Annotated in this window: 52 protein-coding genes (2 of these 52 cut by a window edge); 26 read left to right on the forward strand and 26 right to left on the reverse strand. The window is 47.2% G+C overall.

The features are described 5' to 3' along the window. Nucleotides 1-66, forward strand: the end of a protein-coding gene (locus QUB24_RS12455; protein ID WP_333153465.1) for a response regulator. It extends 393 nt beyond the left edge of the window; the window shows 66 of its 459 coding nt (coding positions 394-459); its start codon lies beyond the left edge, outside the window; the stop codon is at nucleotides 64-66. Here QUB24_RS12455 and QUB24_RS12460 read toward each other — a convergent pair. The 3 genes from QUB24_RS12460 to QUB24_RS12470 all read right to left on the reverse strand — a co-directional run bounded on the left by QUB24_RS12460 (nucleotide 35) and on the right by QUB24_RS12470 (nucleotide 1627). Next, the gene (locus QUB24_RS12460) at nucleotides 35-451 is read right to left on the reverse strand and encodes a DUF2294 domain-containing protein (protein WP_333153466.1); all 417 of its coding nucleotides are present in this window, start codon (nucleotides 449-451) and stop codon (nucleotides 35-37) included. The two genes, QUB24_RS12455 and QUB24_RS12460, sit on opposite strands and share 32 nt — an antisense overlap. Before the next feature lie 88 nt (nucleotides 452-539). Continuing rightward, nucleotides 540-917 carry a BON domain-containing protein gene (locus QUB24_RS12465; RefSeq protein ID WP_333153467.1) on the reverse strand — a complete coding sequence of 126 codons (378 nt, stop codon included), beginning with the start codon at nucleotides 915-917 and terminating at the stop codon, nucleotides 540-542. Between the two features lie 317 nt (nucleotides 918-1234). Beyond that, nucleotides 1235-1627, reverse strand: coding sequence for a hypothetical protein (locus QUB24_RS12470; RefSeq protein WP_333153468.1), 393 nt, complete (start codon nucleotides 1625-1627; stop codon nucleotides 1235-1237). A gap of 949 nt (nucleotides 1628-2576) precedes the next feature. Here QUB24_RS12470 and QUB24_RS12475 point away from each other — a divergent pair. Continuing rightward, the gene (locus QUB24_RS12475; protein ID WP_333153469.1) at nucleotides 2577-2825 is read left to right on the forward strand and encodes a hypothetical protein; all 249 of its coding nucleotides are present in this window, start codon (nucleotides 2577-2579) and stop codon (nucleotides 2823-2825) included. Between the two features lie 161 nt (nucleotides 2826-2986). Here QUB24_RS12475 and QUB24_RS12480 read toward each other — a convergent pair whose 3' ends face one another. Further along, nucleotides 2987-3832, reverse strand: coding sequence for a cyanophycinase (locus QUB24_RS12480; RefSeq protein ID WP_333153470.1), 846 nt, complete (start codon nucleotides 3830-3832; stop codon nucleotides 2987-2989). Nucleotides 3833-4177: 345 nt separating this feature from the next. Further along, complete coding sequence (locus QUB24_RS12485; RefSeq protein ID WP_006632734.1) at nucleotides 4178-4375, reverse strand: hypothetical protein; 198 nt, start codon at nucleotides 4373-4375, stop codon at nucleotides 4178-4180. A 395-nt stretch (nucleotides 4376-4770) separates the two neighbouring features. On the opposite strand from QUB24_RS12485, the gene QUB24_RS12490 reads away from it, so the two are divergent. From QUB24_RS12490 to coaBC, 5 genes are all read left to right on the forward strand, one after another. Then, entirely contained in the window at nucleotides 4771-6681 is a 1911-nt protein-coding gene (locus QUB24_RS12490) for an ATP-binding protein (RefSeq protein ID WP_333153471.1), read from the forward strand. Between the two features lie 527 nt (nucleotides 6682-7208). Beyond that, nucleotides 7209-9296 carry a CHASE domain-containing protein gene (locus QUB24_RS12495; RefSeq protein WP_333153472.1) on the forward strand — a complete coding sequence of 696 codons (2088 nt, stop codon included), beginning with the start codon at nucleotides 7209-7211 and terminating at the stop codon, nucleotides 9294-9296. A gap of 621 nt (nucleotides 9297-9917) precedes the next feature. Further along, the gene (locus QUB24_RS12500; protein WP_333153473.1) at nucleotides 9918-10541 is read left to right on the forward strand and encodes an alpha/beta hydrolase; all 624 of its coding nucleotides are present in this window, start codon (nucleotides 9918-9920) and stop codon (nucleotides 10539-10541) included. 45 nt (nucleotides 10542-10586) lie between these two features. Beyond that, on the forward strand, nucleotides 10587-10799 hold the full coding sequence (gene isiD / locus QUB24_RS12505) for a protein IsiD (protein ID WP_006632739.1): 213 nt from the start codon (nucleotides 10587-10589) through the stop codon (nucleotides 10797-10799). Nucleotides 10800-11054: 255 nt separating this feature from the next. Then, nucleotides 11055-12254: a bifunctional phosphopantothenoylcysteine decarboxylase/phosphopantothenate--cysteine ligase CoaBC gene (gene coaBC, locus QUB24_RS12510; RefSeq protein ID WP_333153474.1), complete on the forward strand. Its 1200-nt coding sequence runs from the start codon at nucleotides 11055-11057 to the stop codon at nucleotides 12252-12254. A gap of 250 nt (nucleotides 12255-12504) precedes the next feature. On the opposite strand, the gene QUB24_RS12515 is transcribed toward coaBC, so the two are convergent. Together QUB24_RS12515 and QUB24_RS12520 are read right to left on the reverse strand one after the other, a co-directional pair. Further along, complete coding sequence (locus QUB24_RS12515) at nucleotides 12505-12876, reverse strand: transcriptional regulator (protein WP_333153475.1); 372 nt, start codon at nucleotides 12874-12876, stop codon at nucleotides 12505-12507. Further along, on the reverse strand, nucleotides 12860-13207 hold the full coding sequence (locus QUB24_RS12520) for a type II toxin-antitoxin system RelE/ParE family toxin (protein ID WP_333153476.1): 348 nt from the start codon (nucleotides 13205-13207) through the stop codon (nucleotides 12860-12862). The genes QUB24_RS12515 and QUB24_RS12520 overlap by 17 nt, the downstream gene beginning before the upstream one ends. 154 nt (nucleotides 13208-13361) lie before the next feature. Here QUB24_RS12520 and QUB24_RS12525 point away from each other — a divergent pair, with 154 nt between their 5' ends. Further along, a complete protein-coding gene (locus QUB24_RS12525) occupies nucleotides 13362-13835 on the forward strand; it encodes a hypothetical protein (protein WP_333153477.1) in 474 nt (157 codons plus the stop codon). Between the two features lie 102 nt (nucleotides 13836-13937). Here the strand turns inward: QUB24_RS12525 and QUB24_RS12530 are convergent, their stop codons facing one another. The 4 genes from QUB24_RS12530 to QUB24_RS12545 form a co-directional block, all read right to left on the reverse strand. Next, on the reverse strand, nucleotides 13938-15620 hold the full coding sequence (locus tag QUB24_RS12530; protein WP_333153478.1) for a DUF262 domain-containing HNH endonuclease family protein: 1683 nt from the start codon (nucleotides 15618-15620) through the stop codon (nucleotides 13938-13940). Between the two features lie 159 nt (nucleotides 15621-15779). After that, nucleotides 15780-16850 carry an aromatic ring-hydroxylating dioxygenase subunit alpha gene (locus QUB24_RS12535; RefSeq protein ID WP_333153479.1) on the reverse strand — a complete coding sequence of 357 codons (1071 nt, stop codon included), beginning with the start codon at nucleotides 16848-16850 and terminating at the stop codon, nucleotides 15780-15782. Next, nucleotides 16850-17536, reverse strand: coding sequence for a methyltransferase domain-containing protein (locus tag QUB24_RS12540; protein WP_333153480.1), 687 nt, complete (start codon nucleotides 17534-17536; stop codon nucleotides 16850-16852). Before QUB24_RS12540 ends, QUB24_RS12535 begins: the two co-directional genes overlap by 1 nt. Before the next feature lie 306 nt (nucleotides 17537-17842). After that, nucleotides 17843-19795, reverse strand: a complete 1953-nt coding sequence (locus QUB24_RS12545) for an FAD-dependent oxidoreductase (RefSeq protein WP_333153481.1) — start codon at nucleotides 19793-19795, stop codon at nucleotides 17843-17845. A gap of 1143 nt (nucleotides 19796-20938) precedes the next feature. On the opposite strand from QUB24_RS12545, the gene QUB24_RS12550 reads away from it, so the two are divergent. The 4 genes from QUB24_RS12550 (at nucleotide 20939) to QUB24_RS12565 (ending at nucleotide 23004) form a co-directional block, all read left to right on the forward strand. Next, nucleotides 20939-22360, forward strand: a complete 1422-nt coding sequence (locus QUB24_RS12550) for a CHAT domain-containing protein (protein ID WP_333153482.1) — start codon at nucleotides 20939-20941, stop codon at nucleotides 22358-22360. A gap of 70 nt (nucleotides 22361-22430) precedes the next feature. After that, a complete protein-coding gene (locus QUB24_RS12555) occupies nucleotides 22431-22712 on the forward strand; it encodes a hypothetical protein (protein ID WP_333153484.1) in 282 nt (93 codons plus the stop codon). A gap of 6 nt (nucleotides 22713-22718) precedes the next feature. Beyond that, nucleotides 22719-22880 carry a hypothetical protein gene (locus QUB24_RS12560; RefSeq protein ID WP_333153485.1) on the forward strand — a complete coding sequence of 54 codons (162 nt, stop codon included), beginning with the start codon at nucleotides 22719-22721 and terminating at the stop codon, nucleotides 22878-22880. Continuing rightward, nucleotides 22861-23004, forward strand: a complete 144-nt coding sequence (locus QUB24_RS12565; protein WP_333153486.1) for a type II toxin-antitoxin system RelE/ParE family toxin — start codon at nucleotides 22861-22863, stop codon at nucleotides 23002-23004. The genes QUB24_RS12560 and QUB24_RS12565 overlap by 20 nt, the downstream gene beginning before the upstream one ends. Here QUB24_RS12565 and QUB24_RS12570 read toward each other — a convergent pair. Next, complete coding sequence (locus tag QUB24_RS12570; protein WP_333153487.1) at nucleotides 23001-23129, reverse strand: hypothetical protein; 129 nt, start codon at nucleotides 23127-23129, stop codon at nucleotides 23001-23003. The genes QUB24_RS12565 and QUB24_RS12570 overlap by 4 nt on opposite strands. A 52-nt stretch (nucleotides 23130-23181) precedes the next feature. Here QUB24_RS12570 and QUB24_RS12575 point away from each other — a divergent pair, with 52 nt between their 5' ends. Beyond that, nucleotides 23182-25272, forward strand: a complete 2091-nt coding sequence (locus QUB24_RS12575; protein WP_333153488.1) for a hypothetical protein — start codon at nucleotides 23182-23184, stop codon at nucleotides 25270-25272. A gap of 58 nt (nucleotides 25273-25330) precedes the next feature. Here the strand turns inward: QUB24_RS12575 and QUB24_RS12580 are convergent, their stop codons facing one another. Further along, complete coding sequence (locus tag QUB24_RS12580; protein WP_333153489.1) at nucleotides 25331-26275, reverse strand: hypothetical protein; 945 nt, start codon at nucleotides 26273-26275, stop codon at nucleotides 25331-25333. A 94-nt stretch (nucleotides 26276-26369) separates the two neighbouring features. Continuing rightward, nucleotides 26370-26543 carry a hypothetical protein gene (locus QUB24_RS12585; RefSeq protein ID WP_333153491.1) on the reverse strand — a complete coding sequence of 58 codons (174 nt, stop codon included), beginning with the start codon at nucleotides 26541-26543 and terminating at the stop codon, nucleotides 26370-26372. A 755-nt stretch (nucleotides 26544-27298) separates the two neighbouring features. Between QUB24_RS12585 and QUB24_RS12590 the strand changes: the two genes are divergently transcribed. Continuing rightward, entirely contained in the window at nucleotides 27299-29371 is a 2073-nt protein-coding gene (locus QUB24_RS12590) for an iron uptake porin (protein WP_333153492.1), read from the forward strand. Nucleotides 29372-29740: 369 nt separating this feature from the next. Here the strand turns inward: QUB24_RS12590 and QUB24_RS12595 are convergent, their stop codons facing one another. After that, nucleotides 29741-30994 carry an FIST N-terminal domain-containing protein gene (locus QUB24_RS12595; protein WP_333063501.1) on the reverse strand — a complete coding sequence of 418 codons (1254 nt, stop codon included), beginning with the start codon at nucleotides 30992-30994 and terminating at the stop codon, nucleotides 29741-29743. Nucleotides 30995-32100: 1106 nt separating this feature from the next. Between QUB24_RS12595 and QUB24_RS12600 the strand changes: the two genes are divergently transcribed. The 6 genes from QUB24_RS12600 to QUB24_RS12625 all read left to right on the forward strand — a co-directional run bounded on the left by QUB24_RS12600 (nucleotide 32101) and on the right by QUB24_RS12625 (nucleotide 38588). Beyond that, on the forward strand, nucleotides 32101-32433 hold the full coding sequence (locus QUB24_RS12600) for a DUF6825 family protein (protein WP_190660406.1): 333 nt from the start codon (nucleotides 32101-32103) through the stop codon (nucleotides 32431-32433). A 111-nt stretch (nucleotides 32434-32544) separates the two neighbouring features. Beyond that, entirely contained in the window at nucleotides 32545-34311 is a 1767-nt protein-coding gene (locus QUB24_RS12605; protein WP_333153493.1) for an AarF/ABC1/UbiB kinase family protein, read from the forward strand. A 314-nt stretch (nucleotides 34312-34625) separates the two neighbouring features. After that, nucleotides 34626-35831: a transposase gene (locus QUB24_RS12610; protein ID WP_333153494.1), complete on the forward strand. Its 1206-nt coding sequence runs from the start codon at nucleotides 34626-34628 to the stop codon at nucleotides 35829-35831. A gap of 201 nt (nucleotides 35832-36032) precedes the next feature. After that, entirely contained in the window at nucleotides 36033-36764 is a 732-nt protein-coding gene (locus QUB24_RS12615) for a PP2C family serine/threonine-protein phosphatase (RefSeq protein ID WP_333056054.1), read from the forward strand. A gap of 91 nt (nucleotides 36765-36855) precedes the next feature. Further along, a complete protein-coding gene (locus QUB24_RS12620; RefSeq protein WP_333153495.1) occupies nucleotides 36856-38058 on the forward strand; it encodes an anhydro-N-acetylmuramic acid kinase in 1203 nt (400 codons plus the stop codon). Between the two features lie 80 nt (nucleotides 38059-38138). Continuing rightward, nucleotides 38139-38588 (forward strand): hypothetical protein, encoded by a 450-nt coding sequence (locus QUB24_RS12625; RefSeq protein ID WP_333042233.1) that lies wholly within the window; start codon nucleotides 38139-38141, stop codon nucleotides 38586-38588. Nucleotides 38589-38780: 192 nt separating this feature from the next. Here the strand turns inward: QUB24_RS12625 and QUB24_RS12630 are convergent, their stop codons facing one another. The 9 genes from QUB24_RS12630 to grpE form a co-directional block, all read right to left on the reverse strand. Next, complete coding sequence (locus tag QUB24_RS12630; protein WP_333153496.1) at nucleotides 38781-38954, reverse strand: hypothetical protein; 174 nt, start codon at nucleotides 38952-38954, stop codon at nucleotides 38781-38783. A gap of 67 nt (nucleotides 38955-39021) precedes the next feature. Beyond that, nucleotides 39022-39219 (reverse strand): NblA/ycf18 family protein, encoded by a 198-nt coding sequence (locus tag QUB24_RS12635; protein ID WP_006635253.1) that lies wholly within the window; start codon nucleotides 39217-39219, stop codon nucleotides 39022-39024. Nucleotides 39220-39803: 584 nt separating this feature from the next. After that, nucleotides 39804-40532: a biopolymer transporter ExbD gene (locus QUB24_RS12640; protein WP_333153497.1), complete on the reverse strand. Its 729-nt coding sequence runs from the start codon at nucleotides 40530-40532 to the stop codon at nucleotides 39804-39806. Nucleotides 40533-40547: 15 nt separating this feature from the next. Further along, complete coding sequence (locus QUB24_RS12645) at nucleotides 40548-41333, reverse strand: MotA/TolQ/ExbB proton channel family protein (RefSeq protein ID WP_333153498.1); 786 nt, start codon at nucleotides 41331-41333, stop codon at nucleotides 40548-40550. Between the two features lie 241 nt (nucleotides 41334-41574). After that, entirely contained in the window at nucleotides 41575-42825 is a 1251-nt protein-coding gene (gene rsgA, locus QUB24_RS12650; RefSeq protein WP_333153499.1) for a ribosome small subunit-dependent GTPase A, read from the reverse strand. After that, nucleotides 42822-43112: a sulfurtransferase TusA family protein gene (locus tag QUB24_RS12655; protein ID WP_333153500.1), complete on the reverse strand. Its 291-nt coding sequence runs from the start codon at nucleotides 43110-43112 to the stop codon at nucleotides 42822-42824. Before QUB24_RS12655 ends, rsgA begins: the two co-directional genes overlap by 4 nt. Before the next feature lie 291 nt (nucleotides 43113-43403). Further along, entirely contained in the window at nucleotides 43404-44534 is a 1131-nt protein-coding gene (gene dnaJ, locus QUB24_RS12660) for a molecular chaperone DnaJ (protein WP_333056045.1), read from the reverse strand. Nucleotides 44535-44666: 132 nt separating this feature from the next. Then, nucleotides 44667-46844: a molecular chaperone DnaK gene (dnaK, locus tag QUB24_RS12665; RefSeq protein WP_333153501.1), complete on the reverse strand. Its 2178-nt coding sequence runs from the start codon at nucleotides 46842-46844 to the stop codon at nucleotides 44667-44669. Between the two features lie 293 nt (nucleotides 46845-47137). Beyond that, on the reverse strand, nucleotides 47138-47932 hold the full coding sequence (gene grpE, locus QUB24_RS12670) for a nucleotide exchange factor GrpE (RefSeq protein WP_333153502.1): 795 nt from the start codon (nucleotides 47930-47932) through the stop codon (nucleotides 47138-47140). A gap of 1298 nt (nucleotides 47933-49230) precedes the next feature. On the opposite strand from grpE, the gene QUB24_RS12675 reads away from it, so the two are divergent. The 3 genes from QUB24_RS12675 to QUB24_RS12685 all read left to right on the forward strand — a co-directional run bounded on the left by QUB24_RS12675 (nucleotide 49231) and on the right by QUB24_RS12685 (nucleotide 53649). Next, nucleotides 49231-51237, forward strand: coding sequence for a GspE/PulE family protein (locus QUB24_RS12675; RefSeq protein WP_333153503.1), 2007 nt, complete (start codon nucleotides 49231-49233; stop codon nucleotides 51235-51237). A 92-nt stretch (nucleotides 51238-51329) separates the two neighbouring features. Then, a complete protein-coding gene (locus QUB24_RS12680; protein WP_333153504.1) occupies nucleotides 51330-52427 on the forward strand; it encodes a type IV pilus twitching motility protein PilT in 1098 nt (365 codons plus the stop codon). Between the two features lie 94 nt (nucleotides 52428-52521). After that, the gene (locus tag QUB24_RS12685) at nucleotides 52522-53649 is read left to right on the forward strand and encodes a type II secretion system F family protein (protein ID WP_333153505.1); all 1128 of its coding nucleotides are present in this window, start codon (nucleotides 52522-52524) and stop codon (nucleotides 53647-53649) included. Between the two features lie 948 nt (nucleotides 53650-54597). On the opposite strand, the gene QUB24_RS12695 is transcribed toward QUB24_RS12685, so the two are convergent. Further along, complete coding sequence (locus tag QUB24_RS12695; protein ID WP_333153518.1) at nucleotides 54598-54741, reverse strand: hypothetical protein; 144 nt, start codon at nucleotides 54739-54741, stop codon at nucleotides 54598-54600. Nucleotides 54742-54800: 59 nt separating this feature from the next. Here QUB24_RS12695 and QUB24_RS12700 point away from each other — a divergent pair, with 59 nt between their 5' ends. Then, nucleotides 54801-55922 carry a glycosyltransferase family 4 protein gene (locus QUB24_RS12700; RefSeq protein WP_333153506.1) on the forward strand — a complete coding sequence of 374 codons (1122 nt, stop codon included), beginning with the start codon at nucleotides 54801-54803 and terminating at the stop codon, nucleotides 55920-55922. An 11-nt stretch (nucleotides 55923-55933) separates the two neighbouring features. Next, a complete protein-coding gene (locus tag QUB24_RS12705; protein WP_333085107.1) occupies nucleotides 55934-56167 on the forward strand; it encodes a hypothetical protein in 234 nt (77 codons plus the stop codon). Between the two features lie 123 nt (nucleotides 56168-56290). Here QUB24_RS12705 and QUB24_RS12710 read toward each other — a convergent pair whose 3' ends face one another. Then, nucleotides 56291-57226: an exopolyphosphatase gene (locus QUB24_RS12710; protein WP_333153507.1), complete on the reverse strand. Its 936-nt coding sequence runs from the start codon at nucleotides 57224-57226 to the stop codon at nucleotides 56291-56293. Nucleotides 57227-57292: 66 nt separating this feature from the next. On the opposite strand from QUB24_RS12710, the gene bioF reads away from it, so the two are divergent. Continuing rightward, nucleotides 57293-57671 carry the 5' portion of an 8-amino-7-oxononanoate synthase gene (gene bioF / locus QUB24_RS12715; RefSeq protein ID WP_333153508.1) on the forward strand. It continues 791 nt past the right edge of the window, so only the first 379 of its 1170 coding nucleotides appear in the window; it begins with the start codon at nucleotides 57293-57295; the stop codon falls past the right edge of the window.

The raw sequence follows: 57671 nt of genomic DNA on the forward strand, positions 1-57671 counted from the left end.
ATCAAAGATTTAGAAACAGTTATCCGCCAGCACCTCAACTCTCAAATGGTTTTGGTTGAGTTTTAGATTTATAATTAGAATCACGAACTTGAGGTGCAGAGTCCAAAATTGCGATCGTTCCAGTGCGGCCTGTCTCCAAGGTCGCATCGCGGAGCAAATCAGTAACTCCCACGCCCAAAACCTTTTGGATTAATTCTTTCAGTGGCAATTCCAGAACTGATTCTAATTGTGTCCGCACCTGCAACGCCAAATCTTCCTGACCGTTCTGAGCCAGCAGTTTTTCGGGTTGAGTAAGCCCATTTTCGACAACTATTATCAATTTGTTATCCAAAAGATTGCAGAGCGCCTGACTCGTTGGGTGTCCGAGTTGAGAGCGGTACAAAGCTTGAATTCCCTGCGAAAGAGTCCGTTCTAATTTCCCCCGAGTAGGTTCTAAGGTTTCCCCTGTCATATTTTTTATTGAAAGCATGATAGATAAAAAAGACAGTTAGCAGTTAACAGTTAACAGTTAACTGCTAACTGTTATAAATAACGGCGCGTTAGCCGACAGTAACTTGATTAGTTTCCACCCCAGTTGCACCCTTAACACCTTTAGCAATTGTCACCAACTTGTTGACAATTTCCTGACTGGGAACTGTACCTTTGAGAACCACCGTAGTGCCAAGTTGAGCCACATAAACAGTCTCAATATCCGCAACATCTGGATTTGCATCGAAAGCTTGAGCCACCCGTTTAGCTAAACCGCTTTGATCGTATTCTCCATTCAAGCCCATGCGTTCCGGCGGGATTGTCTGAGCGCTCGCAGCAGGTTGAGCTTGAGCTTGAGATTGAGCTACAGGTGCTTGGTAAGCAGGAGCGTCAACAGTTTCTTGATTTTCAAGTTTTTCTAAACCAAACAATCTTTTTAGCCAGCCCATAGAGTTTGTCCTCCGACAAAGTTTGTGTTAATTGACGTGTTAATTGACCTGTTAATTCACGGTTGGCAAGTCGCCCTGTAATTGTTATTCTCAATACCAGGAATTACGATCGCACTCTTGGATGGAGAAACCGAGTTTTTTTACAAAAAAGTATCGTTACAGCCATCCACCCCGGTATAAAAACCCGGTTTGTTGAGTTGGGTGCGCCCATCCTAAATACAATTTACTGTTGTACAACTGTGCCGATCATCTGCCTGGAGACATAATTCTCCCGCTCTCAAACAAATACTTGCGCTGACCATTCCGGCAAATCAAACTTAAACCCTTCTTCCCCAACTTCTACGATTTTGTTGTACATCCACTCGTGCCAAGTTCCCAGCCGGAAACTTAGGAATGCTGTTACCAGATAGATAATTATCCGAAAAATTAGCGACAACTACTGCTCGCATTCCCTCATCGCTCCAGCGGTAATAAGCCAGCACTTTGGCTTCGGGATTTTCGTGGATGAATTCAATATTTTCGGTATAAAGTGCCGGCAAATGTTGCCGCAGCCGAATCACGTGTTTGTAGTATTCCAACAACTCATGATTGGGCTGATTTTTCAACAAAGACCATTGCAGTTTATTCGGCTGGTTCGGAGTTTGCTGAGTAGATTGTCCAAACTCTTCGCCCATCCACAGCATCGGTATTCCTACTGCTGTGACTAACAAAACCGGGCGTTGCTGATTTATGGTATGAAAGGCTAAATATCCAAGTCATAGAAACCAGTATCTACAAAGCTTCGGGATTTTCAACTTATTTTTTTTCCTACCCTGATTAAGCAACGCCCTGAATTTTAGTGCGGAAATAACCTTTGTGATCTTTTTATCTTTTTATAACGGAATTTCTGCCCATTGAGAAAAGGAGCCGAGCAGTGTAGCTGCTTTGTTGTTGGAAGCGAAGAGTTTGAATTCAATTGCACCGGCTATGAATACCTTGTTTGCAGAACTTATAAGTGTGATTAGTATTGATTTTTACAATTTGGCAGATTGGTCGCCATCGTTGTTAAGAGTTAACCCTGTAACTCTTATGTTGTAACCTGTACAGTGGGCAGCCGGAGGATTTAGTAGTAGACACTACGCACCAGCACGCGGAGGCCAGATTTAAATCAAAAATGTAGTTAAAGTAACTAAAAATTATTAAGCGCTGTTTATGAAAAGTAATTTAACTTTTGATAAGTAGATAAATCGTGGTGAACATTTAACATTGGTAACTAAAGAAACATTTTTTAGCCGATAGGAATAATACCGTAGAAAGATGTAATTTTATGCGGAAAGAGCGAGGATGGGCTTGTAATTATAGGGCAAGGGAAACCAGAACCATGAATCCTTTATTCAACTGGGTTTTCCCGCGACTTTAAGGCAAGTTTGAGCCGAGAATAGCAATGATTATTTTTGCTTATGTCTTGGCAGCACTTGTTTTATAGTTTGTGACTGGCAAACTTTGTAGAACCTTTCATCAGCTTTAACGACTGCTGCTACCTCAGTAATTGGTAATTGGTGAAAATCTCATTCGTCCCTGTTACCCGTTAGATATTCCGAGCAGTGGCTCTAAAGCTCTAAAAGTTTAATGTGGGATGTTGGCGAATTACCGTTACTGTAAAACTCTGGAGTGTTAAAAATGCTAAAACAAATGTGTTGGTTGCCCCGACTCGGAGGCAATGGAGAAAAGATATTGCACTTGCGTACCGATGCCCGTCAGGCGTGGCGGCCTTATACAGCTTTTCCGCAGTTCGCTGTATCCGACTACCGGGAACCGGGCGGTTCTAAGGGATGGGCAACATATCAGAAACTGAGAACTCAAGGGTGGAATTTAATATCGACCGCAGAAGGGCAGCAGTCGATTTTTGGCGAACAGAAAAGTGCTTAAAAAACCCGAAACCGCAGCAATAAAAGAAGAGGCAAAATCCTCTTCTTTTTATTACTTTTGGAGACAGAAACTGGGTTGTTAACCATCTTACTTGGTAGAATGGCTAAGGTGTGCAGTGCTCACCTTACATAATTTTGAGATGTTTGCCAGTAGCAAGTAAATTAGGCGATCGCCCTTTCTCTCTCTGCTGTAGTTGCTACGTTATGGAGCACCGGCTGGCGAGTTTTTAAGTTAAACCGGTATCCGTGGGGGAGGATGTGCAACTTGGCGCCGCAAATCGCTAAAGCCTCATCCTTCAACAGTCCATCTACATTGTCGTGGAGTTTTTCCGACTCGTCGATGACAGTTACAGCGCTTTCGCCAATGACTTCCAACTCGTCACCGTGGACTAAAATAGCTGTATTTTCGTCAATACCAAATCCCAACACGGCAGGTTGCAGCAAGAGTGCCGAAACTAAGCGTCCCAGACGACCTCGCTGGGCGAAATGCTGGTCGATGACAACTCCCGGAAGGAAACCCATTCCTGGGCCCATTGCTACCACATCAACGCGGGGATTTGTCTCGGAGTCTCCTTCAATAATCATCATGTCTGGCATCATTGCCGCGCCGGCACTGGTGCCCCCAATGATCATCCCTTCAGAGTAGCGTTTGTGCATAGCTGCGTCGAGTTTTGTGTCTTTCAAGCAGCTAATAATCCGCGCTTGATCTCCGCCGGTAAAGAATATGCCAGTGGCTTGTTCGATCGCTTCTAAATAATCTGGATTGCTGGCATCTTCGGGTCTCTGGGTGTCAACAACTCGCACATCTTCAGCGCCAAGTCGCTCAAACACTCGGATATAATTATCTCCTACTTCTCCCGGCAGGCTTGTTGCAGCCGTCATCACTACAATGCGGGCTTTAGTGCCTCCGGCGCAGCGCAAGAATTCCCGCAGAATTTTGCAGTCCCCCTCTTTGTCTTCCGCGCCACCAATAATTAGCAACTTCCCCTGAATTTCGTTGCTCGCCATATTATCTCCACTTTTAATTTATTAAATTTCACTAAAACACAAAATTCCTTTTTCCGAAAACTGCCAAAAGGTATATATAGATACCAAAAAAAATTCAGGCTTCTACCACTCTAGGACGCACACAGCAAGGGTGATATGGGAGTTTACTCATCCTCGATGATCGACAAAACAAACTTACCCCCCCTAACAGGAGATAGGGGGGGTCAACCAATGAGCTTAAATTACAGGACTGACGCGCGCGCGGTGATCAATCCGGTTTCTGATCCGCTTCTTCGCTAATCCTCCTCTGATTGCTCGTAGAAATCGGATTGATGAGCGTAAGTCCTCAATTAGTCCGATCGCCCGTTAGTGCGATCGCTCGATCAAATTGCTCAATATGGTACTCGCCCGTTCTAAAGGGAGGTGCCTGGGTTTGCCGTTCCAGACAATTTGATATTCGTTGCTGTTTTGACCATCGCCGTAGCCAGAAATTAGCTTCCGGTGAAATGCTTCCTCAGCTAAGTGGTGAACTTTGTCCCTGAGAGCAGTTTGTGCGATTTTCATAATTTGCTGCCTCTTAAATTTTCTTTCACTGTCATAAACAATTATAAGTACAGAGTGTACCTCTCAAAAGTTATAGCTTTTTTTTGGGAGGGGGGAAAGAAGTAGTCATTAGTCATAAGTGCTTAGTCATCAATGCTTAGTTACCAATGCTTAGTCATCAATGCTTAGTCATCAATACTTAGTCAGATGTTGAAGGAAGAAGGAATATTTTCCCACTCTCACCCTCACCCCCTCTCCCCATCTCCCCTACTCTCCCACTCCCCCTTTCGGGCAATACTCAAGGCAGAAGTGGTCGGAGTATTTGTCTCACTGTTGGAATATCTATGCCCGCAGGTAGTATCCCATGCACCGACTATAAAGTTACCGTAAAAAATTAGCTCAAAGGAGGTTAGAAAATGCTGCAAGAAAAAAGCACCGAAACAGCCCGCGTCAATGCTCGAAAAACCGATATTTTTGATGTTTTCAACTTCAAACACTATATCGGGCCCAACCCTTATTTAGACACCGCCGCTTTAGTTTTTGATTTAGCGGTGACGGGGGCGAGCGAACCTTTGCCGATCGCACATTACCAGGAAATTATTGGCGAGCGCTACCCGCAACTGCTGCACGAAACTTTCTCGAACCATGCCCAACTGTTCGGCCGTACCGCCTCAGAAGTAGGAAAACTCGACATGGGTTTGCACTTCCAACACTGGAACATCAAGCCGTTTTCTCAGTTTAACAGAATCAGCATAGAAGCACTTCACGCCCGCACGGCCAGAGCAGTAGTGTACGCAGTTTGGGATTGGTTTGAAGCCATCAATCAAAATCAAGACTTTCCCTTGGAATCACAAATGGGGGCGCTGCAAAATATGTTCCGGCAGTCAGTTTACGGAGGCCCGACAGTTTATTCGTTAATGCGATCGGCATCCCAAAAAGGCATTCCCGCATTTTATTTGTGGGATGAAGGACTAATGCAATATGGGTACGGCAAAAAACTGGTTCGCGGCTCTGCAACTACCTTTGATTCTGACAGCCACTTAGACTCAGATTTTACCACGCGCAAAGACGATTGTAAAGCTTTTCTCGCTACATTAGGATTTCCTGTTCCCAAAGGCGATATAGTCTCCACAGAAAGCGGAGCTCTGGCAGTTGCTAAAGACATTGGCTACCCAGTTGCTATCAAACCAGTAGTCGGTCATAAAGGAATTGGCGTAACAGCAGATGTCCGAGATGGTGAGGAATTGCAAGCCGCTTTTAAAAGAGCTGTTAAGGCAATTCCCGAAACAGAACCGGTGCGAATAATTGTGGAAAACAGCATCAAAGGATCGGATTTTAGGATGTTGTGCGTTGACGGCAAATTTGTTTCGGCCACTGAACGCCGACCCGCTTGGGTAACAGGTGATGGCGACTCAACAATTCGGGAATTAATCCGCCGTGAAAACCGCAAATCCCAACGTTTGGATACGCCAACTTCGGCCCTGAGCAAAATTCAGTCCGACGAAGCGATGGAAATGTATCTGGCAGAACAAGGGCTGTCATTGGATAGTGTCCTGGAGCGCGATCGCATTGTGTATCTCCGCAAAGTCGCTAATCTTTCCGCAGGCGGCGTCAGCATCGACGCTACCCGCAATATTCACCCGGATAACATTGTTTTGGCTCAAGATATCGCCCTACATTTTCGGTTAGCTTGTTTGGGGGTTGATGTGGTAACAGAAACTCTCGCCAAATCTTGGAAAACAGGCAATTTTGGGATTCTCGAAATCAATGCCGCGCCGGGAATTTTTATGCACCTCAACCCGGCTGTCGGCGAAGGTGTTGATGTGCCTTCCCATATTATCGAAACTTTCTTTGACTCGGGCAAATCCGCCAGAATTCCGATTATTACTTTCAACAGAATTTCGGTGCACGATCTGCAAGAAACAATCGACCACATTCTCTTGCAGCATCCCGATTGGACGATCGGTGCTGTTTGTCGCGGGGGACTTTTTGTTAACCGTTCTGAGAAAGTTTTGAATAATAGTTACAATCTTAACGTGCAAAGTTTGCTGCGGAATCCCAAGCTCGATTTGTTAATTGCTGAATATCCCGGAAATATTTTGGAAGCTGAGGGAATGTTTTATGGGGGGAGCAATATGGTGGTGCTGGACAATCCGGGGGAAACTGAGATGATGTTGGTCAGAGAAAGCACTGATGACGATACTGTTGTGATGAGGCAAGGAAATAGTATTTCTCTTCGCCGCCAAGGGTTGATCGAACAGTATACTCTGGGGGATGATGAACCGTTTACACGGGTTTATTTGAAGGAAATAGGGACTGTTTTGTAAGCTGTTCCACCTTTAAGTTGGCTTTGTAGGGCGGGTATTGAGTACCCGCCCTAAGCTGTGTTGCATCTAGATTGCCTATGGTATTAGAGAGGGAGAGGGGGAGAAGAGGAGAGGGGGAGAGGATTTGACGATTTTTGATCGGGACTCGAAATATACAATTTAAATGCACAACAGCTTACCAGATCAAGGCTTTTTCTTGTTCCCCGGTTCTTCCGGGGCAGGAAGTTGGGAAGGCCCAGATGGGAACTGGCTTCGTTACACTTAGTTACAATTGGTTTCTTCGTTACACTTAGTTACAATTGGTTTCAATTCCTCAGTCGTGGATGCACTCTTCGTAAAAACCCGGTTTTTTCCCAAATTCTCCTTAGCACACCAATATTTTCGTAGAAATTGGGTTTCTCAAGGTAAGTTCTATTTCTGCGATCGTAAGTTTTTAGACAATCTGGTTTCTGCGCTGTCGATCGTGCTATCAAAGACTTTTACAAGTCTTTAAAAAATTGCACTCCGGTGGCAGAATGTGTGGAAATATGAATTTTGCGAGCAATTGGTTTAATTCGCTGACGGAAAGTTTACTGTCGCAGCGTCGCTACATTCCAGCAGCCTTGACTCTTTGCACAGGTACGAGTTTGTCATTGGCAGCCGCAGCCGTTGTGTGGCATTCGGAAAACCAACGAATGCAAGCTGAATTTCATCAGCAAGCCGATCGCCTGAATGTGACTTTGCAGCAAAGCATCAACAAAAATTTAGAAGTTCTGTACTCACTGGAAGCATTCTACAGGGCATCTAGTGAAGTTAGCCGACAAGATTTTAAGCAATTCGCTCAACCTGCACTTACCCGAAATACTGCTATACATTCTGTTAACTGGATTCGGCGCGTGCCTGCTGCCCAAAAAGCAGCTTACGAACGGACAATTCGAGCCGAAGGTTTTCCGGCTTTTCAAATTTACGAACGAACTCCTGACAAAAAGCAGGTCAAAGCAAAAGTGCGATCGGAATACTTTCCCATTATTTACAGAGAAGCATTAGAAGAAGATAACAAAGTGATCGGTTTTGATGTTGCCTCCAGCCCCGATCGCAAAGCAGCTTTAGAGAAATCGGTGAATACCGGGAAAATAGCGGCTTCCGCGCGGATTAAATTAGTCAGCAACAATCAACCAGGATTGCAAGTATTTCTGCCAGTACCCCGCCGCACAACTTCTGCTGATAACTCGGTCAAGGGCCGCCAAAACCTAATGGGAGTTATTGCGGGTCTGTTTCAGATCACCAGTATGGTCGATTCCTCTTTAGAATCGCTCAATTTAGACAGCATTAATTTTTACCTGTACGACAACTCCGCTACAGGGAAAGAACGCTTTCTGGTGCGCTACGACTCACAAGCTAAGCAGTTGATAGATAACCCAAAACACGAAAAGCCAGAGTTAACTAATATCCGGGGAAAAATCTGTCAATATCCGAGTGCTTGCACTCGCCTATTTAACGTAGCAGACCGCCAGTGGAAACTGTTAGTTTTGCCGGGAAAGGGGTACAAAAGTATGAGGACGCATCAGGGTTCGCTGGCAATTGGCGCGATCGGGCTATTGATGACTGGCAGCTTGACGATTTACCTGTTGATGTCTCTAGAACGTACTGCAAAAGTAGAACAGCAAGTGTACGATCGTACAATTCAACTAAAACAGCGCACCGCTGAACTAGAAACGGCACTAAAAAATTTGCAGGAAGCTCAATTTAAACTAATCCAAACTGAAAAAATGTCCAGCCTGGGGCAGTTGGTGGCTGGAGTTGCTCACGAAATTAACAATCCTGTCAACTTCATCTCTGGCAACCTGATCCATACAGGCGCATATACTAGAGAATTGCTCGAACTTGTGGAAATATACCAGCAGCAATATCCGAACCCAACGCCCGAAGTGCAAGCGAAACTAAAAGAGATCGATTTGGAGTTTATCAGTGAAGACTTGCCTAAAATCCTACAATCTATGAATATGGGTGCTCAACGGATCAGCCAGATCGTGCTTTCTCTGCGGAATTTTTCGCGCTTGGATGAAGCTGAAATGAAGTTGGTTGACATTCACCAAGGCATTGACAGCACCTTGATGATTTTGGATAGTCGGCTGAAACCAAAAGGTGATTTTTCTGGCATTAAACTCATCAAAGACTACGGGAATTTGCCCTTAGTGGAGTGCTGGGCGGGACAATTGAATCAGGTATTTATGAATGTTTTAAGCAATGCTATTGATGTTTTATCTGATGAAGAAAATCAAAAAAGGCTCGAAAAAAAGGCATCTAATTCTGCCTTTTTACCTACTATTCGGATTCGCACTGAACTTTTAAGTTCTAATTGTGTATGCGTGCGAATCGCTGACAATGGAACGGGCATGGCGGAGAATGTCAAAAAACGTTTGTTCGATCCGTTTTTTACTACCAAGCCTGTAGGCAAAGGTACTGGCTTGGGATTGTCTATCTGCTATCAAATAGTGGACAAACATCAAGGTTCGCTCAGGTGCATATCGGCTCCGGGAGAGGGAACTGAATTCTGGATTGAGGTGCCGGTGCGGCAACAGTCTAAGCAATATGTTTCTAAGGTTTCACCTGCGGTAGGTGTCAATCGATTTTAGATTTTAGATTTTAGATTTTAGATTGACTTGCGCGAGATAAATTCGGGGGCGCCTTTATCGGATACAGGTTTTTTTTTCTGGACGGATGAATCCGGGGGCTTGTCTCCTGGATGCTTTCGGTCAATTGGAATTAGCGGAACAAATCTCGCTTCTAGCGGAGTCTTGCTGGGAGCATCTCAATGAAAGCAGCCCAGCTATAAATTGGAGACAGGAGGCAGGAGGCAGGAGGCAGGAGGGGGCAGGGGGCAGAAGGCAGGAGGCAGGAGGAAAGAGGAAGAAAGAAGGAGACAGGAGGCAGGAGGCAGGAGGAAAGAGGCAGAAGGAAGGAGCCAGAAGAAGTGTTTTTACAAATATGAGATGCTCCCTAATTCCTGTTTAGAAAAGGTGAACTATCCGCACTCTACTTGGGAAAGGTGCGATGTCGCACTCTACTTTCAACGGTTAACAGTCAACAGTCAACAGTCAACAGTCAACAGTCAACAGTCAACAGTCAACTATTATAGTTATTAGCAAACCTGTGCTAATTCCCAGTGGAATATTGCCGAAAACAAATATCTGGGGTTTTACCCGTCGTAACAATTTATAATTGTAGCCAGGCCAGATTACCAATTATTAACTACGATGTCTTTACAATCTATTAGCATTCGGCCCACAACGGATCGCAAACCTGTCGCTTTGATGGTCGCTTTACATGGATGGGGTGCTAATGCTCGGGATTTGACTTCCTTAGCACCCTTTTTCAATTTGCCGGATTATCAGTTTGTGTTTCCCGATGCCCCCTTTCCCCATCCCCAGGTAACGAGTGGCAAAGCGTGGTATAACCTTCAAACCAAAGACGCTCAGGGATTGGTAGAAAGCCGCCAATTGCTGAGGGAATTTTTGCTGTCTTTGGAAAGCACCACGGGCGTGCCTTTGTCTCGCACGATTTTAGGTGGCTTTTCTCAAGGCGGAGCGATGACTCTAGATGTGGGATTGACTTTGCCCCTAGCTGGTTTAATTTGTCTGAGCGGTTATTTACACCAGATTTCACCAGTTGCGGGGAGTGTTTTGCCACCTGTTTTAATCGTACACGGTACTCAAGATACTATTGTGCCTGTTAGTGCTGCTGTGCGATCGCGCGAGAGTTTGACGGCTTGGGGAGCTGCGGTGCAGTATCGAGAATTTAACATGGGACACGAGATTCTGCCGGAAGTTATAGAGGTAATGCGAAGTTTTGTTGTAGAAACTGTGTCGAAATCTGATTAAAGGTTTAGTATATAGTATGGCGGAAGTCTCGGGCAGGGGAAAAAAATGAAAACTTTAACCAAAGCATCGCGCGATATAGCTGTACTTACTTCTCAGGACGTGGCAGAATTGGCTGTCCGTTTGGAAGTTGACGATTATACAGATCCTTTTGAGGGATTGAATGATTGGCATTTGTTGCGATCGCTTGCTTTTCAGCGGCCGGAGCTAGTTGAACCTTATCTCCACCTTCTGGATATGGAAGCCTACGACGAAGCATAGACTTAAAAATCTAGGTCAAAAAATTCGACGGAATTGAGGAAGAAGTTAGCAGCATATTTTGTTGCGGATTAAACAGATGAATTAGGGATTTGAGTCTGTTTTTATCTTAATTTCTTTCTTGATTCTTTTTTATGAAAAAATGACACCAGTTTCAAAAAAGAATGTGAATGTAGGCCAGCTCTCAACCCTGGTATTCATCAGTCATTCCCAATTTAAAATCTAAAATCTAAAATCTAAAATCTAAAATGGTATGACATGAAAGGCAGACGAATTTTAATCGGCGTTAGTGGCGGGATTGCGACTTATAAAGTTTGCGAAGTAGTTTCAACTTTAGCAAAAGCTGGAGCTGAAGTTAAAGCTATTCTTACTGATGCGGCAGGGGAGTTTGTAACGCCTTTGACTTTTGCTACTCTGTGCCGCCATCCTGCTTTTACTGACAAAGATTTTTGGCAAGCAAATCACGGCCGCCCTTTGCACATTCAACTGGGAGAATGGGCGGAAGTTTTTGTAATTGCTCCCCTGACAGCTAATACTTTGGCTAAGTTGGCGGGGGGTTTTGCTGATAATTTGCTGACTAATACTGTCTTAGCTTCTAATTGCCCAATTTTGCTGGCACCGGCGATGAATACGGATATGTGGGAACAGCCGGCGGTGCAGCGGAATTGGCGGGAAGTGTTGACTTATCGGCGCTATCATGCTGCGAATCCGGGGGCGGGAATGCTGGCGTGCGATCGCGCGGGTGTCGGCCGGATGGCAGAACCTTATGAGATTTTGCCTCATATTGAATCGCTGTTGTATGCGAAGGGCGATCGAGATTTAGCGGGGCTTCGGGTGTTGATCAGTGCGGGAGGAACGCGGGAACACCTCGATCCGGTGCGGTTTATCGGCAATCCTTCCAGCGGCAAAATGGGCATAGCTTTGGCGCAAGCTGCACAGCACCGCGGCGCTACAGTGACGCTGGTACACAGTATAACTGGCGAATTGCCGCTGTCAGGTGTGCGGGCGATCGCAGTTACGAGTGCAGAAGAAATGCGGCAGGCGATGCTGCAATGCTTCCACGATGCGGATTTGACGGTGATGGCTGCGGCGGTAGCGGATGTGAGACCGGCTGAGTACAGTAGTGAGAAATTGCCGAAGCGATCGCTCCCGAATTGTTTACCGTTGGCACCGGTAGCGGATATTGTGGCAGAGTTGGGAAAATTGAAACAGCCGCATCAAAAATTAATCGGGTTTGCAGCACAAACTGGGGATATTGTCAAGCCGGCTTTGGAGAAATTGCGGGCGAAGAAACTGGATGTAATTGCCGCAAACCCGATCGATCGAATAGGTGCCGGTTTCGGCAGCAATACCAATCAAGCAATATTAATTAATGCCGCCGGCAAGCAAGTAGAAATCGCACGTTGCAGCAAGCTAGAAATGGCTCACCGCTTGTTTGATTTTGTGAGGGAAGGGTGAGGGCGATCGAACTGCGATGATATTACTAATTGCGGATTTGTCGTTGGGCGGGGCGGGTTTTTGAGGGGCGGGTTTTTGAGAGAGTAGGTTTCTAACATAAATGGTTGGTGAAACCCGCCCCTACGATGGCTTGTAGGGGCGGGTTTTACAAATAATATTTGATGCCCGCAAACAATTTATATAAACCCGCCCCCACACAACCGATAATCTAGATTAACCTTTACTGCGATCGAAATAAGGCTACAATCAGCTAGAAATTAGCTGGTTCGGGCGATAATTCTGATTCCTCAATCTGCGTTGATTCCGAGTCAGCGGGCAACTCAATATCTGCGACAGTAATTTCTAGTTTAAATCCTAACGCTTCGAGCAATTCTACCAAACTGTAAATTTCCGAACCGCCACTTTCAGTCAGCATCTTATCGAGTTTTTCGTGATGTTCTTTTGCTGACTCCGAAAGAGCATTCATCCTGACTCGAGCCTCAATCACCTTTCTGATGGCATTTCTCAAAAGTGCGGGTTCAGGGTCTTTTTCTTCCAAGATAGCCCCGATAAAACCAGCAGCGTGTTCGGCATCTTTGAGAGATTCAATTAGGGACTCGCGGTAGCTATCGCTGGTAGGCATTTTCATTTCTTTCATAGTCTGCCGAATACTCCTTCGCTTTGAGAATATCTTGTTCTTGGGTACTTTTATCCCCACTACAGAGCAGAAGCACAAGTGTCGCTCCTATTTGTCTAAAATAAATCCGGTAGCCAGGGCCGTAGTTAATCCTGAGTTCGCAGACACCATCTCCGACTGACTTATAATCCCCCAGATTGCCGAGACTAACTCGCTCAAGCCTTGCATCAACCTTAACTTGGGCTTTGCCATCTCGTAGGGCGTAGTACCACTCTAAGAAAGGAATTCTGCCATCAGGTCGGATGTAACGTCTAATTTCCCTGGGTTGTAGTTCCATGATTTTATCGTACTTGATTAACAATTTCTATCGTAAGGGCATCGACAGTGCATTAAGTGGGCAAATAAATCATACTTAAGACAGAGGTATTCGATAGACAAAATAGTAAACCTTGTTTGAGGAAACAAAGTTTAAATCAAACAGGGGATTGTGAATGAATTTAAGATCGATCGCAAAAACCAATCTACTATTCGGCAGCCTGATAATTAGCCTCGGATTGCAAGCACTTCCAGCAGCAGCGCAATCAGTCACCGACGCGCAAGTTTCCGCCCTCGTAGAAGCGCTGCGACAAGCCGCCCCCCCACAAGCCGCAAATGACGGAATGTACAGTCAGTGGCAAGTTTTACCGAACAATATTTCCCGCTGGGCCAAATTCTGTACCAAACAAGATTTAACACCGCAACAATTTGAGGCTGACGCGACAAAAGCCAAATCAATTGTTACCTGTATCGTGGGCGATTTGCTGCGCGACGAATACAAAGCTAGCAGCAACAATGAAACAGCCGCTGTACGCCGCGCCGCTTGCTGGTGGATGACTGGCGAATCCGCAGCTTGCAAAAGTGGCGCAACTGCTACTTATGCCGATAAAGTTGTCAGCGTTTACCAGCAGCAGCGGGCTAAAAAGTAAAGTTTGTGCTGGCGGAATTTAGATTTTTTTGACCGCAGATGGACGCAGATGGTTTTGTGCGGATGGACAGATAATAGGAATTTGATATCAAATTCAATTATCCTATAAGCGCCAAAGATTCTTGAGAACATTAATCAGCTCTTTCTGTCGTCGAGCGATTACTTCTGGCGTCCATTCCTGTTCCCGCAGCACTTGGGTAGTAAGCACAAAGGGTGAAACGCCCGTTTTAGTAGTGAAATACTTCTGCTTTTTCACATCAAAATCATAATTTTTTGCCTGAGTGTTTTTCGCACCAGATAGTAAAACTAAGTTGCCAAGACGATGTACATATTGATCGCGCTCTTCCTGACTAGGAAACCACTTCATCCACTCACTATTAGCCCCTGGATTTTGGGGAAGTACGTGCTCGACAGTAATTTTGGAGAAGTTGTAAGATGCTTCACCTTCTGACAGAGCAGCATCTAAGCGCAACAAAACATAAAGACGAATTTTTTGGATTAGGTAAAGGTCACTATCGAGGACTCTAAGGATATTGTTTGACTCTTCAGGAGTAAACTGGAGCGGTGAATTGGAATTGAATAAATCTTCCTCTTGTTCAATAGCAGTAAGCAATCTGCTGTAACGTTCAATCCGTTTATTAATATTGGCGCGGACAATCATTAAACCTGCCGCAAGGCGGTCTAAATCTGTAAAAAAACGCACCAAATTATCGGGGTTATTACGGTTACGCGATAGGTAGAAAATGGCAGGCGGTATCCAGTCAACATTCTCAATTTTGTTTAACCATTTAAATAGTTGATTAATTTCCTCGGCACGCCGCTCGCTTTCATAGGTTGAGTTGTGAATTTCCGAAAAAGCCTTAGCATAAGGAGCTAAAATTTCATCAATGAATTGCTGAGACCCTGCCGCAGGATTGATGTTTTCCTGAAACTCTTTAAGGATACTCTTGCTAAGTTTTTTCTTTTCCTTAATCATCCGAATATGAGAAAACAAGTCTTTGAATAACTCGCGTCCCAGCTCCTCCTCGGTATCTTCCCACTTTTTAGTATATTTTTCTTGTTGGCTTTCGGGTATTTTTCCAATAATGTCCGCTTTCAAGATATCAGTTATGGAGAGATCCAATCCCCTGTTGTTCAACACAGAAAATATCCGATAAGCAGAGTCAAAGTCAGGCGTAGAAACCACTACCAAGAAGCACTGGGTAATGATGAACTGGGCAAGACGTATACGGTGGGATTCAGCGATAGTCTGCAAACGTTGCAAGAATAAATGTGCATTTTCTTTAATAAGCTTCTGAGTATCCATCAGCTCAGCATTGTTCAATTTTTGGAGCTTGTTAATACCACCTTCATTTTGAATATATTCCTTGAAAAATTCTGCATCTCGCTCGCGCAAAGTCAGACGGTAACGATTATCTATACCCGCGATTAAGCTGCCTCTTTGGTATAGATAAGTGGTCAAGTCATTGGCGTGTTGTGTTGGCAATGATGCTCGGAGAGCAGCTAGTAGTATGGTCAGAGTTGTTAGACGTTGCTGACCATCTACAATTTCAGCCTCTGGCGGCCCAGATTTGATCAAAACAATGCTGCCTAGAAAGTACGGGTTGAGTTGATCAATCGTGTCGTTACCATCTCCCAATGATGTTAGCAGGTCTTCCAGCAGTTCCCCAGCTTGCTCATTTGTCCAAGCATAGGGACGCTGGTAGAGGGGAATGGTAAACATAAAGTCATCGCTAAAGATTTTCCTAATGGGGTGTTCCTCACCCTTGATGCTGACACGGTTCATGCTTGGTTCCTGTGTTAGGTGTGGTTGGTAATTGCTTCTGGAAAGTCAATTTTTTCTGTTACAAGAATACCATGATCAAGCTTGGAAGAGCTAACTCTCAACTTAGCCTGTGCAGGCTGGTTTCATTCGTCCCGCCGTAGGTTTCAATCTGATCCTGAATTATCCATTTTCGACCTTACTTCTTATCAACTTTTGCACGCTGGCTAAAGCTCGATTTAATTCATAACTTTTTCTTTCCGAATTCTGCAAAAAAGCCTGCTGTTCTTCCTCAATCATTAACACATCCTGCCGCACCAAACCATCTAATAACTTTTGAGCAGCGCCGAAACAACTATCTTTGATAAACCTGCGAAACCACACAGGCAATTTGTGCAGCCGCCAAAACGCATTTAATGAGGTAAAGTGAATTAAATAAGCGCGAGTTGCTGTCTCGCTCACCGGACAAACCAAGCAGTAAATCTTAAAGTCGCTTCCCAAAGTTGAAACCCAGTGCGGGTAAACATAACTCACAGCCAGCGGTTCCGGGTGCAGTCGGCGCAAAGATTTAAAAAACAACTGAGAAATTGACCAAATTTTATCTATTTTGTAATAACTTTGTGCCTGATAGCGAGCAGTTACTTGATGCTCGTTTTCTTCTAAAGAATCTAACACCGGATTTGCCCAAGCTTGCCAATCATCGTGCAAGTGCCCGTGGTACATATCCATCAAGTTTTCAATTAAAAATGAATAGTGTGCCTGACAGTCGATGACTGAAACAGTGGCAATATAATTGAGATGTTCCCACTCTGGCAAATCCAGTAAATTAGTTTTTTCTGCTTGCGTTTCGTCGCCGGGAAACAGCCAGATAAAACCGTTTTGTTCCTTGACTGGATAGGAGCGAATTTTGCAGTTAGGTAGCTTTTGATTTTCTGCTAAATAATCGACTTCGGCGCATTCTCCCCTTGCATTTAACCGCCATCCGTGGTAAGCACATTCGATTAAATCGCCTTTAACTTTGCCGTGGCTGAGTTTAACTTGTCGGTGCGGACATCTATCTTCTAAAGCGTTGATTTTGCCTGCACTGTCGCGAAAAAGTACGATCGCCCGATTCCAGATTTTCGCAGCTAGCGGCCCAGTTTCCACCTCGCTGCTGCGGGCGATCGCATACCACCGATCGAGATTAATACCCAACTGGCGGAGGTGAGTTTTTTCTCCCTTGGCACTTACCGATTTTATCGCGTTGTTTTGCATTACAAATGTTCCCAAATTACGCCCATAAAACAACCCAATTTTACAAAATAACAGCCCGGAAAGCAACGACCGTAAATTTTTCTAAATCTCCGTTCAGACAAATACCTATCGCTAGCTAAATGCTTCAACCACCCCGGCGACAATCGAAACTTTAATAATCTTAAAGCATTGCGAAATCCGTAGGTGGAACAGTCTGGTCTAAAATCTCTCGCAGCACCTAATATGTAGCCTATTGTAGCAGGTGTTTCCACTTCCGAAATATTATCTAAAAACACGATTTTTCCGTGCGGATTTAACATTTTTTTAATGACATTGAGGGCGGCGGGGAGGTTGGGCAGGTGGTGAAAAGTAGCAGCACTAACTATTAAATCAAATTGGCGATCGAGCGCTAATTGACTGGCATCCATTTGGATATATTCGATATTGGGGGCTGAGCGTTTTTGACGGGCTATATCTAGCATTTTTGCTGACAAATCGACGGCCACTACATGATCGTAATACTGGGCTAATTCAAAAGCAAGAATTCCAGAACCGCAGCCAATATCTAATGCTGCACCTTTGCTGGCTGATAGGTTGTTAGTAAAGAAAGCGTTCTGGTTTTGCAAGGTGGCAGCAAAATCGTATTCTGTTGCAAAAGCATCAAACATTACAGATTTATTGCGAATTTTGCAGTTACTATTCAGCATCTATTATTGCTTTATACTGATTCAATAATATTTTAACCGCATATCCACCCTGCTTAACGCAGATATTTTTTGGGTTCGCAAGCTCTGCCTTTTCCCCTCAGCGAAACCACCCCCGCAAACCGTAACTCATCTTAAAAAAAGAATCCAACTTTAGGATACCTCCAAACCCTTCTTGAGTCAGTCATTCCTATTTCTTCAAATCTATAATCTAAAATCTCAAATCTAAACTGGTAGGGGTGGGGGCGGGTTTCACCGAGGATACCAGCCGATGATTGACGATTTATAAAGCCCGCCCCACTGCAAACCTTAGATTTTTAACACGCCTTCGGGATTCACCGTCAAGAGCGATCGCCTCTGCAAACCCTCCTGAGATAAAATAGCATTAGCTGCCAACAAACCGCTGCTAACCGCCCTTTCCATTAAACCGCACGGAAACGGCATTTTCACCCAATCTCCCGCAAACAACAGATTCGGAACAGCACAGCAAGTTTCTGGTCTTTCTGCATAACTACCGGGCGGATATCCAGAGAAATTCTTTTGATTTACCAATTCCCGGTGCAGCATATTTGCCTCTTTTAATTCCGGTACAATTTCGTACAATTCTTGCTCAAAAGTCGCCAGCAAAACTTCCTGATTCGGAAATTCCTTCTCCTTGTAACAATAAGCGTGCAGTTCCACAACACTACCGCCCGTTTTCTGATTCCACTCTATGAACTGATCCTGAATTCGGTGGTAAAGCGTGATGCTGTCAGTCAGTTTGTAGCCGGAAAGCGAACTGAAATTGCTGTGTTCCCAGGGAAATTCGCGATCGAACCAAAAACGACCCACCGCAAACGGATCGGCTATTTTCAAACTCTCGATCCGACTCTGCACCTCCGGATTCACCTCACCGCTAGCCAAACTAAACAAATGCTGCATCCCCGGAACATCGGCCGCCAAAACATAATAATCAGCCTTCAATGTTTCTCCCAAATTTTGAGTCTTGGAATTGGTCGCGGCGGAGACCAACTGTACCTCATCGGCTTTTTCATCGACTACCTTAAATCGAGGCAAATCCCGCTGAGCAGGCCCGCTGACAACTCGCCCTTCGGCATCAAAAACGGCGCCGTGACAAGGACAGTGAAATTGACCGTCGTTTTGTTTCTGAACTGTGCAGCCTTGGTGAGTGCAGCTCAGAGAAATTGCCTCTTTTCCCGATGGTGCGGCGACAAATACGCTGTCCCCAGCGCCGAAATATTCCGTAGAGTTGCTGTCAGTTAACAGCGCGTTTCGCTTCACCCAAAAAGGTATTTTACTTTGCACATCTCCCGACTGGTAACTCAGAGAATCAATCTTGCCGTTTTCCCAGCGAATCTCACTGACTGCGACATCTGTTAATACTTTGCCGCCTTTGCTTTCAATGGCTTTGGCAATAGGCTGCACCAAACTCGTACCCATATCTTGCCGCGTGCCGTTGAAGGCCAAACCCTCTGGATTTCCGAAAAAGTAAAAGTGGAAAAATTGCATTAATTCTCCCGCGCTCAATTCGTCGGGAGCGTTGAGGCTGGACTTGGCAAAAGGCAGAAAATACAAGTCATAAAGTCCGCGAGGAAATTCACCTTTTACCCAGTCGGCCACTGATATATTGTCGAGGCGATCGAAAGTTTTTTGAGTTTGAAAACCGCCGATTTCCCGAAATACTTGCCAGTGAGCGGGTTTTGTAAGATTGATTCCCCACTTGAGCCGGTTGGGAGAAGATATCCCCAAGTCAACTATATTCCAGGGAAAAGCTGAATGGTTTGGACGGAAAACTTCTGGTTGGTATTTGCCGTCTCGAAACACAACCGCGTAGGATTCTAAAGATACAAAGTTATCGCTAATTTCTAGTTCTTCAACCACACTTTTGAGGTTGTAGTATTGCGGAAAAAAACCGTGGAAACCGTGTTCCATCATAAAAGTTTCGTTCCCGACTTGTATCGGCCAACTAGCAATTTTGCCGCCGAGTTGGGGCGATTTGTCGAGCAATGTTACGGCGAAACCCCGCTGACTGAGCTCGTAAGCACAGGCGAGCCCTGCCAAGCCTGCGCCTACAACTACAACGGTTTTGCGGTTATTCAGCATTCGCGGCAAGTCAAGAGAATCTTGCACAAAAACGGCGGGCTCTGGCTTGGAAAATCGAGAGTAGCCCAGCAGCCCGCCTGCGGCACCGACTCCGAGGAATTTGAGGGCGGTTCTTCGAGAAACTGGTTGGGATAGCGGTGAATTGGTTGATTGACTCATCAGCGGTATGCGGTAACGGGCTTTAAACACAAAGACGCCATAAGGCATATATCATAGACCGAAATCAGGATATGTGAAGAAATACTAAGACACATCCCCCAATCGGATCGCGATCCTCTTCGAGGGCTTCGCTAACGCACCGTGCCAAGTTCGATCGCACACAATGTATAGCAGAAGGAAGAAGGCTTCAGTTATCTAGGAGAGAAGCAAGAATCAACAAGGAAAAAGCGATCGACAGCATAGCGTAAAATTCTCTAAATAATTAAGTGTTTTTATTTATAACTTAGGAGTGTGGGTGATCTATAGCCTTTTTCAAAAAGGTGAGGTACGAATTTTGACCTGGAAAGCTTGACAATACAGGGTTTCTGTATACCTCATTTATCTGAGAACCGCTGTATGTCACACTTATGGGATCGGGAAAAGTGCGATCAATTTTATAGTTTTTAAGCGCAGATCGATCGCGCGCTTCCCTCCCCTGCCACGCAAAAAAACCGAACAACCCGCATTAATTGATGTTGCTCAACTCTTGGCAACAGTCGCCACTGATACTTAAAAATTAGGATATTTGCCGGCAAAAATTTAGGTCAAAATCAGTCTCGGCGAATTGTACGAAATAACCGGGAAGATATCCGAGGTAAAACAATAAATCAGGAGATTTTAAAGTAAGTCAGCGCGAAAAAACCTAAATATTTTCAAATAAGTAAATACAGATAATATATCGAGTAAGGTAACTCGATATATCGACGATCGATGCAGGGTATTCCTCGCTTAATACCAACACAAAACCCTATTAAAACTGAGAACCACGGATGTGCCACAAAAAATCAAAGACACCCGTATAGGTAATGCCGATTAAATGTACCTGGCTGGTATGGAAAAAACAGGACTTACTTGAAGAAACCGGGTTTTTGCGTAAGTCCTGTTTATGCAAAACCCCTGCATAATTTACAAAATTTTACATAAATCGCGCATTTCTGGGTGCGGGGACTCTGTTGGTGCCGATGTCCACACCCTACGGTAGATATTTGCGGTTGGTCTTGAATGCTATAATCGTGCCGCGATCGCCAGCACAGTCAAAATTCACCCACATCCAAACTTTTGCCAACTGCTGCCGCCAACGGCGCCATTAACCGCCCCAAAATCATGCACTACCAATCCCAGCAGCAACGCCAAAAACACACGACTCAGAAAAAAATTAAAAAAGCTATTTTTTACTGTGTGATAGCAATATTTTTCTGCTGGAGCACCGCGAACCTCGCTACAATTGCCCAAAACACAGACCAGGGCGGGCCGGGCGGGCAAGAAATGAGAAATTTGCTCGATCGGGGAAACCTCACCGAAGCCGTAACCAGAATCGAAGAAAGCTGGGAAGAAGACTATCAAACATACTTTGAACAAGACTTTGAAACCCGTGCGAAAACAGCCGAAGCAATATCAAAAACTCTCTCCAGGCTAGCAGTTCAAACCAAGAAAAAACCCGCTTTAATTTATGCTATCCCACGCACCGACCAACTAGAATTAATCTTAATATTGCCCGATCGCCCGCCCATTCTCCGCAGCGTCCCGGAAGCCAAACAAGAGAAACTGCTCTCAGTAGTCCAAGAATTAGGTGGCGAAATTACCAACCCGGTAAAACTCAAAACTACCACCTATATAGAACCAGCCCAACAACTCTACAAATGGATAGTTGCACCCCTAAAAACAGATTTGCAAACAGCAAAAATTGAAACCTTGCTGTTCTGCGTCGGCCAAGGTTTGCGAACCGTACCCCTAGCAGCAATGCACGACGGACAGCAATTTTTGATCCAAAAATATAGCCTCGCCCGCATCCCCGCGTTCAAATTTCTAGACAGCAATTACACCGACCTCAGAAACGCGCAAGTCCTAGCAATGGGAGCATCAAATTTCTCAGAAACGGCGAACAAAGAACCGCTGCCAGCAGTTCCATTAGAACTAGGCGCGATCGCCCGACAGTGGGCCGGTCAATCCTTTCTCAACGAAGATTTCACCATAGTAAACTTGCAATCCCAGCGACTGCAACAAAAATACGGAATCATCCACCTCGCCACCCACGCCGAATTCCGCCCCGGAACCCCAAATAACTCCTACATTCAATTTTGGGACACGCAACTTAGACTAGATCAAATGAGAGATTTAAAATGGAACAATCCGCCTCTGGAACTGTTAGTATTAAGTGCTTGTAGAACCGCGTTGGGAGACAGAGAAGCAGAACTCGGATTTGCCGGTTTAGCGCTGCAATCGGGAGCAAAATCAGCCCTCGCCAGCTTGTGGTACGTCAGCGATGCGGGGACTCTCGCCCTGATGACAGAGTTTTACCAGCAGTTAAAAATCAGCAAGCCAAAAGACCCTCCTATCATTAAAGCTGAAGCTCTCAGGCAAGCACAAATTGCTGCGATCGAAGGCAAAGTGACGATCGAAAACCGTCAACTGCGAAGTTCCAGGGGCGAAACTCCCTTGCCCCCGTCCATCCCCAAACTCGACAGCAAAGATTTATCCCATCCGTATTATTGGGCAGCTTTCAGCATTATCGGCAGTCCTTGGTGAATTCTGATTGAAAATGGCTAAGTTAAAATAACGTTATCCCTCCTCTAATGCAACCATTCTCCGATCGCATATGACCGAAGCCGCCACAATCAACACTCAACTCATCGATACCCTCACCCAAATTATCCTCGCCCTCACCGAGGAAGAGCGCCACATCCTCATCCATAAACTTCTAACTCCAAATCAAACTTCAGACACTACAAAGGCCGATCGAGAAACTCTGAAGCAGGAAATAGCGATCGGTGTAGAACAGCTTCAGACAGGACAATATACAGAGTACGATGACAATTCTCTGCCGAATCTTCTCCTTACTATCAAACAACGCGGACAACAACGCTTACAACAGGAGTAAGTGCCCGTGAATCGCTATCGCCTTTCCCAGCAAGCGGAAAAAGATTTAGAAGATATATGGATTTATCTGGCACAGCAGGACGAACTTGGCGCCGAGCTCCAAATGGTGCGATTGCTAGATCGCTTTCCCATGCTTGCCCAATCCGAATATGGGGCGACAGCGAACTGAACTCCTCACAGGATTGAGAAGTTTTCCCGTCAAACCTTACATTATTTTCTACATAATTCTCCCAGAGAGAGTCGAGATTGTGAGAGTCCTGCATCAATCGCGGGATATAGAAGGACAATTTTAGCGATCGAGCCAAATGCCGACTTCTCGATCGCCTATATATCTTTCTGAACGTAACTCTTGACCGATCGAGGTGATAAACTGTACAACATATAGTAATTCAATGCCTGTAGCTGCAAAAAAAACCACCTACCGCAAACCTTTCAGCAACATAGCGGGGGTCTTCTAGAGAAAAGAAAAGATGAAAAAATTAGAATTTTTGCTACAGAAAGAAGGCGATCGCGCCTGGTTGCCCCTAGAAACCTCCGACGTGGAAATTCTAGAAGGAAAATACCGCGTTGTTGCTCGCATTCAGCATCCCAACACCGACATCGAAATTCGCGTTACCCATACCTCCTTCGACCAAGGGGCGCAGCGGAAAGTCCAAAGCCGATCGGCCCGCACCAACCCCGAAGGATTAGTCGTGATCATTCCCTACACCAGGCTCAAACCCGGACTGTGGGAACTCTCCTGCTTGCCAGATCCCAAATCAACACCACTAAAACCTTGGCAGTACGGCGTTCAGTTGGAAGTATTGCCCGCAGAATCGGAAACCTCCGAACCCCTACCGCCGATCGACCAAATCGAACCCGCAATTTCCCCCGCAGCCCCACAAATAGCTTCCCCGATCGATCGCCCAGCCCCACAAATCGCTTCCCCGGTCGATCGGCCCGCATTAACCCAAATCCCTGCAGCCGATTCAGCACCCCAGCAGACCAAAATCTACCAATTTCCTATTCCCCAAACCCCCGAACCAAAACCGGGCGTCCAACTCGAACTCGTCCTCGATCGAGAAACCTTCGTCACCCAACTCGGTCGCCCCTTAATCATTTCCGGCAAAATCGACATTCCCCAACACCCCCAACAAAGCAGAAAAACAGCAACTCTGATCCCCGAATCCGAAGCACTCGAACTCAAACAACTCATCGGTTCAGCACAACTGCAAATTTACCTGCGTGACCCCCAAACCTCAAAAATTCTCGCAGAAATCCAGCAGCCGATGCCAGAACAAGTTCCCCCCTGCATCTTTGCTTGCGTCACCTACATCCCAACCGAGTGCAAAAGCCGCCTCATTTTAGGAGAAGCAATTCTCAGCAGCGGCGGCGTCACCTTAGCCACCAAACTATTCACAATTACAGCCCGTTTAGAGCACCTTCTAGAGGAAATTAAAGACAATTTCATCGAAGAAAAGCATCAAGCCGAACCCTCCCCAACAGCCTCAAAACCGTCTGGAAGCGCCAAAAATATATCCTTCCTCAAGCTAGTAGAAAAATCCTTAGACCCTCCCTCCCCCGCCGAAGTCCCAAGCAAGGAAGCCCTACCCCCTCTACTGGCTTCGCGTCACACCCCAAGTGCAGGCGGTCTAGAATTGCCCGCATTCGGTAACAAACTGCCCGACAGCAGCCGATCGCAATTGCTTTCGGAAATCTCCGATTCGCCTCGAACTGCCCCAGAGTCGATCGACCCACAAACCAAACCCTCAGACATCCCCAATCCCACTCAAACAGCCGAAATCGGAGCGATCGACCAAAAACCCGAAAACAGCCCTGAATTAAAAACAACAGCCCCAGAAACCCCGCCAGCACCCACCAAACAGGCATTTCAAACCTTAAACGTCGAAAGTCGATTTTGGTCGCGACTGAGTTCCCTAGCCAGCAACGGCGAATCCCCCGACTGGCTGAAAGCAACCACCCTGTCACCAAATCCAACAGCCGCCCCAAATAGCAGCGACGAAATTGCCGTTGTGGAAGAAGAAACCAGCCCAACCCAGCAGCAGCCCGAAACCAGCGAAACAAATTCCGATCCCAAATCTACTAGCCCGGAAGCCAGAGAATTTGTGGTTTTTGACGAGCCCCCGCAGCCGAAACAAGTTGCTCAAAAAACCGCAACTGTCGCAGCAGAAGTAACTCCCCCGACTCCCTACGTTTTGCCAGAAGACGAGTTAGTACCGATGCCAATTTTGGAATTGCCGCGCGCCGAAATCATCGCGGGCCAGGCTGTAAAAGTGCAAGTGCAACTCCCGGAATTAATGCCCCGGATTTATGTAAAAGTTTGGGTGTACGATCGGCAAACCTACCTGATTCTCGACGGGCCGCGCTGGATTACCGAATTTAAAGCTAACGGGTTTGGAAATGTTCGAGCAAGTGTCGAGTTAGAGATTCCCTACGGCTGCATGGAAGTCGAATTTGAGGCGATCGCCGTCGAAATGCAAACTCAGCGGGAAAGCCACAAAATAAGCGTTCACCGCCAAGTTTTACCTCCAGCCGGGCCAACTTTACCCCTCGAAGGGTAAGCCCAAATCCGCCTGCATCCCCGTTCATCCGCTGACATCTGCGGTTAAAAAATCCTACTTACTTCCGGGCCAACTGCCGAAACTTCTTCTTAAACTTATTCTTATACACGTAGATCGATCGCTGTAAATCCTCCACTTGCAGCGACATCTGGGCCGCCAAACCCGTGCGGTTCCAAACATCCTCCTGACACTTGCGGCGGCAAAAAGTCATCGGTTCCGAGTAAACTTTCCCATTAGATAAAGTTGGCTTCGGCCCGCACCAGTGAATCACAGTCGCCTGAGTGCGATCGCCCGCAGGCCCGCTTGACTCAACCGGAAACCGCTTTCTCAGCAAATCCTGGTCAAAATCCGGCACCAACAACTGCATATCCACATTCTGCACCCGCAGCCGATTTTCTTGCGCCGCCCGGAAAATCATAAAGTTCAAAAAACCCATTTCTCCGTACTTAAATATCTTCGGATTTGCCGCTGTAAAATCTAAAATTTCCACGTATTCTTCCAAGCTAAAAACGCCGCGCTTAGCAAAGAAAGTACCCGTGCAGAAATAGTTCGATCGCGATTCCGACCACCGAAAATTCGGGAAATGCTTCTCAACACCCGGAATATCAAAGAAAAATTCCGAAACATCAGCATCCGGGTAATCGTAACAAGGCTTGTCTACAATAAAATCAAAGTCTTGAAAATTAGCCAACTTGAGAACATCGCCCCAGACGATCGTATCGGCATCCAAAACCATAAAATTTGACCAAGGACTTTCCCAGAAAGCAATCATTTTAGTTTTGCCCCAACCAAAACTTCTTTTCCTGAGAACCTCTTCAGAAACAGTTGTGCGATTTATAACTCGCACCCCATAGGATTTTTCCAAAGCACTCACAGAAAACGTACCGTCAATCAACAGACAAATCGGCACATCTCCCAGGAAATAGCGGATGCTAGCACAGCAACCCTTAGCAAACAGATAATCTTGGTCGCAGCAGGCAATAATAATACCAAAATCTTCCATAAACCCTCACTGTTTTACTAATACCAGTTACCCGAAATAATGCAAGTGTATGCCCGTGTTTCCAACTTGTATGTCCTCAGTTATTCCCTATTCTTTAATCGAAAATCGAAAATCGAAAATGGTATAACTTGCTCACCCCCAGCGTTTGGGTTCTTTGTTCTGACAGCAGCTCTATTTTCGACTTTTGCATTTTCGCCAGCTTAGCACTAAACTCCTGCGATCGTCCGTAGGCAAAAACATCGTTAAAACCGCTAGGAATCTTGGGCATAGTTGGTCTGTCAAGCAAGTGAGCTTTCCCTGCGCCAACAGCGGGTCAAGCACCACCAGTTGCAGTCGCACTCAAACAACAAAAAAGTTGTGTTAAAATAGCGGGAAATTAAACCCGCCGACGGTTAGTCTCAAAAATGGCGATCGTCCTGGCAAGTCCCGACAGCAGCGGGCATCAAAAAACCAAAATTGGTCAAGCCTGAACTTTGGTTTGGATCGGGTAAGTCTACCAGCCTTTAGGTCTCAGTTCCCCACTCATTGCGGGAAAATAGCCCCTGCCGGGTCGCGAGGTTTAAAGTTAGGTTAAAAAGCTTGACATTAGAGGATATAAAGCTGTATAAGGGATGCGACAAGCAGCCACAATCCTACCTATAACTGTATGTTAAGTCGGGCGTAACCGAGGACTCTCGGCAGTTGTCAGTTAGAAGCAGATTGTGGTCGAACCCGTAGAACCAGTTGTCGATCGCCCGCAGAGCAACTCAAGCAAGTCGGGCGATCGAGAGATGAAATTAGCAGGTGATGGTATAATCAACCGTAAGGTAATGTGGGCTTGACCTGAATTGATGCCTGGGGTATAAGGGCTCAGCCCCCTACGTTCAAGCAGAAGTAGACACGCCTACTGTGAATCAACAGTGAATCAACAGTTATGGATAGGTTCTATTTTGGCAGTTATTGTCAACAGGCAAGCAACCACAAAAATTAGCAGTTGGGAATTGCTGCTCGTCGAGTTGAATAGAGTGTGAAGGTGTGAGGAAAATGAACAGAACTTTTTGGAATTTACTGCTAGTATCCCCGGCAATTCTGGGGCTATCATCAGTCATGAGTGCCACTGCGATCGCCGCAGAAGTGACCGCAACCGCTGAAGCCAACCAGCTAGCTACAGCTCAGTCATCTGAGTCAAAAATTGCAGAAATAGTTGGAGAAATAGTTGCAGAACCAGTTGCAGCAGCCCCTGCTGCCCCAGAAAAGCTGGCTTTAAACAACAGCGTCGAAGTGGCCCAAACCCCGGTCGTTAACGAAGCAGACGCTGAAAAACTCGCCTCAATCGAACCACAAACCAGCGCTGCAGCACTGCCAACAACACTGCAAACAACAGGGAGCGACATCGAGTTAGCAGCCCCAATCGCTCCGGCCAGCGCCCCAGCAGTGACTGAACCCCTAGCAGCAGCAGGCACTGCCGAATCCTCGCCCCAAGCATCAGACTTGGCAGAGCCAATCAGCCAGACAGAAACCCCTGGGAAAATTGAAGTGCCAGCAGTCGCCAGCACCCCAGCTACTACCCCAGCTACTACCCCAGCTACTAAGGTAGAAATTGCTCAGACACCAGCCGCCGGAATGGGCGGCCCCATCGTCCCTGTTGCTCCCCAAGCGCTGCCGGCCCAACCGTCGGGAACCATGTCCCAGGTGACATCAGTCACTCAGCTATCCGACGTGCGGCCGACAGATTGGGCGTTCCAAGCCCTGCAATCCCTAGTCGAACGCTACAGTTGTATCGTAGGTTATCCCGACGGCACCTACCGCGGCAACCGCGCCCTGACTCGCTACGAATTTGCAGCCGGCGTCAACGCTTGCTTAGACAGCATAACCCAACTAATTGGGTCAACAGGTAACTTGGTTACCCGAGACGACTTAGCCATCCTGCAACGCCTGCAAGAAGAATTTGCAGCCGAACTCGCTACCCTGCGCGGACGAGTAGACGGTCTAGAAGCTCGCACCGCAGAACTCGAAGCCAACCAGTTCTCCACCACCACCAAATTGGCAGGAGAAGCTATTTTTGCCGTCAGCGACACCTTCGGAGATGGTGTCGGCCTTGACGACGACAAAACCTCTACCAACTTCGGCTACCGGGTGCGCTTGAACTTCAACACCAGCTTCACCGGTCGAGACTTGCTCAGAACCCGCTTGCAAGCAGTCAACACCGCCCGCTACGATAGAGCCACCGCTACCGGTACCAACATGGCTCGCTTGGCCTTTGACGGCGATGATGGCAGCCAATTCACACTAGACGAACTGTACTATCGGTTCCCGGTCGGTCGCGCTACAGTCTTTGTCGGTCCTAAAGGACTTGACCTAGATGAAATTGCAGACCAGGCTTCTACCTTTGGTAACTCTACGAGTTCGGGTTCACTTTCCAGATTTGGAGTACGCAACCCGGCAGTATTCCGCGGCCCGCAGGGAGCAGGCGCAAGTGTGAGTTTCAACTTGGGCAGCCTCCGAGCTACCGCAGGCTATCTCGCCGGCGACAGCGATGCTCCTAACCCCGCAAACGGCAGGGGCGTTTTCAACGGTTCTTTCAGCGCTTTGGGTCAGATCGGCTTTTTTAGCAGACCGTTTGACTTGGGCTTGACTTACACCCGGAAATACAATCGGGCAGGCGATGTTAGCCTCATGGGCGGCGTCGGCAGTGCCTTGGCTAACCGGCCCTTCGATCAATCACCCACCGCATCAGATAACTTTGGCGTGCAAGTTAACTTCAAACCCAGCAGTCGCTTTCAGATTGGCGGTTGGTACGGTTATACGAAGGCTGAACAACTCCGGGGCGGCAACAATGACGCTACCATCCAGAATGGTGCTATCACTGTGGCCCTGGGAGATTTTGCCCGACAAGGCAACGTCCTCGGTTTTGTCTTCGGTGTACCGCCAAAAGTTACTGAGAGTGATGTCGCCAGAAATCGCAACACCTCTTATCACTTAGAGGGTTTCTATCGCTTCCAAGTCAATGACTTTATCTCAGTGACACCGGGCGTTTACGTGATTCTGAATCCCGAACACAACAACAGAAACGACGATATCTGGGTCGGACTCCTCCGTACTACCTTTAGTTTCTAAGGCTTCCAGACATCTAGTTACAGCTAAAAGCGGCAGGCGACTGCCGCTTTTATTTATTGGTCATCAGGCGATTTTAGATTTTAGATTTTAGATTGTCAACAGTCATGAGTCAACAGTCATGAGTCATTAGTCATTAGTCATGAGTCAACAGTCAACAGTCATTAGTCAACAGTCAACAGTCATTAGTCATTAGTCAACAGTCAACAGCCAACAGTCAACAGTCAACAGTCAACAGTCAACAGTCAACAGTCATTAGTCAACAGTCAACAGTCATTAGTCATTAGTCAACAGTCAACAGCCAACAGTCAACAGTCAACAGTCAACAGTCAACAGTCAACAGTCATCAGTCAACAGTCAACAGTTCACAAATTATGAATTCTGGCGGCAAATCCCGAATACGGAGGTGTAGCCGTGCAGAAATGTGCTGCCGCCGACGGGCCCGATTTCGCCGTTGCAGAAAAAGCCGCTCAGGGGGATGTTTTTGAGGTATCGGCCAAACAGTCGGGAGTCAAAGTTCGATTCGCCGTAAAGCCCTTCACCGCGCCCCAGACAAGAGAACATTAAGGCACCTGCGCTGGATGTACCACTGTACTCGGCGGCCCGCTGATACCGATCGAGCAGCATTTCTAGGTCTTCTGCGGAGGTGCGCGCGTCCCGCAGGTGAAATTGGATGCGCTGTCCGGGACGGACTCGATCGCCGATCGCAATTGCTCCCACTTTCGGATCTACTCCCAATAGATTGCGGATTAAAAAATCTCCCGGCTCTAATGTCAGCTTGAATTCATCGCTGACTAAGCCTACAAATAACGAGTGCTGAGCTAATTCTCGGTCTTCTTCGCTCAAAGTTTGAACTAACTCTCGCAGGGCCTCTAAGGGCGATCGCTCGATGCCCGCGCTGCCCGTATCGTCGGTTTGTTCTTCGAGTTTCAGCAAAATATTCCGCTCTCCTTCCGTCACCCGATAAGGATGCCCGATCGGCCTGCAGCCTTGAGCTACGATCGTTTCCAAAACTATATTGCCGCTCAAAGCTACCCCAACCGTCCCTTCTCGGTAAAGCTGATAGTCGCAAAACAGCGCCGCGCCCCTGCCCGCACCATCCCCCCCGGCGAGTCCCCCTACCTTCGCCGCGCCCGGATAGGCATAATCTAGCCCTTGGAGCAAATCGTTAATTTTTGCGGAAAAGGGGTCAGCCAAGATGATGAACTGCGGTTCTTCCTGGGCCGGCACGCCCAAGAGATCCACCCAAGTATCCGGGGGACTATCTAAGTCCGGCAGTTCTTCTGCACCGACGTGAAAAGTTCTGACATTCACTCCCGGTAAGCGCGCCAGACTCAGGCTGACTGCGGGAGATCCCTCGACTTCTTCGGTGAGGCCGCCCCGATTCGTGCCGATGACTCCTCCCCCGCCGCAGCCCAGGATCGCGGGCACTGGCAGCAGTTCTCGGAGTAAAGGCATCAGCCGAGAATACTCGCTGGCAAAGGCAGACGAGATAAATATCAGGGCTAAATCAGCCGGGCCTTCTAGGTCGCGATCGGCTTGTTCTATAACTTCTTTGAGGGCGGATTCCAAAGAGGGACGGGTTGATAAAGCGCTGACCCATTGCATTTGGTTTTGAGTGTACATAAGGCAAACTTCTCTATAAAACTATCTCTATACATTAGGCTAACTGGAACTGGCCACTGGGGGGACGCTATTCTTGGGCGATCGATTCCCCATCGATTGCCGTTCTTGTGTTAACATAAGTTAACATGAGTGTCCCATTAATCTGTTTAGTGTTAAATGCCGTATTCAGCTAAATCTTAAAAGATAAAGCTCAATACAGTTTCACACACCAACCTCGTGTAATGTTTTCATCAAAAGTAAGGTCAGCTCGACCTACATTGATGCCTGTGTACTAGAATCCGCCTACGGGCTAGTAAAGCAGGAAGTAGAGACGGCTACTGCGATCGCAGTTATGGATGGTTTCTCTCTGGGCTGCTGCAACAGCAGCGGATCTCAAGCTATTATTAGCTGGGGTCGCCAGACCGAAACAGCAAATCCCATCCAAACTAACATCCCAAAAGAAAACCTTTCTTACTTAATAAGGTCAACGACCCAGGTCTAAAGACACGCTCGCTTCGAGCCTAAGACTTAAACCACAGTTGACCAGCCGTATACTTTAGAAGTCTACGTTTTTTGAGTTATGACACCAAGCGGCTGCTTAGCTAGTCCCTTGCTCTGTCGTTAACGGTTAAACATCTTTATTTGGGTTAAGGACGTGCCGTTAGCCGAACAAGCTCACTAAACAAAGGCGTGTGCTAACATTACCTAGAAATAGGTCGGGGACAACCATATTCTCCTACACATTCATACCAACAAGCTTTGTCAGGAACTCAGGGCTAAAGCCACTGAGCTTGTAAGAAATTACAAGCTGTTCTGACCAGACCCCTCTCCGGAGGAGACGTTATTCAGGTCACGACACCGGAGAGTGCGACGCCAGTTTTCCGCTCTGTCATCTGCAATTAAACAGTTTTAAAGTCACTGAAACAGTGTTGCAGGTCTAACAAGCCTTTATAACCAGGTCGAGGCGAACATTACCCCGCAAGGGAGGAAGGAGACAACTGTATCTCCATTGGAGGGGCAACCATACCCCTCTAACCCCGAAAGGGGATTCAAGGCGGTTGAAACCGCCGAGTCGTTTTCCTCTCAGGTCTAAAGACTCTGAGTTTCCCACTTACCGAATATTTTTTATGAGTAAACCCCCAGTTCATGCTTTTTTTGTAGGCAGAGCACTTGCCGAAGCACTGTACGAGCAATTAGAAAGCGCGGCCACCAACGCTTTCTCTGAACTCGGCAAATTTGACGCAGAACAAAGAGAACGCCTGCGGCAGTTCACCGATCGAGTTGTGGAACGGGCAAATAGAGCTTCGGATGAGGCGATGCAGACCAGAACTGGCACTGCAAGCACCACCACCATTCAAGACATCCATCCTGCAGATTTGCAAGCGACTATTGATGAGCTGCGCGCCGAAGTGGCTCTGGTGCGATCGGAATTGCAGCGCTACCGCAGCAGTTTGCCCTAGCGATCGACTCGACCACAACTATTATTTACTACGTGAGCGCATTGCTTTGCGCTCCTGCGCTCCTACTTTCAATCAAAGCAACAACATAAAATAAGCAATTTGGGAACCCAAGTGTCTGCTCTCCTTGATGACTCTGTTAATCGCCAGCGCTCCCCCAAGCACACTGGCGAAGCCGATGAGCAAAAAACTGCTAGTAAATCCTACAAAAGTAAAGCTTATCGCTGGAATCGCGAAAAATACTCCCGGAAGCGGCGCTTCTTCGACATTTGGGCCTTTGTCTTGCTCTGGCTGGCTTCCCTCTGGCTCGACAGCAAAAATTGGAGCTACTGGGGAGGCGTGACTGAAGAAAAGAAAGTTGCCAGACGCCGCTTTCAAGCTATCTGGGTTCGAGAAACACTCTTGGATTTGGGGCCAACTTTCATTAAAGTGGGGCAGTTATTTTCTACCCGCGCCGATTTGTTCCCCGCAGAGTTTGTCGAGGAACTTTCTAAGCTGCAAGATAAAGTGCCTGCTTTCAGCTACGAGCAGTTGGAGGTAATTGTCGAGCAAGATTTGGGCAAGACAGTTCAAGAACTCTACCGCAGCTTTGATCCAGTGCCCCTGGCCGCTGCCAGTCTGGGTCAGGTACACAAAGCTCAACTGCATTCGGGCCCGGAAGTGGTCGTCAAGGTGCAGCGACCTGGACTGCGGAAACTGTTCGAGATCGATTTGCAAATTCTTAAGGGAATTGCCCGCTACTTTCAAAACCATCCTAAGTGGGGCCGCGGCCGAGATTGGATGGGGATTTATGAGGAATGCTGTCGCATTCTGTGGCTGGAAATTGACTATCTCCATGAAGGCCGCAATGCTGATACTTTTCGCCGCAATTTTAGCAACTGTGACTGGGTGCGGGTGCCGAGGGTTTATTGGCGGTATGCGGCTCCGCGAGTGCTGACTTTGGAATACCTGCCGGGGATTAAAATCAGCCACTACGAAGCTTTGGAAGCCGCCGGTATCGATCGTAAATTAATCGCTCAGTTGGGCGCAAAAGCTTATTTGCGACAGTTGCTCAACGACGGCTTTTTCCACGCTGACCCACACCCCGGCAACATCGCTGTTAGTGCTGACGGTTGTCTGATTTTCTACGATTTTGGCATGATGGGACAAATCCAGTCCAACGTCCGCGAAGGACTGATGGAGACGCTTTACGGCATTGCTTCCAAGGATGGACAGCGGATTATGGATTCTCTGATCAATTTGGGAGCTTTGGTGCCTACGGGTGATATGAGTCCGGTGCGCCGCAGCATCCAGTATATGCTGGATAACTTCATGGACAAGCCTTTTGAAAATCAGTCTGTGAGCGCGATTACCGACGACCTTTACGATATTGCCTACAACCAACCTTTTCGCTTCCCAGCTACTTTTACTTTTGTAATGCGAGCTTTTTCCACCATCGAAGGGGTGGGCCGAGGTTTAGATCCCGAGTTCAACTTTATGGAGGTGGCACAACCTTTTGCCATGCAGCTTATGACTAATGGAAATGGCCATGATACAAGTAGCAGCATTTTTAACGAAATCGGCCGTCAGGCGGCTCAGGTGAGTTCGAGTGCTTTGGGTTTGCCCCGCCGGATTGAGGAGACTATTGATAAACTCGAACAGGGAGATTTGCGGATTCGCGTCCGTTCTGCCGAAACAGAGCGTTTGCTCCGCCGCATGAGCAGTGCTCAAATGGGCACGAATTATGCTTTGCTGATGAGTGCTTTTACTTTGTCGGCGACAATTTTGTTTGTCAGCAATCAAGTCTGGCCGGCTGTCGCTGTGGCAGTGCTGGCGGCGGGTGCAGGGTTTGCTATGCTGCGTTTGTTCAAGCGGATCGATCGTTTAGACAGGATGTCATAATTGTGCAATTTGCGATTTGAAATTTCAGGTTTGAGATTTCTCGCCAGCCAAAAGTTGACATCGAATGTTAAGTTTTGGCTGGCTGACCACAGATTGCTAAAATTTACAACACTTACGCGCTTTGAGGCTAAAAACCCGGTTGCTGCCTAGATTGGTCGCCAGCAAAACCTCTGATTTTGGGTATAAATCCAGTTTTTTTTGCAGGTGCTGCTGAATTTACTGGATTTACCAAAAATAATGGGTTTAAAGCCCCGTCCTTCTAGGACGGCTTTCTTTAACTGTGGTATACTTACGCTAGTTATGTCAGCGTAAGTATGCTTGTTTTTGAGGCAAAACTAGAGGGACTTGCACAGCAGTACGAGCGGCTCGATGAAGCCATTCGTACTGCTCGCTTTGTCCGCAATAGCTGCCTTAGATACTGGTTGGACAACTTGGGGATGGGTAAGTACGAGTTGAGCGCCTATTGCGCTGTTCTCGCCGCATTGTTTCCGTTCGCCGGCAAACTTAATTCCCAAGCTCGACAAGCTTCGGCCGATCGGGCTTGGAGTTCTATCGCTCGGTTTTATGACAACTGCAAAAAAAACAAGCGTGGGAAGAAAGGCTTCCCACGCTTTAAGAAGCATCAAACACATGGCTCTGTTGAATATAAAACAACGGGCTGGAAGTTGTCGTTCGATAGACGAACTATCACCTTCACTGATGGGTTTGAAGCAGGAAGCTTCAAGATGTGGGGAACTCGTGACCTTCACTTCTACCAGTTGAAGCAGATTAAGCGAGTGCGTGTTGTTCGTAGAGCTGATGGGTACTACGTTCAGTTTTGCATTGACCAAGAACGGGTAGAGAAGAGAAAGCCAACGGGTAAGACTGTTGGACTGGATGTTGGATTGACTCACTTCTACACCGATTCGGATGGTCAGACAATCGAGAACCCCCGTCATCTGAGAAAGTCCGAGAAAGCGATAAAGCGTCTTAGTCGTAAACTTTCTCGCACCACCAAAGGGTCGAAAAACAGAGTCAAAGCGAGAAATCGCCTGAGTCGAAAGCACCTCAAGGTAAGTAGGCAGCGTAAAGATTTTGCCGTGAAGTTGGCAAGATGCGTCATCCAGTCTAACGACTTGGTTGCCTATGAGGACTTGCAGGTGCGTAACATGGTTAGAAACAGGCAACTGTCAAAGTCTATATCTGATGCTGCGTGGTCGGCTTTCCGTCAATGGTTAGAATATTTTGGCAAGGTGTTTGGTGTGGTAACGGTTGCCGTACCACCGCACTACACTTCTCAAAACTGTTCCAACTGTGGGGAAGTCATCAAGAAGTCTTTGAGTCAAAGAACACATCGCTGTCACCATTGTGGTTTTGTAATAGACCGAGACTCGAATGCAGCAATTAACATACTTGAGTTAGCACTCCGTACCGTGGGGCACATGGGAACGTTAAACGCCTCTGGAGACATCGACCTCTGCATTGGTGAGGCAACTCCTCAATGTAAGCCGAGTCGTGGAAAGAGGAAGCCCAAGAAGTGATTCTTGGAATCCTGCGGTACGGCCGGGGAGGATGTCAACATCATACGATCTACAATATGATGTCAAGGAAGTGCAATTTTTCCAAAACTCGCGATCGCGGGCTGCTGAATTTCAAGCCCGTTCGCAATTTAAGTTTTGGAATAAAAAATTGCACCCCATTAAATCAAGCTTTCAAGTTCGATGAGTCCAATCACCCAATCTATGAAACGCTCTTTCGCAGGTAAGACAGACACAGGGCTAGTTCGTTCCGTAAATCAGGATTCGTACTACATAGACTCTGACGGGCGATTTTTCATAGTGGCCGACGGAATGGGAGGACACGCCGGAGGTCAAGAAGCCAGCCGGATTGCGACTCAGGCGATTCAATCTTATTTGCTCGAACATTGGGAAGGGCCAGAGGATTCTCCGCTGTTGTTGGAAAAGGCTTTTTTAATTGCCAATCAAGCAATTTTGACGGATCAGCTCGACCACCCGGAGCGTGCTGATATGGGAACTACGGCTGTGGTTCTCATGTTTAGGGATGAGGGCAGACCCTGGTGCGCTAATATCGGGGACTCTCGCTTGTACCGACTGCACGGATCTCGCTTGGAACAGATTACTGAAGACCAGACTTGGGTGGCTCAGGCTGTGAAAAGAAAGGCCCTAACTCCTGACCAGGCTCGCAGTCATCCTTGGCGTCACGTTTTGTCCCAGTGTTTGGGCCGCGATGATTTGCGGGAGATAGATATTTTGCCGGTGGACGTGCAGCCTGGGGATCGCTTGCTGCTCTGCAGCGATGGCTTGACTGAAGAACTTTCCGATCCTTTGATAGCTTCGCCTCTGAAGTCGATTCGCGCCTGCGAGGGCGCTGCAAATGCTTTAATTCAAGCAGCTAAGGATAAAGGTGGACGCGATAATATTACTGTGGTGATCGTAACGATCGACCTCAAATAATATTCGATCGCCCGATCGCACCCGACCATCTAAAATCGAAAAATCGAAAAAGTGAACAATCTAAAATCTAAAATCTAAAATCTAAAATTGAATGACCCGCGTTATCGGTTTGATCAGCGGCACGTCGGTGGATGGCATTGATGCTGCTTTGGTGGATGTGGTCGGTTCCCAAACAGACTTGAAAGTGCAATTGGTGGCCGGCAACACTTTCCCTTATCCTGCTAATTTGCGATCGCAAATTCTCTCGGTTTGCAGTGGCTCAGCTTTGTCAATGGCTGAACTAGCCCAATTAGATGATGCCATCGCCCAAGAATTTGCCACGGCGGCATTGACAATTCAAGCAGAATATGATAAAGCAGAATTAATCGGCTCTCACGGTCAAACCGTCTACCACCGACCTGCTGGGAAAGCGCAGAAAGACAGCGCCGGTGCGTTAATGGGCTACAGCTTGCAAATCGGGCGGGGCGCGCTAATTGCGGAATTGACAGGAATTACTACTGTGAGTAACTTTCGATCGGCAGACATTGCTGCCGGGGGTCAAGGAGCACCCTTAGTGTCAATAGTTGATGCCTGCCTGCTGGCGGAACCCAACATCAGCCTCTGCATCCAAAATCTGGGCGGAATTGGCAATGTTACCTATCTTCCGGCCAGGGGAAAAGGGGGAAACAATGACGAGTCTGAGATTTTCAGTCTTGGGGATGGCATATCGGGCTGGGATACAGGCCCGGCGAATTCCCTGTTAGATTTGGCAGTACAGCACTTCTCAGGGGGCACTAAGACGATCGACGAAGGTGGAGCTTGGGCGGCATCGGGCACTCCCTGTCAAGCTTTAGTCGAAGATTGGCTCGCATCAGAGTTCTTCCGCCAAGCACCGCCGAAATCAACGGGGCGAGAGCTATTTGGTGTAGACTATTTTGACAGGTGTTTGGTCGAGGCCCAAGGTTACAACCTCAGTCCTGCTGACGTGCTGGCTACTCTGACAGAACTGACTGTTGCCTCGATCGTTCACAGTTACCAAACTTTTTTACCGGCTATGCCCGATCGAGTTTTACTATGCGGGGGCGGCAGCCACAATCTCTACTTAAAACGCCGATTGCAATCTCAATTGCATCCAGTGCAAGTGTTGACTACTTCTGAGGCAGGCTTGAATGTAGATTTTAAAGAGGCGATCGCTTTCGCGGTTTTAGCCGCATGGCGGGTTCGGGGCATTCCCGGCAATCTGCCTCAAGTTACTGGTGCCCGGACATCGGTACTTTTAGGAGAAATTAACTCTTGTTGGCACAGTTGGGCGTGATAGCATAGAGTCTGAGGGACAACGGCTGTGCGTTGTTGCACCAGCATTGTAGCCAGCAGGAAAAGCATAGGAACAGCACTGTGGCTCACACGTTTTTAATGGAATCTGGCCAATGGACGCTCGAAGGAAGCTGGATTGAGCGCAATGGCGTGCCAATTACGGTTAAAGGCAAAACTTTAGTGAGCTGGAACCGAACAGATTGGTTCAGTATGGTGACCAAGCTCGTATTTCCTGGAGGCGATCGCGAAGAGATTATTTTGCAGTACCGAGGACACCTCAACAGCGATGAACGGCAGTATACTTTTGTACTCCAACACAGCGAACTCGCCCGCGTCGAGGGCGAAGGTTGGATTGCTCCCCAGTCGATCGTCCAGCGTTATTGGGTGTTGGGAGACGAACGCCAGCGGAGGACGGGTTTTGATACCCTTCACCGGGTTGATGACAACCGCTACTACCAATCTAGTGGCATCATGTCTGGTCATTACTTGACGAGTACAATGGAGGCGACTCTGGAACGTCAGCCGGAATAACTCTTTCTAGAGTCCACAGTTGCCAGTTCTAGGGATTGATGTGAAAACTAAAGGTTTTGCTAGTCGGAGATCGCGCTCAGATGTCCGACTATCGCCATTATTGTCAAACCTCATCCGCTCCAAATAAACACAAATATATAGAATTTGTTAAAAATTTTAAGTGGTTAAAAAATTAACCCTTTTTATTAAGAGTTATCCAATTTTCGAGTCGAGGCGCGATAAATTATCTTTGCGCTTTCCGGTGGTGTCGATCGACAAACTGCTTACCTCGACTTCCACATTCAGTGAAATCCACAAAGGAATTGTCAAATTTTCCTCACGTCTGTACAGATGCCTTCTACCTTCTGCCTTCGAGTGACGCCCCATCACCCCCAACTCCTTTCCGCCTGAGGGAAGAGAGTAAGAGACGGAGGTCGCCGACTGCGACTCTTGGTTACTCAACGCCTGGGTTAGGTTCTAAACCCCAGTGGTGTTTCAGAAAATGGCGGTACATGGTTTCTCGTAGCATCATTTGCTCGTAAAGCTTGACCAAAAACTCCTGAGCTTGTTCACGGCTCATGTCACTTACCTGTGTTTTGAATGAACACAGGCTAAATTGCTGTTCCAAAGACAATTCTGCTGGTTGGCTCATGACTTTGACTCCTCTGTAAGTAAAGGTGACTTAAAACTGAACACCTGGATTAACCAGATTTGTAAGTTGTTTCAGCGATCGACCGTTGGTTTCGGGATGCCCGATTTTCCATCTGGCTTGAGTATATATTACAAAAGGTAACAATTATTTGACAAAATTACCATCTGTCCTAGGAAATAACTTACTTAGGGATAGAGATGGCGAGATGTCTGCAAAAGTTCCTTCCGCAGGCATATACAAGTCTATCTACTTGTCAAGAGAAAAAAGGCTCAGTACGAACCAAAAGAATTGAAGCCCTTTATACCAAATCCGGCGGAGAGAATCTCCGCGAGGGGGAGAGCGGAAGAGCGGGAGAGGGGGAGATGAGGAGATGGGGAGAGGGGGAGATGAGGAGAGGGGGAGATGGGGAGAGGGGGAGATGAGGAGATGAGGAGAGTGGAAGATGAGGAGAGTGGAAGATGAGGAGAGCGGAAGATGGGGAGATGGGCAGATGGGGAGATGGGGAGAATTTCTATTTCTTTGTTCTCCCTTCTTTGTTCTCCCTTCTTCCTTCTTCCTTCTTCCTTCTCCCTTCTTCCTTCTGACTAATTCGACGGCCCGCCATCCTGCGGTGGAGTGGCGACTCCGGGTCGGAAATTGGGAGCAGCGGGTGCAGGCGAAACAGGAGGAATGCCCTGATTTGCCCCGAAGTTACTAGGCTGCTGTGGAGCGGGGAGAGGAGATTGAAACTGATTGGGATTGAACTGCTGCTGACCGGGAGCGGGGAGAGGCGATTGAAACTGATTGGGGTTGAACTGTTGCTGCCCCGGAGGCACCGGAGACGGCAGAGGTTGACCGGAATTGCCGATCGCAGGTGCAGCAGGAATGCCAGAATTGGGGAGCGAGGTATTGGGCAATGGGGAGGGAGCCGAACTAGGAAGAGTTGCCAGGGCAACTCGATCGCCTCCTACCTCTCTCAATTTGTCTAAAACCTCGACAACTTTGGCATATCTCGCATTTTGAGGAGCGTACAGCACCATCAAACCCGTAGGATTTTTACTTTGGAAACTCTTTAAAACTCGATCTAGCTGTTGGTAATTAACAGGCAATTGGTCGATATAAGTTTGCCCGAAATCATCAATGCTGACAATCAGCATCTCTCGCATCTGCGTTTGTCCAGTCTTCGCTTTAGGCAAATCGACATTAATGGCTTGCTGGCGAGTCAGTTGCAAAGCCGCCAGGAGAAAAAACGTCAGAATGCAAAATATCACGTCAATTAAAGGCACCAGTTCAATCCGAGCCTCTTCAGCAGGAGTATCTAGATTAATCTTCATCAGTTCTCCTTGGTTCTAATTATTAGAAGGTGAATCTTCAGCCGGATCGGAACCTTTCAATTTCGGCTCCCGATTCCGTTCTCCCGGTTCTTGAGAATTGAGAGAACGCCTGTTCAAACCATCGGAACCAAAGGAAGAATTGCTGTATTCGGCACCGGGCGCTCGACCCTTAGCATTAGCAGCAGGCCAGTATTGTCTGTAAAGCAATTCGAGTTCATTTCCAGCTTTGCGAAATATTTTTGCCTGGTTGAACAAAAAAGCTTGAAATATCCGATAAAACGCCAAGCTAAAAATTGCTACTACCATCCCTGAAGCAGTCGTGATCAGCGCCTCGCTAATCCCCAAAGTTACGCCAGTTGTTGCCGCCGTGCCGATGTCGCCCAGACGGATGGAACTGAGCGAGTTAATCAAGCCCAAAACTGTTCCCAGCAAGCCCAGCAAAGGCGCCAGAGCGATCGTAGCTTCTAAGATTTTGTCACCGCGGCGCATCGAAGCCAACTCTTCATCCGCTGCAGCTTCAAGTGCGAGTCGAAACAAATCTGGTTCGGGATTGTAGAGCCGCAGGGGTGCAGAAAGAAATCGCCCGATCGGCTGTCGGTTAGCTTGTCTGGCAATCTCGTTAGCCGCCCCCCAATCGCTGCGAGCCGCTTCCAGAATGCGGTTAACTATCTGCTTTTCTTTGCTCAGGAGGCTTGCCCAAAACCACAAGCGCTCGATAATTGTACTCAAAGATAAAATCGATAACAGCAACAGGGGCCACATGGCGGGGCCGCCTTTTTGAAACAGTTCTTGAATATTCACAATATTTTTGCTCCTGCAGTACCCGCTAACTTTTGCTTCTGTTCTACTTTTTTTAACAAATCTAAGGCCATTTAATTTTAGCTATTAATGTACTCAGGACTTACGCACTCGCCACTAAAGAAAGACGGTTTTGCGAAGGGGGCATCGGGGTGCAACGAAGTATTTTTATCGAGGAAACCCGGTTTCTGGGTAAGTCTTGGTACTGTTGTCTAGTGCCTACGGGCGATGGGCGGCGACTTCCTCACAATTCCTCTAAGTCTTGACACATATCTTGGAGTGACTGGTGTTGAACGCGGCGGGAAGAGCGACGATATTTTTTAGTTTGCAGCTTCGGTTCGTAATGCTGCGTACCATCCGACTTGGTTTGCTGCTTCAAACTTGCCTCGGCGCTGCTGGAGTTTTGCAGAGCTTGTTGGCGGACGATCGCCTCTTCGAGAAACTGCAAGTAATACTCATAGCGCTCCCAACCTCCCCGCACCACACAGTTAGGCTCGTCTCGGTGCGAACAGTCGCTAAACTGGCAGCTACCCACAGCCAGCCTCTGGCGCGCTTCTGGGAAATATTCTGCTAACTCTGAGGGGTCGCATTCGAGAGCCGGCTGATTAAAGCCCGGAGTATCGGCCAAAAGTCCGCCGCCGGGGAGTTCAAATAGTTCGACGTGGCGAGTCGTATGGCGCCCGCGGCCGAGTTTGCCGGAAACAGCGTTCACTCGCAGATTCAGGGCCGGGATCAGTTGGTTGATTAAGCTGGACTTGCCAACCCCAGAAGGGCCACAAATTACCGTTATTTTTCCTTGCAAATGGCTCAGAAGGAAGTTCGGCAACGGGCTATGTACGGGCTTTAACGGATGTAACGGATTGACCGAATTTGGCAATTGGGGGTTATCCTCAGAACTCAGCATAGATGGTTCTATTTTCTCCACTAAGTCATGGAAAGCTGGTTCCGATGCAGAAACTTCATTTTTGTCATTAGCGGGGGCTTCCTGAACTCCTAAACCGCTGCGGACGCTAATAAACATTGGTTCGTAGCCCCAGCCTGAAAGCCGATCGCGCCACTGTTCCAACTCATCGGGCGTGACCAAATCGCATTTGTTCAGGCACAAACTCACCTCTAAACCTGTTGATTCTGCCTTGACTAAAAACCGAGTTAATGATGCGGGATCTAAGTCTGGTTCAGCAAGGGCAAAAACAAGGAGAATGCGATCGGCATTAGCTACAGGTGGGCGGTTGAGTTCTGTTTGGCGGGGGAATACTTCAGAAATTGCTCCCCGGCGGTCAGTCCAGTCCGGTTCGTCTACCACCACGCGATCGCCCACCATCACCTGTTGGCCAATTTTTTTCAGTCGAGTGCGACGAGTGCACAGGAGAGTCGGAGAATCAGCGAGGGGAGCCTTTTCCCCGTCAATGGAGACTTCGGGATCTAACCTCACTTGGTAGAAGTTAGCCTGAACAGCAATTACAGTACCCACGATCGAGGGTGAATTCACGCTCATCCTGCTTCCTGGTCTTCTGGGCGCTGCACTTTCATTGCAAAAAAGCCCGACTCCGGCTCATCCGCGACAAATTCCGTTTCGAGAATCTGGTAGCCTTCCATTTTGAGACTATCGGGTACTTGTTCGATCGGCTCCCCAGCGTCCAGCCACACCTCCAAAACAGCACCCGGTGCCATTTGCTCCAAGCGCAGTTTAGTGCGGACAAAATTCAGAGGACACGGAGTACCACGCAGATCGATTTTGGCATCTGGGGATTTGGGATTTTCAATTTTCGATGTTGAATTCATAATGCTTTTTGCAATCTCAAATCCTGAAAGCCTTAGTTTTTTAAACAAGTTGCGTGGAAACTGTAGAATCTAAAATTTTGTGTCCAATTGGACACAGACTATTATTCTTTCTGAAAAAAGTGAGCGCAATTGCGCTCACTTTTTTGAGCGCTGCGGAAACGCAATGCCCAGGAAGCGTCCCACCTGAGATTTTTGTGAGCAATTGCACACAATTTTTTGACAGGTACTAAAACAAATGGCCGGGGAATCCTGAAACAGGAAAATTTGACACCCATGGGTGTCAAAAATTGCTTATTTCTGAAACAAATTACCCAGAAACCCTTCCAAGCCGCCTTTACCGGTACGATCGCCCTTCAGCTTAGCAAGCTGCATCAGCAATTCCCGTTCCTCAGCCGTCACCTTAGTCGGAATGTCAATAGACACCGTAATCAAATGATCGCCGCGACTGACTGGATTTCCCAACCGAGGCACCCCTTTTTTCTCCAGAGTCAGAACAGTATTCGCCTGAGTTCCGCTAGGAATCAACAATTCCGTCGGCCCGTCTACAGTTTCGACTTCCAACCGGCATCCCAAAATTGCTTGCAAATAACTAATTTTAACTTCCGAGCTAACGTTAGTGCCGTCGCGCTTAAATAGCGGGTCTTCATTCACCGCCAAGAACACGTAAAGATCTCCGGGTGGCCCGCCCAGTTTGCCGGCATCCCCTTCATTGGAAACCCGCAAGCGAGTACCGTTGTCAACCCCAGCCGGAATTGTGATTTTCAGCTTTTTCATCACTTCTTTCTGGCCGCGGCCGCCGCAAGTTTCGCACTTATCCTCAATCACTTGCCCGGTGCCGTTGCAAGTGGGGCAAACTGAAACTTGAGTAAAGCTGCCGAAAGGAGTGCGGGTAGCGCGTCGGACTTGACCACTGCCGGTACAAGTCGAGCAAGTTTGGGGTCGGGTTCCCGGTTTCGCGCCAGTCCCGGTGCAAGTTTCGCAGGTTTCTAAATGCTTGATGCGGAGTTCTTTTTCCCCACCAAACACTGCTTCTCGAAAATCCAGCCGCAAATCGAGGCGCAAATCGTCTCCGCGCACCGGCCCGCTGCGCCTGCGACCTTGCTGTTGTGGCCCACCGACGCCTCCCTGAAAGCCCTGAAAGAAGCTTTCAAAAATATCGGCAAAGCTGTCACCAAAGTCTTGGAACCCAGGTGCACCTGCACCGCTGACGCCTGCTTCCCCGAAACGGTCGAAACGAGCCCGGGTTTCTGGTTCTGAGAGTACCTCGTAGGCGCGGTTAATTTCTTTAAACCGCTCCTCGGCACCGGATTCTTTGTTGACATCTGGATGGTACTTGCGAGCTAGGCGGCGGTAAGCACGCTTAATTTCTTCTTTGTCTGCGCTACGAGAAACGCCTAATATTTCATAGTAATCACCGGCCATAGAGCTGCTTGCCTGGAGGTAAATAACAAAAAGTGTACGAAAAAGAAACGGGCGACCTTTCCTGAAATTACAGATTAAAAATCAAAAAATCTCATTGTTAATTTTTAACTTTTAATTTTTAGCTTTTCTGTTTTAAAGGAAAGGATTCATATCATCAACTTCTGGTTCGGGAACCTTCTGTTTTTGTTTTGACTGTGGATTTGACTGTGGATTTGACTGTGGATTTGACTGTGGATTTGACTGTGGATTTGACTGTGGACTTGGCTGTGGATTTGACTGTCGTTTTGACTGTCGCTCCGGCTTTGATTCCGGCTTTGATTCCAGCTTTGGTTCCGGCTTTGGTTCCGGCTTTGGTTCCGGCTTTGGTTCCGGCGCCACCAGCAGCTCTTCTTTCAGCAAAATGCTGTCGTCGTCCGCTTTAACCTCTTCGGGTTCTGATGATTCTACTTCTGACATCATCTCGCTTTCCACAACAGCTCCTGACGGGGCTACCCCGCTGCGGGCTTGGTCGTAGACTGCTGTCCCCAGCGAGTATAGCAGTTGCTTGAAAGATTCGATTGCGGGGGTGAGTTCCTCGATTGTAATGTCGGGGTTCGTCATCGCTGCCCGCAAGGCTGCTGCGGCTGTTTCCGCTTCGGCCTTGAGGTCGTCGCTCAGCAGTTGCGCGTTGGTTTTTAAAGTTACACCACAATTATAGACGAGGGAGTCAGCTTGATTTTTGAGTTCGACGAGTAGAGCGCGCTTGATGTCTTCGTCGGCGTAAAGTTCGGCTTCTTGTCGCATCCGCTCGACTTCGGTTTCGCTCAATCCCCCTGTATTGGAAATTTGGATGCTTTGTTCTTTTCCGGTTCCCTTGTCTTCAGCAGCCACTTTGAGAATCCCGTTGGCATCGATTTCAAAGGTAACTTCAATTTGAGGTACGCCACGGGGAGCTGGGGGAATGCCTTTGAGCAGGAATTTGCCGAGACTTTTATTGTCTTTAACCAATGCCCGCTCGCCTTGGAGTACGTGAATTTCTACCGAGGTTTGCCCGTCTGCCGCCGTGCTGTACATTTGCGATCGGCTGGTGGGAATAGTTGTATTGCGCTCTATTACTTTGGTGAACACCCCGCCCAAGGTTTCGAGTCCCAGGGATAGCGGCGTCACATCGAGCAGCAGCAAGTCTTTGACTTCACCACCCAACACCCCGGCTTGAATTGCCGCGCCTACGGCTACAGCTTCGTCGGGATTGACGGATTTATCGGGAGAAACGCCCCCAAAATACTTGCTAATTGCCTTTTGAACTGCCGGAATCCGGGTTGAGCCTCCCACTAAAATAATTCTGTCTATGTCTTTGGGGGTCAAACTTGCGTCTTTGAGGGCTTGAGTCACCGGATCGATCGTCGCTTGCACCAAATGAGCCACCAGTTTTTCAAACTGAGCTTTGGAGAGTTCCATTTCCAAATGCTTCGGCCCTTTTTCGTCAGAGGAGATGAAGGGCAGATTGATTGAGGTGGATTCGCGGTTGGAGAGTTCGATTTTGGCTTTTTCGGCAGCTTCTCGGAGGCGCTGCAAGGCCATTTTGTCTTGTGAGAGGTCACTGCCTTCTTGAGTCCGAAAACCTTCTACGAGCCACTGGACTATGCAGTCGTCAAAGTCATCTCCTCCGAGATGGTTGTTACCGGAGGTAGCGTTGACTTCAAAAATTCCGTCTCCCAGTTGCAGGATAGAAACGTCGAAAGTACCGCCGCCCAGGTCAAAGACCAAGATTTTCTGTTCTATATTTTGCTTGTCCAGCCCGTAGGAAAGGGCTGCCGCTGTCGGTTCGTTGACGATCCGCAGGACTTCTAGCCCCGCGATCGTACCGGCGTCTTTAGTAGCTTGCCGTTGGGCATCTGTGAAGTAGGCTGGCACTGTAATCACGGCTTGGGTAACAGTTTGTCCCAAATAAGCTTCAGCATCTTGCTTGAGCTTTTGGAGTACCATTGCCGAGATTTCTTGGGGAGTGTGAACCTTGTTCCGAATTTGGACGTTAACGGTATCGTCTTTGCCTTTTATGCAGGTATAGGGAGTCCGCGCTCGTTCTTCTTCCGTGTCGTCCCACCGCCGTCCGATAAATCGTTTGATACTGTAGACAGTATTTACAGCATTAGTTACAGCTTGCCGCTTGGCTAGTTGACCTACTAAGCGATCGCCCGCCTTGCCGAATCCTACTATACTCGGAGTTGTGCGCCCGCCCTCGGAATTGGCGATCACGACGGGTTTACCGCCCTCTAACACAGCTACGCAACTGTTAGTTGTGCCTAAGTCAATTCCAATAATTTTTCCCATAGCGCCTCATAAAACTTTGTGGGATGTTTGGAAACCTCCAACTACAGGTTGGGGGAGGAAAAACGACTCAGCTTGTTCAAACAAGCATTACCAGACCAGATTTGTAGGAAATAAACTTGATGTCCTAAAGCAATATCAAAGACGGGTAAAAACATTTTTCAGAATTTTTGGATCAAGCGCTGACCTGCTTTTAGTCATCTTTAATTCAGAAGTTGGTGAGTCTGCCACCTTGGAACCCCCGAACTCTATTCGGGGGTCAGTGACTTTGAGGAATGCAGTAGCTTGTATCCCGATTAACCTTCCGAACTATCGGGATTTTCATCTGAGGCTACCACAGATAGCCCAGCCGCTGCAACTTTCACTTTGGCGTGCCGCAAGACGCGATCGCCCAGAATGTAGCCGCGTTCTAGTTCTTGGATAATTGTTCCTTCCTCGTGTTCGTCAGTTGGCTCGCTCAGCAGAGCTTCGTGGAGGTTGGGGTCAAACTGTTCACCTTCGGGGCGCATCGGAGAAACCCCGATTTGCTTGAGGCCGTCTACCATTTGCTTGTAAACGCTTTGGTAGCTTTTGTGAATGTTCATTTCGCCATCGGTTTGCGGCTTGATGTGCGATCGAGCGCGCTCGAAATTGTCAATTACCGGCAACAGGGGTTTAATCGTGAGACACCTTGCCTGTAAATCTAGCTCTTCTTTTTCCTTTTGGGTACGCCTGCGGAAGTTCTCAAAATCTGCTGCTAGGCGGAGATTTTGATTTTTCAGTTCTTCTAGTTGAGCCGATGTGGCTTGCAACTGAGTTTTTAAAGCCTCTTTTTCATCGTTGGCCTGGGCCAGTTCCTTCTTCCAAGGCTCCGCCGCGTCTGCAGTCGGACTGTTGGTTGAACTGCCGGTGACGGTAGGCCCCGATGCGTTTGCTGGGGTGCGATCGCCCTGAGCACTTTGATAAGCTCGAGCAAGTTCGAGCTCCCAATCGGCCGATTCGTTCGAGTTTCCTGATGCCGCCGGATTTTCGCTTGCCATTGGCGAACCCTCTGGGGTGGTTTCCCCTGTTGAGTTAGGATCTTGATCTTGCTGTTTTTCCTCGTCAATCATAAAAGCTGCGCGACAGAACCCTATCAATTCTAGCAGATACAGTTAACCCGGTAAATCTAGAGGACTCGAATTCACTGTGTATGGCACAATGTGAAAAGAGGAAGTCTCGCCCGATCTGGAGACATTGCTCAAAGCTTTCCATAAAATATTCAAAGCCCCGTTTAAATATTTAGGTATAATATTATTATGGCATTAATGGGGCAAACCCAACGTTTGTTGGTTCCTCATTTTTAATTAACGCGATCGCATTTACAACAATTTTTATAAGTAGATTTTGCTGTTAAGTCTACTACAATATTTCCCACTTGGGAGGCCAGATCTTTAAATGTTGGCTTCAAACGATAGTGACTTAAACTTATCATCGATCATGCTATTTTAGTCGCAAGCTGACGCTGGCATTTTTTACCATTTGCTGAGTTTCCCAATTCGGGATAAAGAGGAATTTGTATTGACTGACTAAGTAGGTAGCGGTGTGCTTTTGTAAATCTGATATTAGGTTGTTAATCTTGATGCGAATTGGGGCTGTGGTTTTTCTAATTCGATAGCGCCGAAGTCCCTTGAAGTCTCAAATTTCTGCCAACCAAATGAGAGAGATTAGTTGCTTTCGCTGACGCGATCATCTGTAGATTAGATTGATATCTAATTTGCCTATTTCCAACATTTCTGAACCGTCAAGCTTAGGTCACAAAGGTTCGGACACTAGGGTAGAATCAAAGTAATATTTACTGATCCAAAACTAGAGTCGATCAAAATTAGCGCTGGGGACTCATGCAGCCGACGATCGGGCAGTGACCGATCTCAGATAATTAATCAAAATATATTTCAAAAGGGCGATCGAGGCTTTCGTAAAAGCTATCATCACAGAACATAGCTCATCTTTAATTTAGTACAGCTAACCGCGCCACCACGGGCGCTGTAATTTGAGCAAACAATTTGGGAAAATAGAATTAGCCTGGGAAGGGGACACACCCCGCCCCGCTTTTCTCTCCCGGTACGGGGAACCCCCAAGTGATGTGCCCTGACGCTATAACGAGAGTATCCCGCAAGTTAATCAGGTAAGTAAGCAACTTAGCACTCAACGAACAAGATTTGATTGCAAGCATCGGCAAATCCCTCCAAGGTCTCGTCAATTTGTGGACGAAGCTTAGAGGGGACTGCGAGCTTAAACTTGAGAGATAGGGATTGAGCAAGAAAATGATAGCTGATCCATAAGCAAAGAATACGGGGGTTAAAACCCCGCGTTGGTTTTCCTCTCAGCACTTTTTGTGACTGAGTTTCCCACCTATTGAGTGTTTTTTATGACTAGCACATCCCCGCTGCGCTCCACATCCATAGTTTCTGTGAGCCAATTTACTCCGGCTATCACCAAGATGATTCAGTCGGGTTACGTCAACGGCGAGCAAGTGAAGCAAGCTCTAGTTGATAGCCGGAACTCCGGCAAGCGGTTGACGGAGGTATTAGAAGCACTTACGGGGCAGCCGTTGCCTCCAGAATTGCTGCGACTTTACAAGAAGCAGCAGATGTTTGAACGGAAGATAGTCTACGGCGTTGAAGCATTTGACCCGGAGATGAGCGAAATGTCTAACGAGCAACTCGGAGTTATGCTCGATGCGTTGAAGATTTCGATCGACATTTGTCACCAAGGTCGGTTTTTACCCGTAGCGAAGACTGAAACTGAGCCGGCGGCGGTTTTAGTGGCAATGGTAGATCCCGACAACCTCAACGCCATAGAAGATTTGCGGCGGATTTTACAGCCTCACGGCTTGGCTTTGCAGCGGCGAGTGATTACGCCGGATGACTACCAGGACATTACCTCTGCTTATCAAGACGAACAAGTTAAGAGGGAAGCTAAAAAAGCTGAAATCGAAAAGCAGAGAAAGATGGATTTAGGGGAGGGAGATTTTGGCGAGCTCTCCCTAGAAGAGGAGAGTAGCGACCAAGAAGACCTCGCTAACACCTTGGACGATGCTGAGGCGGCCCCCGTAATTAAGGCCGTCAATATCATTTTGGCTAAAGCTTTGTCGGAAAAGGTGTCTGACATCCACGTAGAACCTCAAGAAGAGTTCATGCGGATTCGGATGCGGAAAGACGGGGTGCTGCAAGAGTATTTCCGGTTTCCCAAGCAGGTAGTCGCATCGATTACCGCTCGTTTCAAGATTATTGCCAACCTGGATATTGCCGAACGCCGACAAGCTCAAGACGGCCGCATCCGCCGGGTGTTTGAGGGACGCACGGTGGATTTCCGGGTGAACAGCTTGCCTTCCCGGTACGGCGAAAAAATCGTGCTGCGGATTTTGGACAGTTCCAGCACTCAGTTGGGTTTGGGTTTGTTAATCTCCGACGAAGAAACTCTGGCTTTAGTGCGAGAGAGTGCTAGCCGTCCGTTCGGACTGATTTTGGTGACGGGGCCGACGGGTTCGGGCAAGTCAACTACTCTGTATTCGATTCTGGCGGAACGGAACGATCCGGGGGTTAATATCAGTACGGCGGAAGACCCGATCGAATATGCTTTGCCAGGAATTACCCAATGTCAAGTAATTCGGGAAAAAGACTTGACTTTTTCCAACATTCTGCGGGCATTTTTGCGGCAAGACCCTGACGTGATGCTGGTGGGGGAAACGCGGGACAAGGAAACGGCAAAAACGGCTCTGGAAGCTGCTTTGACGGGACACTTGGTGCTGACGACGCTGCACACGAACGACGCGGCAGGGGCAGTGGCGCGTTTGGCAGAAATGGGCGTAGAACCCTTCATGGTTTCGGCCGCTCTGTTGGGCGTGTTGGCTCAGCGTCTGATGCGGCGCGTTTGCGACAAATGCTGCATTCCTTACCAGCCTACTGCAGCAGAACTCGGCAAGTACGGTTTGTCGGCTTCTCAAGAAATTGATCTGACTATTTACAAAGCCAACACCATACCGGTGGAGGAAAGGAAGGAACTGGCAGAACGCGAGCAACTTTGTCGGAAGTGCGGCGGCCTAGGCTACAAAGGACGGGTAGGGGTTTACGAGTTCCTGAAAAATACTGAGCGGCTTCAAACTCTGATCACTCAAGGAGCTCCCACAGAGCAAATTAAGGAAGCAGCAGTAGAAGAAGGGATGAAAACGCTGCTTGCTTACAGCTTGCAGTTGGTGCGGGAAGGCGCGACTACTTTTGAAGAAGTCGAGCGGGTGACGTTTACAGACTCTGGCCTGGAGGCGGAAATGAAAGCCAAACGCAAGCAGGGACTTACCTGCAAAACTTGTCAGGCGGAATTGAAGCCGGAGATGCTGGATTGTCCGTACTGCTTGACGCCACGCTTTTTGGATTGATTCAGCAGCAGTTAACTGTTGACTATTAACTGTTGACTGTTAACTGAGCTAGATTGGTCAATAACTATCAATTTGATCGAGGAGAGGTATCTATGGGTCTGATGATTGAAGACGTACTGGAGTCCCTGGTAGAGCAAGGGGGTTCGGACATACACATCCAAGCGGGCGCGCCTATATTCTTCCGAGTCAGCGGTAAACTAACTCCTCAGACTCAATACGGCGACATTCTGTCTGCTGAGGAAGTGCAGATCCTAATTTTCCAAATGCTCAACAATATGCAGCGCAAGCAGTTGGAAATGGAGTGGGAACTCGACTGCGCTTACGGCGTTCGGGGATTGGCTCGGTTTCGCGTCAATGTCTACCGCGAGCGGGGTGCTTGGGCTGCTTGTATGCGGGCTCTGGCTTCTAAGATTCCTAACGCGGATGCTTTAGGCGTGCCGCAGATTTTGCGGGATCTGACGGAAAGACCCAGGGGTATGCTGTTGGTGACGGGACAAACGGGTTCCGGGAAAACTACTACGATGGCGGCTTTGTTGGATCTGGTCAACCGGACGCGGGCGGAACACATTCTAACAGTTGAAGATCCGATCGAATACGTGTTTCCCAATGTCAAGAGTTTGTTTCACCAGCGCCAAAAGGGCGAAGATACTAAGAGCTTTGCTAATGCGCTGAAAGCTGCTTTGCGCGAAGATCCTGATGTAATTCTCGTGGGGGAAATGCGGGACTTGGAAACGATCGGTCTGGCAATTTCGGCTGCAGAAACGGGTCACATGGTGATGGGAACGCTACACACTAATTCGGCGGCTGCAACGATCGATCGGATTTTGGACGTGTTCCCGCCAATTCAACAACCCCAAGTTCGCGCCCAGGTGTCTAACTCTTTGGTGGGAATTTGCAGCCAAAATTTGGTAATAAAAGTTGGGGGCGGCCGCTGCTGCGCTATGGAAATCATGGTAAATACTCCAGCTATGGCTAACTTGATCCGGGAGGGCAAAACTCCCATGATTTACTCCCAAATCCAAATGGGGGCAAAATTGGGTATGAGGACGATGGAAATGGCCCTCGCTGAACTTTACAAGAGCGGTAAAGTCACTTGGGAATCGGCAATGGCCAAGGCTTCTAAGGCTGACGAACTCGAACGCTTGATCGGCCCGGCACCTGTTGGTAGCGCCCCGGTAAAAGCTCATTAATTCCGTCAGCAGTCATTAGTCAGGAGTTCGCAGGCTGAATTAATGACTGATGACTGATGAGTCATAACTTTTAATAAATTTTCAGAGGTGAGCTGTGGCTACCAACGTTATCCGCCAAAAACCGAAAGGTGGCTTTGATTTCAGTAAGATTCAGGAGCAAATTGAATATAACCTTACCAGTCTTACTGTTAAGGATATGGCTATTTTTGCTCGTCAGTTTGCGGCTATGTTTAATGCAGGGGTGGCGATCGTGAGATGCCTTTCTGTGCTGCACGAGCAGTGTTCTAATGCTAAGCTGAAGCGAGCGCTCAGAAGCATGAATGCTGACGTGCAGGAGGGGATAAACTTGGCAGAGGCGATGGCTAAGTTTCCTGATGTTTTTGACCAACTGTTTATCAGTATGGTGGCGGCAGGAGAAGTCGGGGGGGTGCTAGATGAAACCCTAGACCGTCTGGCGGTGATGATGGAAAAAAATCACAAGACGGAATCCGAAATTAATTCGGCTATGTCTTATCCGAAGACGGTGCTTTCCATCGCGATCGTGATTTTTTTCGCAATGACCATATTCTTGCTACCAACTTTCGCTAAAATCTTTAAGGATATTGGTGCAGATTTGCCCGCTTTTACGGTGATGATGTTGGCAATTAGTGCATTTTGTACGGCTTGGCCTCCGATTCAACAGGTGACCGTTATTGGGGTAATTATAGCGCTAAAAATTGCCTTCGATATGTACTACAAAACTCCCATAGGTCGCCTACAAATTGATAGGATTGCGATGAAGTTGCCGATTTTTGGAGATTTGATCGAAAAATCTGCTGTGGCTCGGTTTTGCGTGATATTTGGGTCGCTGACGCGATCGGGGGTGCCGATTCTCAATTCTTTGGAAATTGTGCGAGATGTGGCGGGGAATCAGGCGATATCTAATGCGATCGAATATGCGAGACAGGAAATTCAAAGCGGCGGCATGATCAGTATTGCTTTGCAAGAACAAGCTGTTTTTCCGTCTTTGGCCATTCAAATGATGGCAATTGGCGAGGAAACAGGGGAACTTGACAAGATGCTGATGAAAGTTGGCGCTTTCTACGAAACGGAAGTGGAAGAAGCAGTAAAAGGACTTACCAGTATGCTAGAACCTCTGATGATTGTGGTCGTCGGTGGTATCGTAGGTTCGATTTTGCTGTCGATGTATCTGCCAATGTTCGCAGTGTTCCAGAAGCTGTAAAAAAAAGCTAATTAGTTATTAGTTATTAGTTATTAGTTAGTAGCAATTAACGCATAACCAATGACTATTTCAATCGTTCCCAGGCTCTGCCAGGGGCGAATTTTGGAGGAGGCATAGCCTCGATTAAAAGGAGAAAACAATTTGGAGGCAGAGCCTCCAAATCTTCATTACCAGGGTCTTCCCATTGGTGACAAGTTACGAAAATGTCACAAAAGTCAAGTAGGATAGGCAGACAGATTTAACTGCTGCCTAATCCTGGCTTTACGCTCCAGGGTAAACGCATCTTAATTTGAACCCCAAATATGCTACAGTTAAATCCGAATAAATTTCAATGTAGCCATTGTATTTTATGGGTGCTAAGCTAATCCGCATTTAAATTGCATAGTAAAATAAATTTTTCCTCTTGTGGGGAGTAGGGGTTGGGCCCGAAAGCCCGCCCTCAACATACAAATTAAATCCACAACAGCTTATCAATGGCAAAAGGTTTTACTCAAACTTTAAATTACCAACCAAAAGCAACCGATTCATTGCCTTCGGTAAATATCTTAAATGCCAGTTTTTCAGAAAATTTGGCTTATTTGAACGCTCCCAGAATATAAATAATAAAAAAATACTCAGAGATATTACAGGTGATCGCATATTAATTAAGGTATAATGGTGAGGGAAATTTTTTAAACATTTTACAGCATCATTCAAGCACAGCTCGTAAATTAAGGAATGAAAATTGAGTGTGATGCTGATAGCCAGCTAAGCACGATCGCTGGGGTTCCACCTAGTTGATTTATCTCCATCACGTACTCTTGCCTAGGGCGTGTTTTCAAACTATAACCACAACAGAATGCAGGCGATCGCGATCGTGGCTGTATAATTGGCAGGCTGCTTCTCATATCGAATAGCGATCCGACTCCATTGCTTGAGTCGGTTGATAGCACGTTCAACAATGTTCCGTTAGCGGTAGATTTGACGGCAGCCTTTTTCCATCTGCCTGAGTGAGGGATACCTGCCGGGAGTCCATTCCCCGTTTAACTGCTTGTTGGTCGCCCATCCCGTCTCCACCGCAGCCCTACCTCTGGAGCCTGCATTTTCTGTCATTTGTCAAGTACAATTTATACCAACTTAGATGCGATTACCCTGACTAATAACCAATAAATATGGTTCACTTTAACGTTGCCTTTCAACACTTTAACTCCTTCACCGACATTACCCTATCCCTGGCCAAAACTTTAGACCAAATGGGAATTCCTATTTCGGTCGAACCTTCAACAATAGCCTCTCCTCTCAGTCGCCATTCCACAGCAGAAGAAAACGACCTGCTAGCGAAGTGGATGAACACCACACCCTCAGATTTATTTCATATCAAATGGTCTCATTACTGGAAACCTTATTTTTTAAAAGAACTCAACGGACATCTCAACTTAGAACTTTTTGCTATCAATTACGAATTCGCAAAAAATCATGATGATTATGATTACTGGATTTACGATGCTGTTAACACTTCATCCCACAAACTAGCCGTCAGCCAATATTGTAAAAACGTTTTAATAAAAGCTGGATGTCCGGCGGCTAATGTATCAGTAATGCCTCTAGGTTTCAATCCTTTAATCTCGCAGATCTATTTTCCCAGGCCGCAAAAAAACCAAAAAGATGTAAAGTATATTCTGCACATGACCAATTCTTTTGATTTCTATAGATTTGGCACGGATCTGGCCATTCAAGCTTTTTGGGAAGAGTTTAAAGATGATTCTAACGTCGAGTTAATAATCAAAGATGGAGGTAAAAATCCTGATATTATAGTGGGACATCTCGCCAATATCGAAAAGCAGCTCGGCAAGTTAAAGGCAAAAATTCTGATCATCCCTAAATTTTCTACTAAAGCAGAACTAGCTGATTTATACTTGTCAGCCGATGCTTTTTTAGCTCCGTTTCGCGGCGAGGGTTTTGCGATTAAAATTTTGGATGCCTTTGCAGCAGGTTTGCCCGTTGCTATGACTATGTACGGCGGCCCGACTGAGTACGCCAATGCTGATAACTGCTATCCCATTGCTTACGATCTAATTCCCGTGGGAAAGTGTTACGATACTGAGTATCTAAAAATCAGAAATGCTCCTCATTGGGCCGAGCCAAATGTTCAGTCTGTTCGCGAACAGTTACGAAAAATTGTTGAAGACCCGATGCGTTTTCGGGTAGCTCAAAAAGCTAAAGAGACGGCGGATTTATTTAATTGGGAAGCTGCCGCTCAAAAATTGCTAGGATTAATGCGAAAGTTGTTTTAGGATCACAAATTATGGGACTCGAACGCAAAATGTTTAGGGGAATGTTCTCACCGGGGGAGGTGGTACGATTGAAACAGCCTTGTTTTACTCCGGGGCGATTGTTTGAGCCAGGAAAATATAACGCTGATGAGTTGCCGGATATCGCTTTTGATATGGGTTTGGTAGACCATTTGCCACGAGTCAAAGGCAACAGTTCAGAAAATCTCAATGCCCAGAACCCGCCAGATCAAAACCTTGAGGACTAAACTCCCGTTTGCAGTAAGGACTTCAGTCCTAAAAATCCCTGTTTGTAGTAAGGACTTTAGTGCTGAAAATTAAAATAAATAATCAAAGACTCAAGTCCTGACTGCCAAAAAGATAAAGCCCATTTAATCATTTTGCTCTATCTGGGCAATTAACTCTTTCAAAACTTGACTAGCTTTATCGTTCTCAATCTGACAAGTTCCGGCATTCTGGTGGCCACCACCGCCATATCTTAACATTAACTCCCCAATATTAGTTTTAGAAGTTTTGTTAAAGATTGACTTGCCAACTGCGAAAACAGTATTTTGTTGTTTCAGTCCCCAAAGTACGTGAATCGATACATTGCACTCAGGGAACAAAGCGTATATTACAAAACGATTCCCTGCATAGATTACCTCTTCGTTACGCAAATCCAAAACAACTAAATTATTATATACTTGGGCGCAGCGCTGTATTTGCTCTTTAAACTTTTCTTCTTGGTCGAAGTAGAGGTCTACTCTTTCTTTCACATCAGGAAGCTGCAAGATTTCCTCGATAGTATGATATTTGCAGTAATCGATTAACTGCATCATTAACTGATAATTGGAAACGGTAAACTCTTTAAACCTTCCCAACCCGGTTCGGGCGTCCATTATGAAGTTTAACAGCACCCATTCTTGCGGATGCAGAACCTCTTCTTGGGAAAATTGAGCGGAATCTGATTTGTCAACTGCCGTCATCATCGCCTCAGAAATATCAGGAAACTTTGCTTGGCCTCCATAATATTTGTACAATACCCTAGCAGCAGAAGCTGCATAGGGATCGATGATGTGGTTAATTTTGATTTTCTCGTGTCTAAGAGTTTCGCTGAAATGGTGATCGAAAGCTAGATGAACTCCCTCAACATAGGGTAAATTGGTGCTAATATCGTTATTTGTTATTTCGATTTTCCCATCCTGCATATCTTTAGGATGCACGAATTTAATCTCGTCGATCATATCGAGTTCTTTGAGCAAAACGGCACAGACTAGACCGTCAAAATCGCTGCGGGTGACTAATCTGTATTTTTTAGTGAGTGGCATATGCTTCTGTGATAGGGAGGAACTGATCACCAGCTAATATAACGTATTACCCGATCGCTTTCCAATATGAACGCAGACCCTTACGCTTGGATAGAGAAGGCCCTGGACACAGTTCGCCGTGCCCATTGGTATCGATCGCCAGAATCGATCGAAAGTTCCCCTGGGCCTGTGGTAAAGTTAGCAGGCTACAGCCTGATTAACTTTGCCAGCAACGATTATCTGGGACTTGCCGGCGATGACAGGTTAATTCAAGCTGCTATGGCTGCAACTAAGGAATTTGGTACGGGTGCGACGGGTTCGAGGTTGGTCAGCGGACACCGCGATTTGCACCGACAGCTAGAACAAGCTATTGCTAATTTAAAACAAACTGAAGATGCTTTAGTATTCAGTTCGGGATATTTGGCGAATCTAGGGGCGATCGCATCCGTTGTCGGCAAGCGCGATT

Source organism: Microcoleus sp. B9-D4 (genome assembly GCF_036705105.1).
Taxonomy (GTDB): domain Bacteria; phylum Cyanobacteriota; class Cyanobacteriia; order Cyanobacteriales; family Microcoleaceae; genus Microcoleus.

What these genes read in the sequence shown, in the direction of transcription:
- QUB24_RS12460 (WP_333153466.1), bottom strand. Translation starts at nt 451, where the DNA reads ATGACAGGGGAAACCTTAGAACCTACTCGGGGGAAATTAGAACGGACT.
- QUB24_RS12465 (WP_333153467.1), bottom strand. Translation starts at nt 917, where the DNA reads ATGGGCTGGCTAAAAAGATTGTTTGGTTTAGAAAAACTTGAAAATCAA.
- QUB24_RS12475 (WP_333153469.1), top strand. Translation starts at nt 2,577, where the DNA reads ATGCTAAAACAAATGTGTTGGTTGCCCCGACTCGGAGGCAATGGAGAA.
- QUB24_RS12480 (WP_333153470.1), bottom strand. Translation starts at nt 3,832, where the DNA reads ATGGCGAGCAACGAAATTCAGGGGAAGTTGCTAATTATTGGTGGCGCG.
- QUB24_RS12485 (WP_006632734.1), bottom strand. Translation starts at nt 4,375, where the DNA reads ATGAAAATCGCACAAACTGCTCTCAGGGACAAAGTTCACCACTTAGCT.
- QUB24_RS12490 (WP_333153471.1), top strand. Translation starts at nt 4,771, where the DNA reads ATGCTGCAAGAAAAAAGCACCGAAACAGCCCGCGTCAATGCTCGAAAA.
- QUB24_RS12495 (WP_333153472.1), top strand. Translation starts at nt 7,209, where the DNA reads ATGAATTTTGCGAGCAATTGGTTTAATTCGCTGACGGAAAGTTTACTG.
- QUB24_RS12500 (WP_333153473.1), top strand. Translation starts at nt 9,918, where the DNA reads ATGTCTTTACAATCTATTAGCATTCGGCCCACAACGGATCGCAAACCT.
- isiD (WP_006632739.1), top strand. Translation starts at nt 10,587, where the DNA reads ATGAAAACTTTAACCAAAGCATCGCGCGATATAGCTGTACTTACTTCT.
- coaBC (WP_333153474.1), top strand. Translation starts at nt 11,055, where the DNA reads ATGAAAGGCAGACGAATTTTAATCGGCGTTAGTGGCGGGATTGCGACT.
- QUB24_RS12515 (WP_333153475.1), bottom strand. Translation starts at nt 12,876, where the DNA reads ATGCCTACCAGCGATAGCTACCGCGAGTCCCTAATTGAATCTCTCAAA.
- QUB24_RS12520 (WP_333153476.1), bottom strand. Translation starts at nt 13,207, where the DNA reads ATGGAACTACAACCCAGGGAAATTAGACGTTACATCCGACCTGATGGC.
- QUB24_RS12525 (WP_333153477.1), top strand. Translation starts at nt 13,362, where the DNA reads ATGAATTTAAGATCGATCGCAAAAACCAATCTACTATTCGGCAGCCTG.
- QUB24_RS12530 (WP_333153478.1), bottom strand. Translation starts at nt 15,620, where the DNA reads ATGAACCGTGTCAGCATCAAGGGTGAGGAACACCCCATTAGGAAAATC.
- QUB24_RS12535 (WP_333153479.1), bottom strand. Translation starts at nt 16,850, where the DNA reads ATGCAAAACAACGCGATAAAATCGGTAAGTGCCAAGGGAGAAAAAACT.
- QUB24_RS12540 (WP_333153480.1), bottom strand. Translation starts at nt 17,536, where the DNA reads ATGCTGAATAGTAACTGCAAAATTCGCAATAAATCTGTAATGTTTGAT.
- QUB24_RS12545 (WP_333153481.1), bottom strand. Translation starts at nt 19,795, where the DNA reads ATGAGTCAATCAACCAATTCACCGCTATCCCAACCAGTTTCTCGAAGA.
- QUB24_RS12550 (WP_333153482.1), top strand. Translation starts at nt 20,939, where the DNA reads ATGCACTACCAATCCCAGCAGCAACGCCAAAAACACACGACTCAGAAA.
- QUB24_RS12555 (WP_333153484.1), top strand. Translation starts at nt 22,431, where the DNA reads ATGACCGAAGCCGCCACAATCAACACTCAACTCATCGATACCCTCACC.
- QUB24_RS12565 (WP_333153486.1), top strand. Translation starts at nt 22,861, where the DNA reads ATGGGGCGACAGCGAACTGAACTCCTCACAGGATTGAGAAGTTTTCCC.
- QUB24_RS12575 (WP_333153488.1), top strand. Translation starts at nt 23,182, where the DNA reads ATGAAAAAATTAGAATTTTTGCTACAGAAAGAAGGCGATCGCGCCTGG.
- QUB24_RS12580 (WP_333153489.1), bottom strand. Translation starts at nt 26,275, where the DNA reads ATGGAAGATTTTGGTATTATTATTGCCTGCTGCGACCAAGATTATCTG.
- QUB24_RS12585 (WP_333153491.1), bottom strand. Translation starts at nt 26,543, where the DNA reads ATGCCCAAGATTCCTAGCGGTTTTAACGATGTTTTTGCCTACGGACGA.
- QUB24_RS12590 (WP_333153492.1), top strand. Translation starts at nt 27,299, where the DNA reads ATGAACAGAACTTTTTGGAATTTACTGCTAGTATCCCCGGCAATTCTG.
- QUB24_RS12595 (WP_333063501.1), bottom strand. Translation starts at nt 30,994, where the DNA reads ATGTACACTCAAAACCAAATGCAATGGGTCAGCGCTTTATCAACCCGT.
- QUB24_RS12600 (WP_190660406.1), top strand. Translation starts at nt 32,101, where the DNA reads ATGAGTAAACCCCCAGTTCATGCTTTTTTTGTAGGCAGAGCACTTGCC.
- QUB24_RS12610 (WP_333153494.1), top strand. Translation starts at nt 34,626, where the DNA reads ATGCTTGTTTTTGAGGCAAAACTAGAGGGACTTGCACAGCAGTACGAG.
- QUB24_RS12615 (WP_333056054.1), top strand. Translation starts at nt 36,033, where the DNA reads ATGAAACGCTCTTTCGCAGGTAAGACAGACACAGGGCTAGTTCGTTCC.
- QUB24_RS12620 (WP_333153495.1), top strand. Translation starts at nt 36,856, where the DNA reads ATGACCCGCGTTATCGGTTTGATCAGCGGCACGTCGGTGGATGGCATT.
- QUB24_RS12630 (WP_333153496.1), bottom strand. Translation starts at nt 38,954, where the DNA reads ATGGGGCGTCACTCGAAGGCAGAAGGTAGAAGGCATCTGTACAGACGT.
- QUB24_RS12635 (WP_006635253.1), bottom strand. Translation starts at nt 39,219, where the DNA reads ATGAGCCAACCAGCAGAATTGTCTTTGGAACAGCAATTTAGCCTGTGT.
- QUB24_RS12640 (WP_333153497.1), bottom strand. Translation starts at nt 40,532, where the DNA reads ATGAAGATTAATCTAGATACTCCTGCTGAAGAGGCTCGGATTGAACTG.
- rsgA (WP_333153499.1), bottom strand. Translation starts at nt 42,825, where the DNA reads ATGAGCGTGAATTCACCCTCGATCGTGGGTACTGTAATTGCTGTTCAG.
- QUB24_RS12655 (WP_333153500.1), bottom strand. Translation starts at nt 43,112, where the DNA reads ATGAATTCAACATCGAAAATTGAAAATCCCAAATCCCCAGATGCCAAA.
- dnaJ (WP_333056045.1), bottom strand. Translation starts at nt 44,534, where the DNA reads ATGGCCGGTGATTACTATGAAATATTAGGCGTTTCTCGTAGCGCAGAC.
- dnaK (WP_333153501.1), bottom strand. Translation starts at nt 46,844, where the DNA reads ATGGGAAAAATTATTGGAATTGACTTAGGCACAACTAACAGTTGCGTA.
- grpE (WP_333153502.1), bottom strand. Translation starts at nt 47,932, where the DNA reads ATGATTGACGAGGAAAAACAGCAAGATCAAGATCCTAACTCAACAGGG.
- QUB24_RS12675 (WP_333153503.1), top strand. Translation starts at nt 49,231, where the DNA reads ATGACTAGCACATCCCCGCTGCGCTCCACATCCATAGTTTCTGTGAGC.
- QUB24_RS12680 (WP_333153504.1), top strand. Translation starts at nt 51,330, where the DNA reads ATGGGTCTGATGATTGAAGACGTACTGGAGTCCCTGGTAGAGCAAGGG.
- QUB24_RS12695 (WP_333153518.1), bottom strand. Translation starts at nt 54,741, where the DNA reads ATGACAGAAAATGCAGGCTCCAGAGGTAGGGCTGCGGTGGAGACGGGA.
- QUB24_RS12700 (WP_333153506.1), top strand. Translation starts at nt 54,801, where the DNA reads ATGGTTCACTTTAACGTTGCCTTTCAACACTTTAACTCCTTCACCGAC.
- QUB24_RS12705 (WP_333085107.1), top strand. Translation starts at nt 55,934, where the DNA reads ATGGGACTCGAACGCAAAATGTTTAGGGGAATGTTCTCACCGGGGGAG.
- QUB24_RS12710 (WP_333153507.1), bottom strand. Translation starts at nt 57,226, where the DNA reads ATGCCACTCACTAAAAAATACAGATTAGTCACCCGCAGCGATTTTGAC.